At 50.7% G+C, this 57,671-nt stretch carries 46 protein-coding genes (1 of these 46 running past the window's edge); 22 read left to right on the forward strand and 24 right to left on the reverse strand.

The features are described from left to right. Positions 1 to 405 precede the first annotated feature (405 nt). Positions 406 to 2,115: a thiosulfohydrolase SoxB gene (gene soxB, locus ACO0K9_RS18965; protein ID WP_422987769.1), complete on the forward strand. Its 1,710-nt coding sequence runs from the start codon at positions 406 to 408 to the stop codon at positions 2,113 to 2,115. Here soxB and ACO0K9_RS18970 read toward each other — a convergent pair. The 4 genes from ACO0K9_RS18970 to ACO0K9_RS18985 form a co-directional block, all read right to left on the reverse strand. Beyond that, positions 2,112 to 3,461 carry an MFS transporter gene (locus ACO0K9_RS18970; protein WP_422987648.1) on the reverse strand — a complete coding sequence of 450 codons (1,350 nt, stop codon included), beginning with the start codon at positions 3,459 to 3,461 and terminating at the stop codon, positions 2,112 to 2,114. The two genes, soxB and ACO0K9_RS18970, sit on opposite strands and share 4 nt — an antisense overlap. Continuing rightward, positions 3,458 to 4,456: a PfkB family carbohydrate kinase gene (locus ACO0K9_RS18975; RefSeq protein ID WP_422987649.1), complete on the reverse strand. Its 999-nt coding sequence runs from the start codon at positions 4,454 to 4,456 to the stop codon at positions 3,458 to 3,460. The genes ACO0K9_RS18970 and ACO0K9_RS18975 overlap by 4 nt, the downstream gene beginning before the upstream one ends. Then, on the reverse strand, positions 4,453 to 6,417 hold the full coding sequence (locus ACO0K9_RS18980) for an alpha-amylase family glycosyl hydrolase (RefSeq protein WP_422987650.1): 1,965 nt from the start codon (positions 6,415 to 6,417) through the stop codon (positions 4,453 to 4,455). Before ACO0K9_RS18980 ends, ACO0K9_RS18975 begins: the two co-directional genes overlap by 4 nt. A gap of 211 nt (positions 6,418 to 6,628) precedes the next feature. After that, a complete protein-coding gene (locus tag ACO0K9_RS18985; protein WP_422987651.1) occupies positions 6,629 to 8,941 on the reverse strand; it encodes a TonB-dependent receptor domain-containing protein in 2,313 nt (770 codons plus the stop codon). Between the two features lie 894 nt (positions 8,942 to 9,835). Here ACO0K9_RS18985 and ACO0K9_RS18990 point away from each other — a divergent pair. The 3 genes from ACO0K9_RS18990 (at position 9,836) to ACO0K9_RS19000 (ending at position 11,884) form a co-directional block, all read left to right on the forward strand. Further along, on the forward strand, positions 9,836 to 10,105 hold the full coding sequence (locus ACO0K9_RS18990) for a hypothetical protein (protein WP_422987652.1): 270 nt from the start codon (positions 9,836 to 9,838) through the stop codon (positions 10,103 to 10,105). A gap of 76 nt (positions 10,106 to 10,181) precedes the next feature. After that, positions 10,182 to 11,096, forward strand: coding sequence for a DUF692 domain-containing protein (locus tag ACO0K9_RS18995; RefSeq protein WP_422987653.1), 915 nt, complete (start codon positions 10,182 to 10,184; stop codon positions 11,094 to 11,096). Further along, the gene (locus ACO0K9_RS19000) at positions 11,096 to 11,884 is read left to right on the forward strand and encodes a putative DNA-binding domain-containing protein (protein WP_422987654.1); all 789 of its coding nucleotides are present in this window, start codon (positions 11,096 to 11,098) and stop codon (positions 11,882 to 11,884) included. Before ACO0K9_RS18995 ends, ACO0K9_RS19000 begins: the two co-directional genes overlap by 1 nt. Before the next feature lie 60 nt (positions 11,885 to 11,944). On the opposite strand, the gene ACO0K9_RS19005 is transcribed toward ACO0K9_RS19000, so the two are convergent. Beyond that, positions 11,945 to 13,000, reverse strand: coding sequence for a LacI family DNA-binding transcriptional regulator (locus ACO0K9_RS19005; protein ID WP_422987655.1), 1,056 nt, complete (start codon positions 12,998 to 13,000; stop codon positions 11,945 to 11,947). A gap of 120 nt (positions 13,001 to 13,120) precedes the next feature. After that, positions 13,121 to 13,813, reverse strand: coding sequence for a helix-turn-helix transcriptional regulator (locus ACO0K9_RS19010; protein WP_422987656.1), 693 nt, complete (start codon positions 13,811 to 13,813; stop codon positions 13,121 to 13,123). A gap of 252 nt (positions 13,814 to 14,065) precedes the next feature. Between ACO0K9_RS19010 and ACO0K9_RS19015 the strand changes: the two genes are divergently transcribed. The 5 genes from ACO0K9_RS19015 (at position 14,066) to ACO0K9_RS19035 (ending at position 16,477) form a co-directional block, all read left to right on the forward strand. Beyond that, a complete protein-coding gene (locus ACO0K9_RS19015; protein WP_422987657.1) occupies positions 14,066 to 14,401 on the forward strand; it encodes a plasmid stabilization protein in 336 nt (111 codons plus the stop codon). A 139-nt stretch (positions 14,402 to 14,540) separates the two neighbouring features. Continuing rightward, positions 14,541 to 14,723, forward strand: a complete 183-nt coding sequence (locus ACO0K9_RS19020; RefSeq protein WP_422987658.1) for a hypothetical protein — start codon at positions 14,541 to 14,543, stop codon at positions 14,721 to 14,723. 110 nt (positions 14,724 to 14,833) lie between these two features. Further along, complete coding sequence (locus ACO0K9_RS19025; RefSeq protein WP_422987659.1) at positions 14,834 to 15,361, forward strand: hypothetical protein; 528 nt, start codon at positions 14,834 to 14,836, stop codon at positions 15,359 to 15,361. Between the two features lie 165 nt (positions 15,362 to 15,526). Continuing rightward, on the forward strand, positions 15,527 to 15,787 hold the full coding sequence (locus ACO0K9_RS19030; RefSeq protein ID WP_422987660.1) for a hypothetical protein: 261 nt from the start codon (positions 15,527 to 15,529) through the stop codon (positions 15,785 to 15,787). A gap of 219 nt (positions 15,788 to 16,006) precedes the next feature. Beyond that, positions 16,007 to 16,477, forward strand: a complete 471-nt coding sequence (locus ACO0K9_RS19035; protein ID WP_422987661.1) for a hypothetical protein — start codon at positions 16,007 to 16,009, stop codon at positions 16,475 to 16,477. 191 nt (positions 16,478 to 16,668) lie between these two features. Here the strand turns inward: ACO0K9_RS19035 and recQ are convergent, their stop codons facing one another. Then, on the reverse strand, positions 16,669 to 18,525 hold the full coding sequence (recQ, locus tag ACO0K9_RS19040; protein WP_422987770.1) for a DNA helicase RecQ: 1,857 nt from the start codon (positions 18,523 to 18,525) through the stop codon (positions 16,669 to 16,671). Positions 18,526 to 18,528: 3 nt separating this feature from the next. Continuing rightward, positions 18,529 to 19,374, reverse strand: a complete 846-nt coding sequence (locus ACO0K9_RS19045) for an undecaprenyl-diphosphate phosphatase (RefSeq protein WP_422987662.1) — start codon at positions 19,372 to 19,374, stop codon at positions 18,529 to 18,531. 298 nt (positions 19,375 to 19,672) lie between these two features. Between ACO0K9_RS19045 and ACO0K9_RS19050 the strand changes: the two genes are divergently transcribed. Together ACO0K9_RS19050 and ACO0K9_RS19055 are read left to right on the forward strand one after the other, a co-directional pair. Beyond that, positions 19,673 to 20,347 (forward strand): hypothetical protein, encoded by a 675-nt coding sequence (locus ACO0K9_RS19050; protein WP_422987663.1) that lies wholly within the window; start codon positions 19,673 to 19,675, stop codon positions 20,345 to 20,347. Between the two features lie 224 nt (positions 20,348 to 20,571). Next, positions 20,572 to 21,027: a hypothetical protein gene (locus ACO0K9_RS19055; protein ID WP_422987664.1), complete on the forward strand. Its 456-nt coding sequence runs from the start codon at positions 20,572 to 20,574 to the stop codon at positions 21,025 to 21,027. 132 nt (positions 21,028 to 21,159) lie between these two features. Here ACO0K9_RS19055 and ACO0K9_RS19060 read toward each other — a convergent pair whose 3' ends face one another. From ACO0K9_RS19060 to ACO0K9_RS19075, 4 genes are all read right to left on the reverse strand, one after another. Continuing rightward, positions 21,160 to 22,875 carry a methyl-accepting chemotaxis protein gene (locus ACO0K9_RS19060; protein ID WP_422987665.1) on the reverse strand — a complete coding sequence of 572 codons (1,716 nt, stop codon included), beginning with the start codon at positions 22,873 to 22,875 and terminating at the stop codon, positions 21,160 to 21,162. A 408-nt stretch (positions 22,876 to 23,283) separates the two neighbouring features. Further along, on the reverse strand, positions 23,284 to 25,722 hold the full coding sequence (locus ACO0K9_RS19065) for an FtsX-like permease family protein (RefSeq protein WP_422987666.1): 2,439 nt from the start codon (positions 25,720 to 25,722) through the stop codon (positions 23,284 to 23,286). 4 nt (positions 25,723 to 25,726) lie between these two features. Continuing rightward, positions 25,727 to 26,407 (reverse strand): ABC transporter ATP-binding protein, encoded by a 681-nt coding sequence (locus ACO0K9_RS19070; RefSeq protein ID WP_422987667.1) that lies wholly within the window; start codon positions 26,405 to 26,407, stop codon positions 25,727 to 25,729. Positions 26,408 to 26,428: 21 nt separating this feature from the next. Next, entirely contained in the window at positions 26,429 to 27,778 is a 1,350-nt protein-coding gene (locus tag ACO0K9_RS19075; protein ID WP_422987668.1) for an efflux RND transporter periplasmic adaptor subunit, read from the reverse strand. A gap of 221 nt (positions 27,779 to 27,999) precedes the next feature. On the opposite strand from ACO0K9_RS19075, the gene ACO0K9_RS19080 reads away from it, so the two are divergent. Both ACO0K9_RS19080 and ACO0K9_RS19085 read left to right on the forward strand, forming a co-directional pair. After that, positions 28,000 to 29,373 carry a sigma-54-dependent transcriptional regulator gene (locus tag ACO0K9_RS19080; protein WP_422987669.1) on the forward strand — a complete coding sequence of 458 codons (1,374 nt, stop codon included), beginning with the start codon at positions 28,000 to 28,002 and terminating at the stop codon, positions 29,371 to 29,373. 10 nt (positions 29,374 to 29,383) lie between these two features. Beyond that, the gene (locus tag ACO0K9_RS19085) at positions 29,384 to 30,595 is read left to right on the forward strand and encodes a sensor histidine kinase (protein WP_422987670.1); all 1,212 of its coding nucleotides are present in this window, start codon (positions 29,384 to 29,386) and stop codon (positions 30,593 to 30,595) included. Positions 30,596 to 30,676: 81 nt separating this feature from the next. Here the strand turns inward: ACO0K9_RS19085 and ACO0K9_RS19090 are convergent, their stop codons facing one another. The 5 genes from ACO0K9_RS19090 to ACO0K9_RS19110 all read right to left on the reverse strand — a co-directional run bounded on the left by ACO0K9_RS19090 (position 30,677) and on the right by ACO0K9_RS19110 (position 35,626). Next, positions 30,677 to 30,955, reverse strand: coding sequence for a YkgJ family cysteine cluster protein (locus ACO0K9_RS19090; protein WP_422987671.1), 279 nt, complete (start codon positions 30,953 to 30,955; stop codon positions 30,677 to 30,679). A gap of 95 nt (positions 30,956 to 31,050) precedes the next feature. Beyond that, the gene (locus ACO0K9_RS19095; RefSeq protein WP_422987672.1) at positions 31,051 to 33,087 is read right to left on the reverse strand and encodes a sodium:solute symporter family protein; all 2,037 of its coding nucleotides are present in this window, start codon (positions 33,085 to 33,087) and stop codon (positions 31,051 to 31,053) included. 4 nt (positions 33,088 to 33,091) lie between these two features. Further along, positions 33,092 to 33,358 (reverse strand): DUF4212 domain-containing protein, encoded by a 267-nt coding sequence (locus ACO0K9_RS19100; RefSeq protein WP_422987673.1) that lies wholly within the window; start codon positions 33,356 to 33,358, stop codon positions 33,092 to 33,094. After that, positions 33,345 to 34,904 (reverse strand): sensor histidine kinase N-terminal domain-containing protein, encoded by a 1,560-nt coding sequence (locus ACO0K9_RS19105; protein WP_422987674.1) that lies wholly within the window; start codon positions 34,902 to 34,904, stop codon positions 33,345 to 33,347. Before ACO0K9_RS19105 ends, ACO0K9_RS19100 begins: the two co-directional genes overlap by 14 nt. After that, complete coding sequence (locus ACO0K9_RS19110) at positions 34,901 to 35,626, reverse strand: response regulator (RefSeq protein WP_422987675.1); 726 nt, start codon at positions 35,624 to 35,626, stop codon at positions 34,901 to 34,903. The genes ACO0K9_RS19105 and ACO0K9_RS19110 overlap by 4 nt, the downstream gene beginning before the upstream one ends. A gap of 397 nt (positions 35,627 to 36,023) precedes the next feature. Between ACO0K9_RS19110 and ACO0K9_RS19115 the strand changes: the two genes are divergently transcribed. Then, positions 36,024 to 36,407 (forward strand): BlaI/MecI/CopY family transcriptional regulator, encoded by a 384-nt coding sequence (locus tag ACO0K9_RS19115; RefSeq protein ID WP_422987676.1) that lies wholly within the window; start codon positions 36,024 to 36,026, stop codon positions 36,405 to 36,407. Continuing rightward, complete coding sequence (locus ACO0K9_RS19120; RefSeq protein WP_422987677.1) at positions 36,397 to 37,695, forward strand: M56 family metallopeptidase; 1,299 nt, start codon at positions 36,397 to 36,399, stop codon at positions 37,693 to 37,695. Before ACO0K9_RS19115 ends, ACO0K9_RS19120 begins: the two co-directional genes overlap by 11 nt. A gap of 237 nt (positions 37,696 to 37,932) precedes the next feature. Here ACO0K9_RS19120 and ACO0K9_RS19125 read toward each other — a convergent pair whose 3' ends face one another. The 3 genes from ACO0K9_RS19125 to ACO0K9_RS19135 all read right to left on the reverse strand — a co-directional run bounded on the left by ACO0K9_RS19125 (position 37,933) and on the right by ACO0K9_RS19135 (position 40,918). After that, a complete protein-coding gene (locus ACO0K9_RS19125) occupies positions 37,933 to 38,373 on the reverse strand; it encodes an NIF family HAD-type phosphatase (RefSeq protein WP_422987678.1) in 441 nt (146 codons plus the stop codon). Between the two features lie 141 nt (positions 38,374 to 38,514). Then, positions 38,515 to 38,964, reverse strand: a complete 450-nt coding sequence (locus tag ACO0K9_RS19130) for a hypothetical protein (RefSeq protein ID WP_422987679.1) — start codon at positions 38,962 to 38,964, stop codon at positions 38,515 to 38,517. Positions 38,965 to 39,139: 175 nt separating this feature from the next. Next, on the reverse strand, positions 39,140 to 40,918 hold the full coding sequence (locus ACO0K9_RS19135) for a DUF4132 domain-containing protein (protein WP_422987680.1): 1,779 nt from the start codon (positions 40,916 to 40,918) through the stop codon (positions 39,140 to 39,142). A gap of 639 nt (positions 40,919 to 41,557) precedes the next feature. On the opposite strand from ACO0K9_RS19135, the gene ACO0K9_RS19140 reads away from it, so the two are divergent. Next, positions 41,558 to 41,851, forward strand: coding sequence for a hypothetical protein (locus ACO0K9_RS19140; protein WP_422987681.1), 294 nt, complete (start codon positions 41,558 to 41,560; stop codon positions 41,849 to 41,851). Between the two features lie 108 nt (positions 41,852 to 41,959). Here ACO0K9_RS19140 and ACO0K9_RS19145 read toward each other — a convergent pair whose 3' ends face one another. Beyond that, the gene (locus tag ACO0K9_RS19145) at positions 41,960 to 44,377 is read right to left on the reverse strand and encodes a hypothetical protein (protein WP_422987682.1); all 2,418 of its coding nucleotides are present in this window, start codon (positions 44,375 to 44,377) and stop codon (positions 41,960 to 41,962) included. Between the two features lie 927 nt (positions 44,378 to 45,304). Here ACO0K9_RS19145 and ACO0K9_RS19150 point away from each other — a divergent pair. The 5 genes from ACO0K9_RS19150 (at position 45,305) to ACO0K9_RS19170 (ending at position 51,134) form a co-directional block, all read left to right on the forward strand. Beyond that, positions 45,305 to 46,111 (forward strand): substrate-binding periplasmic protein, encoded by an 807-nt coding sequence (locus ACO0K9_RS19150; RefSeq protein WP_422987683.1) that lies wholly within the window; start codon positions 45,305 to 45,307, stop codon positions 46,109 to 46,111. A gap of 179 nt (positions 46,112 to 46,290) precedes the next feature. After that, the gene (locus tag ACO0K9_RS19155) at positions 46,291 to 46,782 is read left to right on the forward strand and encodes a MarR family winged helix-turn-helix transcriptional regulator (RefSeq protein ID WP_422987684.1); all 492 of its coding nucleotides are present in this window, start codon (positions 46,291 to 46,293) and stop codon (positions 46,780 to 46,782) included. Positions 46,783 to 46,816: 34 nt separating this feature from the next. Then, positions 46,817 to 48,349, forward strand: coding sequence for an efflux transporter outer membrane subunit (locus tag ACO0K9_RS19160; RefSeq protein ID WP_422987685.1), 1,533 nt, complete (start codon positions 46,817 to 46,819; stop codon positions 48,347 to 48,349). Then, a complete protein-coding gene (locus tag ACO0K9_RS19165) occupies positions 48,346 to 49,575 on the forward strand; it encodes an HlyD family efflux transporter periplasmic adaptor subunit (protein WP_422987686.1) in 1,230 nt (409 codons plus the stop codon). The genes ACO0K9_RS19160 and ACO0K9_RS19165 overlap by 4 nt, the downstream gene beginning before the upstream one ends. Continuing rightward, positions 49,575 to 51,134 carry a DHA2 family efflux MFS transporter permease subunit gene (locus ACO0K9_RS19170; protein WP_422987687.1) on the forward strand — a complete coding sequence of 520 codons (1,560 nt, stop codon included), beginning with the start codon at positions 49,575 to 49,577 and terminating at the stop codon, positions 51,132 to 51,134. Before ACO0K9_RS19165 ends, ACO0K9_RS19170 begins: the two co-directional genes overlap by 1 nt. A gap of 102 nt (positions 51,135 to 51,236) precedes the next feature. On the opposite strand, the gene ACO0K9_RS19175 is transcribed toward ACO0K9_RS19170, so the two are convergent. From ACO0K9_RS19175 to ACO0K9_RS19185, 3 genes are all read right to left on the reverse strand, one after another. Then, a complete protein-coding gene (locus ACO0K9_RS19175; RefSeq protein WP_422987688.1) occupies positions 51,237 to 53,657 on the reverse strand; it encodes a TonB-dependent receptor in 2,421 nt (806 codons plus the stop codon). A gap of 141 nt (positions 53,658 to 53,798) precedes the next feature. Next, complete coding sequence (locus ACO0K9_RS19180; protein ID WP_422987689.1) at positions 53,799 to 55,706, reverse strand: hypothetical protein; 1,908 nt, start codon at positions 55,704 to 55,706, stop codon at positions 53,799 to 53,801. A 304-nt stretch (positions 55,707 to 56,010) separates the two neighbouring features. Continuing rightward, the gene (locus tag ACO0K9_RS19185; protein ID WP_422987690.1) at positions 56,011 to 57,003 is read right to left on the reverse strand and encodes a LacI family DNA-binding transcriptional regulator; all 993 of its coding nucleotides are present in this window, start codon (positions 57,001 to 57,003) and stop codon (positions 56,011 to 56,013) included. A 338-nt stretch (positions 57,004 to 57,341) separates the two neighbouring features. On the opposite strand from ACO0K9_RS19185, the gene ACO0K9_RS19190 reads away from it, so the two are divergent. Next, on the forward strand, positions 57,342 to 57,671 hold the 5' portion of the coding sequence (locus ACO0K9_RS19190; protein WP_422987691.1) for an NAD-dependent epimerase/dehydratase family protein. Its footprint extends 489 nt past the window's final position; the window shows 330 of its 819 coding nt (coding positions 1-330); its start codon is at positions 57,342 to 57,344; the stop codon falls past the right edge of the window.

Below are 57,671 nucleotides of genomic sequence, written 5' to 3' on the forward strand. Positions count from 1 at the left end.
CAGAGAAGGCTCGTGTAGAAGAAAAGGCGTACATGAAGGCTGCTTAATTTAAATTGAGGCGACAACTACCTTGACACACACCGCTTCGCCAAAGAACGTATTCAAAGAAAGGCGACCGCAGACTCGCCCTTCGGGTGCTTACGCTACGCTTCAGCATAATTTGTGCATCACAAAAAATGGGAAAGCTTCGAAACTCGCTACGCTCAAACACGAAGCTTTCTAATCCATTTTCTATGACACACAAATTACATCGTCCCAAGCGGATTAACGTCAAAAGCAACAGCAACTTCAAAAACAACGGCAGCGTCAAGAACAAAAGCAAGGTCAAAATCAGCAGCAGAACCCAAGGTCAAAATCTACGTCAAAAGCCACACCATCAAAACAGAAAGCAATAACATCATGGGTCTGAATCGTCGTGATTTTTTACAGGTAATGGCCATTGCCGCCGCCGGTGGCATGCAGATTGATGCGCAGGCGGCTCTGGCGAATCCTGCTGCGGATAAACTGTACGATCTGCCGCGCTTTGGCAATGTCCATCTGATGCACTTCACTGATTGCCATGCGCAGTTGTTGCCACTGTATTTCCGCGAGCCCAGTGTCAATCTTGGTATAGCTGCGGCTTTTGGTAAAAGCCCACATCTGGTGGGTGAACATTTGCTCAGGCAATTTGGCATCAAAGCGAATACACCAGAAGCGCATGCGTTTAGCTGCCTGAACTTTGAACAGGCGGCAGCGACGTATGGCAAGGTGGGTGGCTTTGCGCATTTGACGACGTTGATCAAGCGTATCAAGGACAATCGGCCCGGCGCACTCTTGCTCGACGGCGGTGATACCTGGCAAGGTTCGGCTACAGCGCTGTGGACGCAGGGGCAGGATATGGTCGATGCCTGTTTGCAGATGGGGGTGAATGTCATGACGGCACACTGGGAAATGACCCTGGGTGACAAGCGCGTCAAGCATATCGTCGAAAATGATTTCAAGGGTAAGGTCGATTTTGTTGCGCAAAATATCCAGACCACCGACTTTGGTGACCCTGTGTTTGAAGCCTTTGTCATGAAAGAGATGAATGGTGTGCCAGTCGCCATCATTGGCCAGGCTTTCCCGTACACACCTATCGCCAACCCGCGCTATATGGTGCCGGAGTGGAGCTTTGGCATACAGGAAGAAAATATGCAAAAGACTGTCGATGCGGCACGCGCCAAGGGGGCGAAGGTCGTCGTGCTCTTGTCGCATAATGGCATGGATGTGGATCTTAAAATGGCGACACGTGTGCGCGGTATTGACGCCATCCTTGGCGGCCACACGCATGACGGCATGCCTGCACCGGTCATCGTTGAAAACGGTGGTGGCAAGACCCTGGTGACGAATGCGGGTAGCAATAGCAAGTTTCTCGGCGTGCTGGATTTTGATGTGAAAGAAGGGCGCATACAGGGTTTCCAGTATCGCCTGTTACCCGTGTTTGCCAACTTTTTGCCAGCGGATGCACAGATGCAGGCACTGATACAGAAAGTGCGTGCACCATACGCGGCCAAGTTGGGTGAGAAACTGGCGATGACGGAAGGTACGCTGTACCGCCGCGGTAATTTCAATGGCAGTTTCGATCAACTGATTGTCGATGCGCTGATGGAAGTCAAAGGTGCAGAGATAGCGTTTTCTCCTGGTTTCCGCTGGGGTACATCGCTGCTGCCAAACAGCGCCATCACCATGGAACATCTGATGGATCAGACTGCCACCACCTATTCACATACCACCATGACAGAAATGACCGGTGCCGCTATCAAGACCGTGCTGGAAGATGTGGCCGACAACCTGTTTAATCCCGATCCGTATTACCAGCAGGGTGGTGACATGGTACGTGTTGGTGGCTTGACCTATGCAATAGAGCCGGCAGCCAGCATGGGCAAGCGCATACAGGATATGCGTCTGAATGGCCAGCCATTAGTGGATGGTAAAGTTTACAAGGTGGCTGGCTGGGCACCTGTGTCTGAAGGCGTCAAAGGTGAACCCGTATGGGATGTGGTGGCGCAATGGCTAAGGACCCACAAAAAAATCAGCCCGCGTAAGTTGAATACACCGCGACTGATAGGTGTTGCGGGTAATCCTGGTCTGGTTTAACCCGTATTGGATAGCGGCTTCGTTGACAGTTTGACGATGCCCACGGCCATTGCCGCACATATCAACAAAACACCAGCCAGCCGTATGACGTTTTCAGGGTTACCACCCAGCCAGGCATGGTAATACAGCGGTAGCGTAAAAATTTGTATGATCATGGGAATGACAATGAACATATTGAAGATGCCCATATACACGCCGGTGCGCTCTGCAGGTATGCTACCCGCCAGCATGATGTAGGGGTTACCCATGATGCTGGCCCAGGCCAGGCCCACACCCAGCATGGGTATGAACAACAGCGATGGCTTATGGATTGCCGGTATGCTGATCATGCACAGGCCTGCCAGCGTCAGGCAGACAGCATGGCTGACCTTGGGTCCAAAGCGGCGGGTGAATGGTACCAGGGCAAACGCAGCGATGAAGGCGATGAAGTTATAGAACGCTCCTATTTGCCCATTCAATAATCCCGCTTCCCTGAAGCCGACTGAACTGGGGTCACTGGTGCCAAATAGGGTACGGCCCAGCGACAGCATGATGTACTGCCAATAGCAAAACATGGCATACCACTGGAATAGTTTGACCAGGGCGAGTTGACGCATGGTGGGTGGCATTTCCTTGATCGCCAGACCGATCTCGGCCAGGGTAGCGCGCCAGCCCGTGGCTTGCCTTTTGATCAGTGCCAGTTGATCTGGCGTCAAAGGAATTTCTGGCGAGGTTTTCAAGGTCCACAAGATGGAGGCAATCGAAAACACTGCGCCGATAACAAAAGCGGCGATGACAATATGGGGAATATGATGGCTGTTGACGCTGTTGCTGTTCATGCCTGCTACCACGAGTATCGATGGTGTCAGGTAAGCCAGAGTTTGCCCCAGACCGGTGAACGCGCTTTGCGTCAGGAAACCGACTGAGTGCTGGCTGGCATCCAGCTTGTCGCTGACGAAGGCGCGATACGGTTCCATGGTCACATTGTTGGCCGCATCCAGTATCCACAGCAAACCGGCTGCCATCCAAAGCGTAGAACTAAAGGGCATGAGCAACAGACCCAGACTGCAGAGGATGGCACCGACCAGGAAGTAAGGCGTGCGACGGCCCCAGCGGCTGATGGTACGGTCACTCATGGCACCGATCAGCGGTTGTACCAGCAAGCCCGTAACTGGCCCGGCCAGCCACAAATAGGGCAGGCTGGCTTCATCTGCACCCAGGTAGGCATAGATGGGACTCATACTGCTTTGCTGCAGACCAAAGCTGAACTGTATGCCAAAGAAGCCAAAGTTCATGTTGATGATTTGCCAGAATGACAGGCGCGGTTTACTTACGCTCTGCTGGATATTCGCGGTGCTTGAATTCATTTGCCGGCTCCGCTGTGATGGATGGTGGCCGGGGTTTCTGCACCCCAGCGTTGTTGCCATCGTGCGTAGAACGCCATATCACTGGCAACCGCACCCCGCACACCGCAAATGCCTGCTGCAAATTCATGGGCACGCTGCAGGCTGATGGCCAGCGGCCAGTCGCGCTGCAATCCAAGCAAGAAGATGGCAGAGAAAGCATCGCCAGCACCAACGGTATCAACGATCTGCACCTGGATGGGCTCTGTCGCACTGCGCAGGTAAAGTCCGGCCTTGTCCAGATACGCATAGCCGTGTTCACCCAGCGTGATCAGGATGGCTTGCAGGTCAAACAGCTTGATCAGCGCTGAGGCGTGTACTTGTAATTTGGTGTCGTCAGGCTGGTGATTGGCATCCTGCCTGATCTTGTTCAGGTAAATTTCGGCCAGTACCTGCAATTCTTCTTCATTCAGTTTGAGTATGTCGGCACATTGCAGCGACTGTTCTATGCTTGTCAGACTATATTGCATGGCGCGCAAATTCAGGTCCAGGTATTTGACGGCACGGGTTTGTTGTAGCAGGTTATACAGCGCTGCGCGCGACGTGGCATGTCTTTGTGCCAGCGTGCCAAAGTAAAAAATACCCTGGTGGTGTAATGGACAGGTTTGCTGCATGGCCAGGACGGCAGTCTGTGCGTCAATATGATCGTAAGCCTGATTGTTCAGTATTTCAAAGTGATGCGTGGCTTTGTTATTCTGATCTTCCTGGGTGACTTTGACACGACCTGTAGGATGCTGCGGGTCGGTCTGCAAGCCTGATGTCACCAGTTTGAAGCGTTGCATGTCGGCGCGTATCAGTGCCGCTGTCGGGTCATTGCCTACGCGTGAAATCATCAAAGGAGCGCAATCAAAATAGCCTAGCGTGCGGGCGACGTTGAAGGGGGCACCGCCAACGACAGGCTGATCGGGAAAGTCATCGATCAGGGTTTCGCCAAAGATGACGATGGGTTTGCTGGTCATGCCTTTGCTCCCGGGTTATTCTTCTGTGTCAGCCATAATTGGGCATACGCCGTCAAAGTCACGCTTGTACCGGCATCGCGTCTGTCCAATTGATTCAACCATGCCTGCGCAGGAATATCATAGCCTGCCAGCAGTGCATTGATATCAATACTGACATTGTTTTCTGAAAAATTTGCCAGATACAGCAAAGGCTGCTTCGTCGAACCGCGCATGAATGCCAGCACGGCAGGCGATGCTGGCGTTAGCAACTGACGTGGGGTCGCTGCAGCTAGCTGCGGCAATTGCCTGCGTACATGCAACATATCACACAGGGCGTCGAATACCGCAGCGGTATGGCTGAGACTTTCATGCCGCTGTTGATACAGGTTTTCATCCCAGGCGGGCCTGTGCAACCAGCGACTGTCGGCTGCCTGTGCGGTGATGTGCTGATAGGCGGCATCATTTTCCTGCGCCAGTTCATCCCCCATGTAAATCAGGGGCATGCCACCAAAGCAAAAACTGAGGCCATACAACAGCAACAGGCGTTGCCTGGCCAGATATTTTTCTTCAGTGGTTTGTGCGCTGGCAAAACCAGTTAATGCTGATGCCATACCGACTGTTCCATGCACGGTGCCTGGGGCACTGGCCTGGAAACTCTGACCACGCGCATAACTGTCTTCACCGCTGTAAAAACGTGATACTCGGGCCAGTCTTTGTTGCACATCTTCGGCTGCAAGACTGGCTTCCGGTCGCAATACATTCCAGCCTATATCGTCATGACAGCGCACATAAGTCAGCCAACTGCTTTGTTCTGGCAACGCGGGGGTGGCGGCAACTACATGGCGTATCAGACTGGTATCTTGTTCCGCCAGCGCTACCCAGGATGCTGCCATCAGGCTGCTGTGATAGGCCAGGTGGCATTCCTTAATAATTTGTGTCCCGTCGTTGCTGCCTAGGTAGGCGGGCAAATCACTGGTTTCGACGATGGCTTCGGCTTTCAGCAATACGCCAGGTGCGGCGATGTCTACCAGGCTGCGCAAGGCTTGCAGGATTTGATGGGCTTCCGGCTGGTTCATGCATTTGGTGCCGGCACGTTTCCACAGGAATGCAGTTGAATCCAGGCGGAAGGCCTCGACCCCGCGGTTAGCCAGACGCAATAGGGCAGCGGTCATATCGGCAAACACGGCCGGATTACGATAATTGAGATCCCATTGATATGGGTAGAAAGTAGTCCAGACCCAGGCCTGCATGTCGGGTACGTAGCTGAAATTGCCAGGGGCTACCTGAGGAAAGACCTGGCCCAGGTGTTTTTCAAAGGCATCTGGTTCGCTGCGATCAGGGTAATGATAAAAATAATCGCGATAGCGGGCGTCACCATTTTTTGCCGCGATGGCCCATGGGTGATCATCGGCCACATGGTTGAGTATAAAATCAGAACACAGGCTGATGCCTGCTTTTCGCAAGGCATTGCAGGTCTGTTCCAGATCCTGCATGGTGCCGTAACGTGGTTCTATTGCATCAAAATCGGCTATCGCAAAGCCGCCGTCATTTTCACCAGCCCGCGCCTTCAAGAACGGCAACAGATGCAGATAGGTCACACCCAGTTCCTGCAAGTGCGGGATACGTTGTTGCACCCCTTTCAAGTCACCGGCAAAACGGTCGACATAACAGCAATAGCCGAGCATGTTTTCTTTGGTGAACCATTGTCTGTCCTCACTTCTTTGCTGATCCAGTTCCAGCAATAGGGCGGGGCGTTGGGCAATGCTGTTGCCTGCCATACAAAGCAGGTCCATCAACCACAGTGCAAACGCTTGCTCATCGGCGAATTTTTTTGCATACAGGTGTTGCAGGTCTTGATACAGGACAGGGAAGTGTTGTTGAAATCTGCTGCTGACGCGTTCGCGCATGCTGGATGGCATAGCGGGCGACATGCCGGCGAGCAGGCTTGCTAAAAAACGGTCGGTAGTGAACGGTACTGACATGATGCAGGCTGGGCCTTAGAAAAACAGATAAGGAGAAAATGGCTCCCTCTACATGTTGGAGATGTAAAGGGAGCCCAAGTGCTACCAGGGACTTGTTCTGGAAGCGTGGAGGGAGCTACTGCACTTCTCAACTCAAACTGATGTCGCGCTATGCTCCCCCACGTTCCCTACGCACGGGGGCGACGATGTTCGCTGCGCCCCATCGTGACAATTAAAAACTGTACTTCAACGATGCTCTGATACTTCTGCCATTGATGGACCTTGCTGCGTGTCCGTCGCCTTCCACTTCGGTGTAGCCTATGTTGTTCGTCAGGTTATTGATGCTCAATGACAGTTGAATCTGGTCGTTGATACTGTAATTGACGAAGGTATTCAGGACATGGAATGCAGGCAAAATCAGGGTGTTGGCGTCGTCACCGTAAGATTTGCTGGTACCTATCAGGCTGGCACCGAAGACGGCATTGCCCATGGTATAGGTGGGTGCTATTTGATAGGTGTAACTGGCCTGGCGACGCGGGGTCTTGCCGATGACTGACTTGTCGTTGGCCGCAGTGATGCTGGCATTGGTATAGGTCAGGCCACCAGTCACACGGAAGGCATCGTAGCGATAGCTGGATTCAATCTCCACACCTTTGGCATCATAGTTATTGGCAGTGAATTTTTGGGTTGTTGCTTCAAAATTCGATTCTGCTGTCTTGGCCTGGAACAGGGTCACAAAGCTGCTGAAGTTGCCGGCTTTCCATTTCACGCCTGCTTCGGTTTGCTTGACAATATTCGTGCTGATCGGTGTAGTGCCGTCAAGTGGATTGCCAAACATGATGCGGTCGGCGTTGAAAGCGATACCTTCACTGATGCGGGCGAACACTGCAATATCCTTGGTCATGCGATAGTTGGCACCGGCAGAATAGGAAGTATGGTTGACGCCATAGTTGATGAATCTGGTATTGGCGGCAAGGTATCTTTGGTTGACGGCCTGGTTGAAGGTGCCGCTGGCGTCTTGCTTGTCATAGCGCAGGCTGCCATCCAGGTTCCAGTTGCCACTTTCCCAGCCCAGGTTGGCGTAGGCGGCATTGGTTTTATATTGCGCATCGATATTGCGGTTGCAGCAGCCGCCAAATACGTCGGTACCTTGTGCCAGCAAACCAGGTGAACCGGCGATAGTGCCGTTTGAATTAAGCAGGGCAGGCTGGTCGCCGCTAGCCTGCATCAGGTATTGATTAAAGTTCCAGGTCACGCCCAGGTTTTGCAGAGATGAATACCAGCCCACAGTGGTAGCAAATTTACCGCTGCTGGTTTCAAATACCTTGGACAACTTGATGTCATTGACGGTACTGCCCAGATCATCAATCGAGGTATTGAATACGGTGGCAGTAAATGCAGCACCAGTGTAGGCCTTGCCGGCATTGGGGCCAGTGGCGTAGCTCATATTCGTTGCGGTCTTGCCGCTGACACCTGCATCAGCCGGGAAGATGGAAATGAAGCGGCCGGTATTGGTGGATTTGCGGAATTTTTCATCCAGCGTCCAGCCATCGGCAATTTTCAGGGATGCTTCGGCACCAAAGGCATTATTGACGACATGCAGACCATCATTCACATTGGTCGATATTTTATTATTGTTACTGTCCAGGACAATATCGCGCGTCCAGTAAGGCGAATAAAAACTGGCAGTGCGTGGGTCTATGCCAGGCAATTCAGAGATATTGCCATTCACGGTACGGACTGGTATCGGCATATTCATCGGCGTCTTGTCATCCAGATGTTTGATGCTCAGACGCAGATAGCCGTTGTCCAGTTCTTGCGTGATATTTGCGCGCAGTTGACCGCCATCTTCCGCGGTGACACCGGCAGGGCGGGAGCTGTCGCCATTGCGGTAAAACCCAGCCACGAAAAAGCGGGTCTTGTTCGACAAAGCAGCGCCATAATCAAAATCAAAGCGTGTCTGGCTAAAATCGACACCCTTGCTGATGCCTATGCTGCCACCGGTTTCTTTGCCATTCTTGCTGATGAAGTTGATGATGCCGCCTGGCGAATTGGTGGCCATGGTGGATGCCGTACCACCACGTACCACTTCCAGATGGCTGAGGTTGCCGTCGGCACGCAGATACATGTCTGGCGTGACAAAGGCGATATCGCCGAATTGCAGCAGCGGCAAGCCATCTTCCTGGAACTGCACATAACGCGCACCACCGGCAGAGATAGGCACACCGCGCACCGTCAGATTGGCATTGCCTTCACCACCCGATGATTCAGAACGCACACCGGGAATAGCGCGCAAAATTTCAGCCGCATTGGTCGGTGCCGATTGCGCGATCTGGTCTGCATCCAGGGTACTGATGGATACACTGGCCTTCATCTTCGATGTGCCTGTCGGTGTGGCCGTTACGATGACGGAATTCAGGTTCAGGGAATTTTTTTCCTTGTCTTGTGCAGATGCTGTATCTTGTGCCCACACGGTATTCATTTGCAGTAATGCCAGGGAAATGACGCTGGCCATACGCGTCATCTTGATAGGTGATGATTTCATTGCTGTCTCCGCTTTCATCATTTTTGTGAGGCTGTACAGCATTGGGCTGTACATACCATGTTTTGCCTGATCATCAGCACCGCGCCGGTTGGCGTGTGGGCTGTGTCGTCACAAAAGACCTCCAACAATTTTCGCTGCGCTCTTGGACGTTCGGGCTGATTCAGATGGATATCAGCCGTCGTACTCTATGGCGCTTTTTTGCGATCCCTGGTTTGCCAAGGCAAACGCTGTTGAAGATCTTTTGTAGTGCAGGTGAAGAGAATTATCGGGCAAATAGCTATTCTTTGCAATCGATTGCAAATGCGCGCTGCAATAAATGACTGCAATGTTTCTTGATGGGAAATTTGAAGTGCCAGGCAGATAATGATGTGCTTTGCCAACGCAAAGGATTGCCTACTATGAAGGTCCGTCTTAAATGGATGCAGTAAATAGTGACCATAGGCGAACGCATTCCCATGCTGATCAAGTGTATTTTTGCTGCAACAGGAGATATCTTTTCCATTGCAATTGCTGCGATGCACAAATGATAGGCATGAGTTTTTCCATGGATTTTTGTAGGAATACTTCAGTCATGAATTCATATTATGCAATCGGTTGTAATTTAAACTAAGGCGTGCATTAATCGACCGTATGCAGCAAGAAATGCTTTTTAATCCTCGCATTGCCAGTTAGAGAGGGCGTTTTGATTGTGCGAAGATGGTTTGAACAGCACGCCAAATGGAAAGTTCTGGAAATAAACAAAAGTTGAAATTATTTTTTCCGGAAGTGTAAGTAATCTGAAATTGGCCCGACTGATGGTGGAGTTCTGCTTGTTGATGCTGGCTTGCCAGGCAAGTGAAGAACTTTATCCTTGATGTAACCACTTTCAATTACTTAAATTAACGGAGAAAAACCATGAAAAAATCTATCCAAACTGGTGCCCTGATCGCTGCTGCCGCTGCCACTATGGCTTTGTCTGGCTACGCCATTGCTGCTACCAGCAGCTTGAGCGCGGGTGACAAGATCCACTGCTCTGGCATCAATAGCTGCAAAGGTACCAGCGATTGCAAAACAGCAGAAAACGCTTGCAAGGGCCAAAACTCATGCAAAGGCCATGGCTTTGTTGGTACGACAGCAGGCCAGTGCCTGGCTAAAGGCGGCAAGATCATTGATCTGGATAAATAAATCCTGATGGCTTGACGCAATGCGTTAATCAGGTGATTAACGCATTGTCCTTCCCTGTTTTACTTGCAGACATCCTATGACGATTTCCACCACACCCGCCAGTGCTGCTGTTTTTGCCGGTTTTGGCCTGGGGCTGCGTACCGACCATTATCTGTCCATACTGGCAGACAAGCCGGCAGTGGACTGGTTTGAAATCCTGTCTGAAAATTATATGGTGCCTGGTGGCAAGCCATTGGCTATGCTCGATGCCATTCGTGCTGATTATCCAGTGGTCATGCATGGCGTATCGATGTCGATAGGGTCGCCGCAAGGCCCGACACCAGAGTATTTGCGTGACCTGAAAAATTTAATGAACCGGGTAGCACCAATGTGGGTATCCGATCATATTTGCTGGACTGGTGTGCATGGCAAGAACATGCATGACCTGTTCCCCTTACCCTACAACGAAGAAACCATCAAGCTGGTGGTGAATAACGTGCGCCGGGTGCAAGACGTTCTGGGTCGCAGGCTGGTGCTGGAAAATGTATCCAGCTACCTGCAATACAGTAGTGACAGCATGTCAGAATGGGAATTTGTTGCAGCCATTGCCGAACAGGCTGACAGCATGATCTTGCTGGATGTGAACAATATCTACGTCAGTAGTATCAACCATGGTTTTGATGCTGGCGACTACCTGCGCGGCATCCCTGTACACCGTGTGCAGCAGATACATCTGGCCGGTCATAGTGACCATGGTACGCATATTGTTGATACCCATGATCAGCCAGTGGCCGATCCCGTATGGGATTTATATGCACAGGCGATACACCGATTTGGTGCGGTCGCCAGCATGATAGAGCGCGACGATAATATGCCGCCGCTGGCAGAACTGGTGGCTGAACTGGACCAGGCACGTGCCATCAGCGCCAGTGTCTGCGCTGGCAGAGCGCTTCCTGCCAAAACTGCCAAAGCTATTGAAGTTTCCGAAGTTGCCGAAGAAGACGTTCGATGATGAAGCTTATCCACGACACCCAGGACACCCAGTCGCTGCAAACGGCTTTCCAGGAATTTATTCTGGGTCAGCGTGACGCTGCCAGCATGCATGTGCACCTGGCCGTTACACCTGGCCTGGGCCATGATGCCCGTCTTGATATTTACTACCAGGCGTATCGCCTGCGCCTGCGCGATGCCTTGTCAGAAGCCTATGGAAAAACCCATAGCTATCTGGGGGACGATCTGTTTTACCAGGCTTGTGCTGCCTATATTGATGCCCATCCTTCTACCTATCGCAATTTGCGCTGGTTTGGTGAGCAGTTTGCCGCTTTGTTGCGTCAGCAGTTTGCTGAACATCCGCAAGTGGCTGAACTGGCGCAGTTTGAATGGGCACTGGGGTGTGCTTTTGATGCCCCGGATCATGCCATTCTTCAACTGACTGATTTGGGTAAGGTCAGTGATTGGGAAACCGTGGGCCTGCGCACCAGCAGCTCATTGCAATTCATCGATATGCACTGGAATAGTGTTGCCATATGGCTGGCATTGAACGAAGACAAATCACCACCAGAGCCGGTTTCCACAGACGTGGCTGTGACCTGGGTGGTTTGGCGTAAGCAATTACAGGCGCATTTCAGATCCCTGGTCACTGAAGAGACTGAAGCTCTGCGCCAACTGGGACAAGGCCAGCGTTTTGCTGATGTATGTGAACGTGCCGCCGAAAATAATCCACAGCTACAAAACGATATTGGTGGCTGGCTGCATACCTGGGTAGTGGATGAAATGCTGGCAGAGGTGGTGCAAGAATAAGTCCGCGCCGCAGGATGGACAGTCACAAGGCAAAGCGGACGTAGTGGCGATACCTATCCATTACGTGCTGCTGGCCCTTACCATCAATTCGGTCGGCAATAGCTGTGCCTGGCTGTCCCCATCCTCTATCAGCTTTAGCAAGGCATCGACCAGGGCCAGGCCAGCCTGTGCCATAGGCTGACGTATGGTGCTCAGAGGCGGGTGGAAATAACGTGCCAGTTCTATATCGTCATAGCCTACTACCGCTACTTCATCCGGTACCAGGTAATCATTGTCGCGCAGGCTGTTGATACTGGTCATGGCCAGTAAATCGCTACAGGCAAACAGAGCATCGAAAGGAACTTTGCGGCTGCACAGTTCTGCCACGGCCAGCTTGCCACCTTCTTCTATGAAAGAAGCGGGTACTACCAGCCGGTCATCCAGCGCTATCTGATATTGTGCCAATGCCTTGCAATAACCTTCATAACGCTGTGCCACTTCGGGTAATTGTGTGTCGCCAAAAAAGGCAATATGCTTGCGGCCGCTTTGTATCAGATGTTCAGTTGCCTTTTGGCCGCCGGTGACATTGTCGCTACCTACCGTCACGTACAATTGTTGTGGCAATTGCGCACCCCAGACCACGATGGGCACATGGCGTGCCGCCAGCTGGTTCAATTGATCATGGTGGCGCCACTGGCCGATTAAAATCACGCCCAGTACACGGCCAGTATCAAAAATCTGTGCAGCATTGTCCAGATGTTCTGCATCGATACGCGATAACAGCATGTCGAAGCCACGGTCAGTCAGTGCATCGGCCAGGCTGCCCAGTATGCCCAGAAAAAAAGGATCGGACAGATGCTGGCGGGTTTCCGAATCAAAGGGCACCACCACGGCGATGGTGCGGGTTTGCTTCAGGCGCAGATTACGGGCATCGATATTGATGGAATATTTGAGTGAGCGTGCCAGTTCGGCAATGCGTTGACGGGTTTCATCATTGACCAGGCTGCTGCCACTTAGTGCACGTGATACCGTGGATGTGGATACCCCGGCCAGACGGGCGATATCGGCCATCTGCAAACGGCGCTGCTCTTTGCTGGCGGACCTGGATGTGTCTGCGATGTCCGTCTTGGCTTTCATCTTATTATTCTTGGTTGGAATGGGTGGGCTGAATCAATTGATAAGTCTCATTATAAAACTGAAAGCAGTCAGAACGGAAACTATGCGAGTCTGCAAAAAATTTGCCCTTCAAACCGCTGCCTAACGCTCGGACCTGATTCCCTGCTGCACGCGCCACTCCTTCAACAAAGCCTGACGCGATCGCGGATAAGTCTGGTCTGCTACCTGCAGGTTCAGGATGCGGTCAGTGCGAAAATGTCTGAAGTCATTACGCAATTCACACCAGGCGACGATGACGCGCAGGCTGTCGAAGAAAGCCAGGGCACACGGCCAGATAGTGCGCTCGCTGGCTTTACCGGTTTCATCCTGGTATTCCAGCACGAGTTTATGTTGCTTGCGTATGGACAGACGTATCTGGCGCAATTGTTCGTCATTACCCGGGTTCTTGCTGCAGGGGCCGATCAGCAGGCCGCTGGTTTCCAGTTCCAGTCTGGCTTCTGCTGGCAAGACCGATGCAATTTTTGCCAGTGCGTCACGGGCGGCCAGCGCCAGTTTATGGTCAGCTTGTTGTGCCACCCAGCGTGAACCCAGGGCAATCGCCGCAATTTCTTCTTCCGTGAACATCAGTGGCGGTAGCGTGAAGCCCGGTTGCAAGAGATAACCCATGCCCGCTTCGCCGGCAATTTTTGCGCCCTGGTTTTGCAGGGTAGCGATATCGCGGTACAGACTGCGCAGACTGATACCCAGTTCTTGTGACAACACTGCACCGCTGACAGGATAGCGATGCCTGCGCAGGATTTGCATCAGTTGCAATAGACGTTCAGTGCGCGACATGCGGATACTCAATTGTTGTTGGGGGCATGGCAATCCATCTGTCAGTGGTAATTTATGTAATTTTACCTTGCTGATCGATACAGGGCAGCTTCGAGCCTTGGTATGTACTGCATTGCAGCAACTTCGTCAGCATAGTCTTACGCAAGTATCGTCTTAATCCGATTTTGTTCTTTGGTGCTGACGACTACAATATAAATATGGACGCAGGGCGAAAAATAATTACGCAAGAAAATCAGACATGGGGAATTGACGATGCCACAAGCTGCCTGGAGCGCAAAAAGAGAGCGCCAGTTTAAACATATCAAGGATAGCTTGGTAAAAAGCGGTCGTAAGCCTGGTTTGGCTACAGAAATTGCTGCGCGTACCGTTAACAAAGAAAGGGCGCAGCATGGTGAAAGCCTGGAAGCGAGCAAGACTTCTCTGCAGGATATGCCTGCAGGAAGGAGGGGCGGACTTCATTCGCATAGTGGACCAGCCGGACGCACTTATGCGCAGCTATACCAGGAAGCACGCAAGAAAAATATCAAGGGGCGCGCAAGTATGAACAAGGCGGCTCTGGAGCAGGCGGTAGATAAGGGTAAGGGCTAAGGATTGCAGGCATGTGAAGGTGCAAGATAATGGCAAAAATAATACTTTAATCCAAGGTACTGCTAACTGTGGGGCCGCAAACAACAGAATTGGTTTCGCGTAAGTTCTGCTATAGATCAATCTTTACATGGCTAAGATCATGATAATCATAGGCATCAATAAAGCACCGGCACAACAATGGCTGCGCGTCGCATTGCGGACGGCCAAGGCAGCGGCAGAAGCCAATGAAGTCGAATGGGAATACGCCCATATCAGGATAGAGTTACCGCAAGGCCGTTCATATTCCAAGTTGCCAGGACATATGAACTTGGTGGAGAATTAACAGCAACAAGCGCTATCTGGCAGGAAGAAGATCATGCATACACCGCAACTCATTTTGTATGGAGTATTGGCGATGGTTTTGCTGACTTCATTTTTTGGGAAGAGATGATCATGAGCGCCCATTATTCAGCCTTGATCGTTTGCAGCTTGTTGATGTATGCACAAGCTACCTGTGCACAAGAAGTAAAACAGCCCGCCAGCGCAGAAGGATTAGAGCAGCAAAATGAAGTGGGAAAAAACCTGCCTGCAGATCGGTGGATAGCCAATAGGGCAGGCGACGCAAACCCGGTGAACGGGAAACCGGCACTGGGACCGCAGCAAGCCACTGCTGACGCTGAATTGGACGGTTTCCCGGTACCCTCTGCTTCTGGCGCACGGCTTCCAGGCAGGACAGGAAACACGCAGGCCGCGAATGGGCAAGACTTGTATGCGCGCGTCACGAAAGAGTATTACAGTCAGTCTGCCAGTCTCCCAAGCAAGCAGGAAAAACCGGACGCCCTGTCCAGGTTTGGTGTGCGTTATTCTCCGGCTGGCAATGATCATCTATGGCTGGAATACCGCTTCAGCGAAAAAAGCGCAATACGCTTGCGTGGCGCGGCTCACAGAGGTGTAAAGGTGTTGGCGGTCATTGAATATTGATATTCAATATTCAGACTCAGGCAAGAAATCATCAGTCAATTTCTGCTACACCCACCAGTATGTGCAGGCTATTGAAATCCATTATCGATCTTGTACATCGAGCTCAGTCAGGCATGTTCCCATACAGTTTTACCGGGACTCTGACATACCTGATCAGGAAATAACATGAACAGCAGCCTTAAAACTAAGATAGAGCGAACGCCGACCATGCATTACAAGAATTATGATATTTTTGTGATTGCATTTCCACGACCCGATGGCAACTGGTTTGCCAGCGGCGAAGTGCAAAAGTATGGTGCTGATGGGTTGGAAATTGCCCAGCAATTCAGCGGGCCGTTCAAGGCGGGTAGCGAAACCCAGGCCAAACTCGCCGTCATTCGTGATGCCAAACTGAAGATCGATGCCATACTGGCAGAACCGGCTTAGCTTGTTGTAGATCATTCGATCGGCCTGCCACTCCCAACGACCCCAGATGCATGGACCGCCGACATGCAGATACAGGTGTATTTGCTTACTACACCTTCCGCTTCAAATGTTTGTACATTGTGTCAACCATAATTTGCCTGCAGTGTTAGCATTTAAGGCAACATAATAATAATTTGCCAAGACACATCATTCAATCATCAAACAGGACAGCGGAAGATAATGAAAATTATAAAATGGATCGTTATTGTCATCATTGCAGTGCCCTTGGCACTGGTAGCATTTATGTATGCACGCAATAAAATGGTAGGGCCAGCCGGCTGGGCGGAAGACAATACCATCAAACAACTCAAGGGGATGATGAAAGATCCGGATTCCATGGTGATACGTTCTTCTTTTGTTTTACAAAGAACAAATGCCGATGGTAATACCGAAATTTCGGTATGCGGCATTGTGGATGGAAAAAATGCATTTGGCGGTTACGCAGGTGGTACGCGTTTCGTATCCCTGAGTATGGACAATAAAAAAATCAATACCTTTGATACCATTTTCGTCAAAATAGACGAAAGCACGGCATCGGATCGGGCCTTGGCAAAACGCGTGGACAGCGTAACACCATTCGAGCACGCCTACTGGAACGGCAGCTGTGTGGATGAGACACATCCCATGTTGGTACGCACGTCGGAAAGTTAAAAACTTGCCAGCCAGATCTGGCAAAAACCGCTAGCCACGACGGCAAGTAGAGGCTGAGAAAAGAGTATCTTGAAATCAGATATGAGATGACAATCAGGGAACCGAAGATACTGTCGTTCTTCTCTGTGCCCCCTCTGTGTCTCCGTGCCTCTGTGTTGAGAGGTCTTGCTTTGCCTTACTACGTATAAGTATTAAGCCTGCAATTCCTCAATCAGGCTGATAATTTCTTTACCATAGCTTTCCAGCTTCTTGTCTCCCACGCCCGATATAGCGCGCAGGGCGGTCAGGGTGGCGGGTTGCTGGCGGGCGATTTCGCGCAGGGTGGCATCGGGAAAGATGACGTAGGCCGGTACATTGTGGGTGCGTGCAGTTTCCACCCGCCACCAGCGCAGTTTGTCAAAAGCGGCCTGGGCAGTGCTGTCAAGGTCGGCTTCGGCATAGTCTTTTGCTGACTGGCGTTTGTGCTTGACGGCTTTTTCTGCTTTTTTGTACTGGCGTAGCTGTACCTTGATTTCACCCCGCAAGACGGCGCGGGACGTTTCGGTCAGTTTCAGCGAGCTATAGTTTTCATAATCTACCGCGACCATGCCCAGCGCGATCAACTGACGCAACAGGGCGCGCCATTCGGCTTCGCTTTTGTCTGATCCTATGCCATAGGTCGATAATTTGTCATGTCGCCATTGCTGTACGCGTTCGGTATCAATACCGCGCAAGATGTCGATGACATGGCCAGTAGCAAAGCGCTGATCGACACGATATACAGTGGACAGAATTTTCTGCGCCGCCACACTGCCATCAAAAGAGCTGGGAGGGCTGATACAGGTATCGCAATTGCCGCAGGGGCCGGCTTGTTGTCCAAAATACTCAAGGATGTGGGCGCGCCGGCAATTCAGGGTTTCGCATAGCGACAGCATGGCATCCAGCTTGACGCCTTGCACCCGCTTGAAGGTTTCATTGGCTTCGGATTCATCAATCATGCGGCGCTGCTGCACCACATCCTGCAAGCCATAGGCCATCCAGGCATTGGCGTTGGCACCATCGCGACCGGCACGACCGGTTTCCTGGTAATAACCTTCTATACTTTTTGGCAAATCCAGATGGGCGACAAAGCGCACGTCAGGTTTGTCTATGCCCATGCCAAAGGCGATGGTGGCACACATGACAATGCCGTCTTCACGCAAAAAGCGCGCCTGGTTGCGGCTGCGGTCTTGCAAATCCATACCGGCATGATAGGGCAGGGAAGTGATGCCGTTTTCATTCAGAAATTCAGCTGTCTCCTCAACCTTTTTACGCGACAGGCAATATACAATGCCGGCATCGCCGCTGTGCTGGGCGGTGATGAAATCCAGCAATTGCTTGCGGCCATTGGCTTTTTCAACGATCTGGTAACGGATGTTGGGGCGGTCAAATGATGACACGAACTGCATCGCGTTTTCCAACTGCAACCTGTGGATGATTTCATCACGGGTTTGCTGGTCTGCCGTGGCGGTCAGGGCAATACGCGGCACATGCGGGAAGCGCTCATGCAGGGCTGACAGTTTGATGTATTCAGGGCGGAAATCATGTCCCCATTGCGAGACGCAATGGGCTTCGTCAATCGCAAACAGGGCGATGTTGACGACTTGTAGTAGCTCCAGGCAGCGCTGGGTCAGCAGGCGCTCAGGTGCGATATAGACCAGGTCAATATCGCCTTCGCGCATCTTTTTTTCCACTGCCAGGATTTCATCAAAACTCTGGGTGGAATTTAAAAATGCAGCACGCACACCCACTTCGGCCAGGGCATCGACCTGGTCTTGCATCAAGGCAATCAGCGGGGATACTACGATGCCAACGCCATCACGTAGCAGGGCCGGTATCTGATAACATAAAGATTTACCACCCCCTGTGGGCATCAGCACCAGGGCATCGCCGCCATTGGCAACGTGTTCAACGATCTGGCCCTGTTGCGAGCGAAAGGCCGGATAGCCAAATACAGTCTGCAGTAAATGCAGAGCCTGCTCAACGGTATCGCTGGTGGTATTGCCTGCTTCAGTCACTGCGCTTGTCACCAATTAGTCGGCCCAGGTAATTACGCCAGTGTAGGCGGTAATCAGGATCATGATACCAAAGCCTATGCGGTACCAGGCAAACACATTGAAATTATGCGAGCTGATATAACGCAGCAACCAGCGTACACAAAAGAAGGCAGAGATAAAAGCTGCAACCGTACCCAGGCTGAACATGGGCAAGTCTGCCATCGACAAGTCTTCACGCGCCTTGTACAGCGAATATACAGTCGCACCCAGCAATGTCGGTATCGCCAGGAAGAACGAAAATTCGGTCGCTGCCTTGCGCGACAAGCCAAACAGCATACCACCTATGATGGTGGCACCGGAACGGCTGGTGCCGGGGATCAGCGCAAAGGACTGGGCCAGACCTATCTTCAGCGCATCCAGCATGCTCATGTCATCCACGGATTGTATGCGGGCATGGCTGCTGTCATGACTATCGGCACCCGCGTGTTTGCGTTCAACAAACAGGATGATGACGCCGCCTATGATAAAAGCAAGGGCGACCGGCACAGGGGCAAACAGCACGGCTTTGATTTTTTTGGAAAACAGCAGACCCAGTACGGCTGCTGGTAAAAATGCAACGATCAGATTCAGGGCAAACTTGCGCGCCCTGGCATCACTGGCCAGGCCGGTGACCACACTGGCAATCTTGGCCCGGTATTCCCAGCACACCGCAAAAATCGCGCCGGCCTGTATCACGATCTCAAACACCTTTATTTTTTCGCCGGTGAAGTTCAGCAAACTGCCGGTCAATATCAGGTGACCAGTAGATGAAATAGGCAAGAATTCCGTCAAACCTTCGACGATGCCCATGATGATGATTTTGATCGCGATTATGAAGTCCATACGACACTGAAAAGTGGGAAGTTAAGCAGGGAATTGGTCGGCACGAAGCTTAACATGGTGCATGCCTGCCTGCGCAGAAATTTGCCCGTAAATGCCCCATTCAGGGGGCAAATTTATAAAAACATAAGGATAAAGACTTGCCGGATGGCAGTTCCTTGCACTCAAGGTTCTGTATTTCGGTACTTTTCTGAATTTCATTGCTCCCCAGTTAGCAATCGCGATACTTTGGCATTGTCCTTGGTCGTATCTGTATTCATGCCTTTATTCCTGTCTTTATTTTATTAAGCGCTTATCACCCATGTTCAGGCTGTCACAACAATCCATCTCTTATTGCCAGTATGGCTTTATTGCCAGCCTGCTGCCGGGATTGATTGCCTGCACCACCGCCATGCCCGCGCAGCCATCACAGGCAAGCACCAGCCCTGAAAAGATGGAGCAGGTGTTTGCTGAGTATCGCAGTAGCCAGGTGGAAGTATTGGTGGTGAGGCAGCAGTTTCTATGGCAGTTCCCGGATGCAGATCAACATCTGGCCCAGTTTGCTCACCACATCACGGTTGATGGCACGGTGCCGGTGCGTTTACAGGAATTTGTCATCAGTTATCACAACCCCCGCCTTCTGTTGCCAGCATCTTCAGCTTTAGCAGGCAATGCCAGCGCCATGATGCAGGTCAGCAGAAATGGCGAGTTCCTGTTGCGTGAAGTTATATCGCCGGTATTTACCGGTGAGCAAAGGTATCGTTTGCTGGAGGTAGCCAAACTCAAGGTCGGAACCGAAGCCTATGTGCTGACAGTCGCCAATCGTTCTTTGCGACAGCCCATGTGGCTGGCGATTTTTGGCATGGATGGCCATGCCGTGTATCGCATAGGTCTACCCCATGGCACCTGGCAATTTACTGAGCATGCCGATGGTATTTCCATGGTGGATACCTCTGGTTCTGGCAGACGGCTGGTGATCCGGCCTGCACAGCAATGACAGGCCTGGCCAGAGCATCGCAGCGCCTATGGAGTTTTTGGCCATCAGGCATGCCGTTGGTCAATATGGGTTTGAAAGTGTGCGCAGGTGTTTGTTTGAGTACCTGCCTGAGTGCTTGCTTTATACCTTTGCCCATTATTGGGGGCGGCGTGGCGGGTGCAGGACGAGATAGTGATGCAGTGAGAAATGAAGCCTGGAATTACCCAGAATTTAAGGAGATGCATGTGCAGACCGAAATGACCAAGGATAGCGTGCCCAGGCAGTCACGCACAGACCGTAATAATTACTTCGCCGACTTTGAAGATCATGTCCATATCCGTCGCAGCACACCAACCAGGCTGGGTTCCTACGAATTTAATTTCGTACGTTCCGGCACTGACAATGGCTTCCTGATACAGGTTCACAATGATGGCTTGCGGGTCTTGCTGGAACGCATACCGTCGGCCTTTTATATGGGCGACCTGCAAGCCAGCCAGGTAAAGATAGCTGGGCGCGAATATCTTTTGCTGGCGGCTAATTCGCGTACTAGTACGCATCGCATGTGGCTGGGTATTTTCCGGCCAAACGGCAGTAAGTTATACGCCGCCAGCCTGGAACAGTCGGTGAGACGCATCCTTCAGACTGAGGATGGCGTTTCGCTGTTCTTTTCGAGTGGTGATTCGATGCGTATCAAGATATAGCTTGTTTTAATTCCTGTTCCTTCAGCATCCTGGCAGCTTGCAAGCTGCCAGGATGCGTGGGGAGGATTCTTGTGCCCATCGGATTTTGAATCGCCAGAACGCCAGCCATTTATTACCCAAAGCAGGTCACTATCAAAACTCTTCCCAGTCATCACTGGATGGTGACGCAGGCTTTTTCTTCGCTGTCGATGCTTGCAATCTGGCTGGTTGTGCGGCGGCGCGCTGTACTGCAGGTTGGCGTCCGGCTGCAGTTGCGCGTGCCGGTTGCCGCGTCTGGGTGAGCGATTCCCGGACCGGGGCGATGATATTGAATTGCGAGACCAGATCCGACAACTTGGCGGCCTGGTCGCGCATGCTTTCTGCTGCGGCTGCAGCCTCTTCAACCAGTGCGGCATTTTGCTGCGTCATTTCATCCATCTGCGTGACGGCCAGGTTGACTTGCTCAATACCGGCGCTCTGTTCCTGACTGGCGGCAGTGATTTCACTCATGATGTCGGCCACATGCTGGACGCTGGTGACGATTTCCTGCATGGTTTTGCCAGCGGTATCAACCAGCTTGCTGCCATGTTCGACCTTGCCGACAGAATCATCGATCAGGTGTTTGATTTCCTTGGCGGCAGAGGCACTGCGCTGTGCCAGATTACGCACTTCAGTCGCTACCACGGCAAAACCACGACCCTGCTCACCGGCACGGGCTGCTTCCACCGCCGCATTCAGCGCCAGGATATTGGTCTGGAAGGCGATCCCATCAATCACTGAGATAATATCGACGATCTTGTTCGAGCTTTCCTTGATGGAACCCATGGTGGTAACCACTTGCCCAACCACTTCACCACCTTTGACAGCGACGCCGGATGCCGATATCACCAATTGATTTGCCTGGCGTGCATTGTCTGCGTTCTGTTTGACGGTAGATGTCAGTTCTTCCATCGACGAGGCAGTTTCTTCCAGCGAGCTTGCCTGTGATTCAGTACGGGATGACAGGTCGGCATTGCCAGTGGCAATTTCTGCCGCCGCCACACTGATGGTTTCAGTACCATGACGCACTTCGCCTATGACGCCACTTAAACCGGTATTGATGCCGTTGATGGCATGCATCATCTTGCCGATTTCATCATTGCGTTGAATGTGAATGATATCGCTCAAGTCGCCTTGTGCCATTTTTTCTGCCACGGCTGTCGCTTTGGCCAGTGGTTTGGTAATCGATGCTGCCATCATCCAGGCGCAGATGACCGACAGCAGGGCGGCGATCAGTGACAGCACGATCAGCAGTATTTTGCTGGACTGGTAAGTCTGCTGGATTTCTGCCGAAGTATCGTCGATCTGCTTGCGCTGCATGGTCAGCATCGCTTCGATTTTTTTGATGTACATCGCAGAAGCCGGAAGAAATTCTTTTTCCAGGGCAGTATTGGCTTCATCTACCTTGTCTTCTTTTTTCAGGGCGATGACCTTGTTGCGCGTATTCAGATAAGCTTGCCGCTGTTCACCAATTTCCTTGAAGAGCGCAATTTCATCCGGACTTTGCATGTGTTCTGCAATGGCTTTTTGCAAAAGGCCGGATGCCTTGGTGGATTCTTCCTGTTCCGTCGCAAAAAAACTCGCCAGTGAAGGGTCGCTGCTTTTTGCAATGGCCGTGGTACGGCGCACCCCAGTGTGTATATTGCGGTACCAGTCACTGATCAGGCGTTCGGTCGTCAACGGGTCCTTCAGCAAATTGTCGGTTGATGCCGCAACCGCATTAAGCTTGAAAATAGCAATAACGGTGGTGACAAAAAACAGCGCAAGGATGAGGGCAAAACCTAAGCCTAACCTTTTGCCCACGGAAAGGTGTTTGAGTTGAGAGATCATAGATTTTCTATTTATGTCAGGAGACAAGTTGAAAATGCAGACAAAGATGTCACTAATCAGTCTACACTTGGATGGCGTGGAAATATATTTCCAAGTGGAAATTATACGCAAAAAACGACTGATTTATCTCAATAAATTCAGATTTTTTTCACGTGTGCCGTTCTTTCTCACTCCACTTCACCAATAGACAATCTGTGACTGCGGTCTTTTTGCAAGACATGGCATGCAGACCGTAACCATGCCGATCAGCCTGGTTGGGTCGCTTGTATCCCTCTGAATGGGCTTCAGCCTGTAGCTAAACTGCCAGTGAAGTCCTTGCATACAGGAGTCGCCCGTCGGTTTCGTGCCGGTCGCCCTCTCGCTGCAATGAGCACAATTTGATTCATTCAAGAGGCAGGCCAGCATTCTTCAATTCGATAATGCCCGTACTGGCTTCATCTGCATGGCAATCAGTATGTGACGCGTGGTCGCGATCAATGTAATAGCTACTACCATGAGCAATGCGATCAGCAAAGTCCAGTAACCAATCGCAGCATGTTCGACGTAGCCAGCCAGGTAGCGTCGGATGATCAGAGTTGAAAGAGGCAAACCGATTAGCGCCGAAAATAAAATAAGCAAACCAATTTCTCGCGCGACCAAATTACCGATATGCCGTTTCGTTGCACCATATAACTTCCTTAATACGATTTCTCTTGCGCGTCGCTGTACAGAGTGGGCAGACAGCGCATAAATACCGAACGCAGAAATAGCCATGGCGATGCCGGTTGAGAATGCCAGCAATTTAGTCATTCGCGCATCATCTTCGTAATTGGTCGCCAAAATGGCTTTAGCCGAATACATCTCCAGTGCGTCATCCGGAAAAGAGGTGTGCCATAACTGTTGAATGGTCTGCTCCGCATCAGTTAAGCTAGCCGACGCACGAATGCTTAATGTTGAGCTTTGCGTCCATAACTCCCATGCAATGGCGCGCGGCGCTTCGCGCAAGGAAAAAAAACGTAATTCAGGCGCCACACCTATCACGCGCTTGATCAATACGTCGCCATCATAATTTGTGTACTGCAAAATCTGGCCTATTGCGGCACCTGGAGTTTTAAATCCAAATTTGCGCGCTGCAACCGTATTAATGATGATCGGATCGGGGTCATCTTCTTTGTCGCGTCGCGGGTCAAATAAACGACCAGCAACCGGTTTGATGCGGTACTGGTTAAAAAAATTTGCACTGACAGATTTCATTTCAACAAAAATACTGGGATTGTTTCCAAGTCTAAAATCAAGGCCAAACCGGGATTTGGATCGTCCGACCGCATCCATAGTAACAGCTACACTGGCGATATTTTTTTTCTGTGTCAGAGCACTGATGAAATGATGCGCCTTTTGATTGTCTTTTACTTGCACCGGTAAATCGACGATCAATAGGGGATCTGGGTCAAAACCTGGAGAAGCGTTCATGGCGAAACTGGTTTGCCATGCTATAGCAAGCGTGATACTTGCTAGACTTAAAGCAACAGCGATCTGAAGTACCGTCATTATCCGGCGCATCAAATTGCCATGCATGGATTCGGTATTGGGACGCCCAAGCAATACTTGCAGAGGCCGAACATGCAGAGCTATCCACGCTGGGTAAATTGCAGTAAGAATTCCGACAATGATCCCAATGATTAGTGCTGCAAGAATATTTTCAGCAGAAAATACGCCGTCTAATTTGCGCTGCATAAGTTCGGAAAATAATGGCAATGCCAACCACGCAAGCAATATACCTAAACCCGTCGCCAGTAAGGAAACCAGCAATGATTCACTCAAAAATTGAACAAAAATTTGTTGCGCTGTTGCGCCCAAGGTTTTGCGTATTCCAATTTCACGCTGACGTTGCAATAATCGTACTGTCACCAGATTTACATAATTAATCGCAGCAAGTGCAAGAATCAAAAAAGCGATGGCAGCAAGCCCTTTAACAACGACAGGATTTCCCCGGTCACCTGGTATGGTGATTGGATTATCGGCAATGTCCTGATCAAAGTAAGCATCGCTTAGCGGCGATAACTTAATATCCATCACTTTACGTTTTCCAAGACGTTGTTTGACCTCCGGCTTCTGCGTTTGCGATATAGCTGAAAGATCGATAGCCTGTTGCAAGGCTTCTGTTACTGCTGATATTGACGTGCCTGGTTTAACACGTATCAACAATTTCCCCCAATCGTATCCCTTGCCATTTCCATTCAGCATTGTCGCCTGCTGCTTATTAGAAATTAGTACAGAGTTGACACCTATCAGCGCTTCGTGCGGAATAGTTGTATTCGTAGGAGGATCGCGTAATATCGCTGCAACGCGCAGCACTTTTCCAGAAGCTTGCAATGTCAATCCTAAGGCATGCGCCGTGCCAAAATAAGCCGTAGCAGTCTGCGCCGTCATGGCGATATTTTCTGGTTGTTCCAATGCAGCACCGAGATCGCCTTCTAACGCCTCGAAACCTAATAATTGTGTAAATCCGGGCAAAACAGGAAGAACGGATAATTTGCGGATTTGATTTTCTATTCGAACCGGGTAAGATCTGTTGGGATCATATCCACTGACATTTTCCACGCCCGGCAGCTTCATGGCAGCTGTGCGCAACAAGTACGGAGACTGGTCAAACCAAGGAGCTACGGCATCAATGTTATACCGTTGTTTCACGACATAGACATTCGCCACATCCGGCACGTTTGCATTGTATTGCAAGGAATATCGTACATAACTGAGTAAGCTAAAGCATGTGGCGAATCCTAGCGCCAAACCAACAATAACTATTGCAGAATAGATGGGATCACCAATTAGCAAGCGCCAGCCAATTTTAAAATCGTTCAGTTTCATCATTCTAAGCCGCCATTTGTGCATCGATCAAAATACTGCCATCCAGCATGCGCAAGGTTCTTGACGCCTGCGCTGCGTGCATGGGTGAATGAGTCACCATGACGATGGTGGTACCTTCTGCATTGATTTGACGTAGCAATTTCATGACTTCATCGCCATGCGCAGAATCCAGATTGCCGGTCGGTTCATCGGCAAGCAAAATCGCAGGTCCAGAAACCAATGCCCGCGCAATCGCCGCACGTTGCTGCTGGCCCCCGGAAAGTTGGGACGGACGATGTCTGGCACGATGTGAAATGGCAAGTTTTTCCAGCATGGCATTGATTTTTTCTTTGCGCTCTTTGCCTGGGATATTTCCATACTCCAGAGCAAGTTCTACATTTTCAAAAACGTTCAACTCTTCGATCAAGTTAAAGCTCTGGAAAATAAATCCGATGCGTCCACGGCGTAACTGATTCAATTGTGATTCGGTCCAGCCTGCAAGGTTTTGACCATTAAACCAATAGTCACCAGAGTCTGGGATATCCAGCAACCCAAGCAACCCCAGGAGAGTGGATTTACCACAACCGGAGGGTCCTGTAATCGCCACATATTCACCAGCATCAATTTCCAGATTAATACCGTTTAAAGCAGTGGTGCGTACTTCTCCAGTGGAATACACTTTGCTAAGATTGTTTAATCTGATCATATAAAATTCTCGCTAATGGTTTCAATTTAATTCCAGACGAATTGCTTGCCCGAATTTGGCATAGCTGGAGACAATAAGTTTTTCTCCCGCCTTCAAGCCTTCAATAACTTCAATCTGACTATTACTTCGCCGCCCAACCTTAATCTTGCGTCGTTCGGCATATTTATTATCTTTGCTCAAGACATATACCCACGTGCCACCGGTATCATTCATGAACGCGTCACCAGGCAATAACAATGCAGGCTTTGAATCACCCAATGTAATCTGGGTATCGAGGCTTTGCCCGGGATTTAATTGTTTAGGTTGAACAGCGTCAAATACCATTTCTATGGTGAACTGGCCTCTAATAATTTGTGTAAAAACTCTGTTGACCTCAACGGGAAAATATTGCTCATTCAATTGCGCTTTCCCATGCCGACCTTCACTGATGCGATTGAGATAATATTCGTCAACAGCAGCAGTTAACTTAAAACGATCAGGGTCGTCAATGCGACCAATATGCTGGCTAGCCGAGACGGCCTCTCCAACCTGTAAGTGGAAATCAGTCAACCTGCCATGCGTCGGCGCACGAACGGTGAGGGCGTCGATAGCCGTGTCCAGAATAAGAAGCCCGGAAGCCAGCCTGGCATTGGCTTGTTCCATTTGCATAATCCCCGCTCGCTTGATGTCGATTTCTTCAATACTACGTGACTGTTCCTGAGCGAATGCATGTCGTTGTTGTTCCAAAGCATCTTCAGATTCTTCTAAAACAACCAAGGAAATAAACCCCTGAAGTGCTAACTGTTTATTTCTGAGGTGTTTTTTCTCAGTTTGTTGCACATTAAATCGTAAATCCGAGAGTCGGCGCTCGTGATCTGTTTTACTCACTTCCAAGGCGGCACGCAAATTTGAAATATTGGAAATTTGAGTCGCCTGGTCTGACTGCCGCGCCAATAATTCAAGCCGGCGCTGTGGATTTGATAAACGGAACAGGGGCATTCCTTGTTTCACAACAGTGCCATCACGCACAAATATTTCTTCAACATGCCCAAATTCCACCGCATCGAGTATCACTGAACTCAGTGGGGTGGCGTTGGCACGTACTACCATGTCGTTTAAGAATATGCCTTGTTCTACTATCGCAGTTCTGATATCACTCGCATCAACCTGCAAACCACGCGGCATCCACACCCATAGCACGAACATCAAGCCAAGCAAGCCGCACACCGCGAGGCTGGCAGCAATGATTTGTTTTCGGTAGCTTTTCCGAATCACGGTATCCATCGCGTAACCAGAAATGGCATCAGGTATTTTTGGATGATTCATCATGAAAAAAAATAGTGGGAATACAGTAGGCATGGCAATATCCATGCCACCTGATGCTTCCTGCATGGGAGCTTGCCGTTTTTAAATAGGATTTACGCAAAATTGTCCCAGCAAGGCGCAGCGACGAAGACAGTACAAATAGTACGGCAAGGAGCTGTAACGCAGCTGGGGCGGTTTTGCGTAAGTCCTATTAAAAATGTCCGATAACGGACACTTGTCACTGTTCATTATCGGACAGAATCTAAGTCATTTGCGGTGCTTGCTAGCGGCATGTAAAATGGTTCGCCATGGCCTACACAAACCCCAACGCGACTATCTTCATCATTGACGATGACCCCGACATTGTCTGTGCTGCGCAATTGTTGCTGCGACGATGCTTGGGCTCTGTACACACGCTGACTGATCCAGCCGGGCTTTCCACTTTATTAGCGCATGCGCAACCCGATATCGTGCTGCTTGATATGAATTTCACTCCTGGCCATATCGATGGCAGTGAAGGTTTGATGCTATTGGATCAGTTGCAGCAGTTGAATAATCCACCAGTAGTCATCGCCATGACCGCCTATGCCGATGTGCCTCTGGCCGTGGCGGCATTAAAGCGTGGTGCCACGGATTTCATTACCAAACCTTGGAACAATGAACACCTGACTTCAAGTATTCAGGCAGCATTGGCACGATGTCATGCTGCGCATGAAAAAGTAAAAGCCGTTACGGGTGACAATTCTGGATTAATCGGCAATTCGAATGCCATGCAGAATTTGCGTAATATGATTGCCAGTATCGCGCCTACACATGCCAATGTCATGATTCTGGGAGAGAATGGGGTTGGCAAAGAATTAGTCGCACGTGCTATCCATGATGCGTCAGAGCGTGCTGACAATACTTTTCTATCTATCGACATGGGCGCACTACCCGAATCTACCTTGGAAAGCGAATTATTCGGCCATCGAAAAGGATCATTTACAGGCGCGCAAACTGAGCGTGCCGGGCGCTTTCAGTCCGCCAGAGGCGGAACCTTATTCCTGGATGAAATCGGCAATATGTCGCTCAATGCTCAAGCCAGACTATTAACTGTTTTGGAGAAACGTGAAGTAACACCACTTGGTTCTGACAGACCGGTGGCGATAGATGTCAGAGTTATCAGCGCCACCAATCTCGATGAAGTAAAACTGTACACCCCTGATATATTTCGCTCTGATCTGCTATTCCGGCTCAACACAATTGTCGTTCGGGTGCCACCGTTGCGTGAACGTCGTGAGGACATTGCGCTTCTTCTTGGACATTATCTCCGTCACTATCAGCAACAATACCAACGTACACCCCGATCAGTAAGTTCATCTGCGCTATCCCGCCTTGAACAATATCCGTGGCCAGGGAATGTCAGGGAATTGCGTCAGGCCTGCGAAAGGGCAATTATTCTTGGCACGAATCCCGAATACGTATTTCAAGATTTTGGAATATCACTTACAGAAATGAATGCCACAGCGGGCATATCCATCGGCGTCAAGGCCAGAACCGATAACCTGCTACTTGAATCGCTAGAACGTGATGCCATAGTGATGGCTTTGTCGAATGCACAGGGCAATATCAGTCAGGCTTCCAAGGCACTTGGTATCAGTAGACCTGCTTTGTACAGAAAAATCGATAAATATGGGATATGACATTGTACGAATGGTGATTTATATCGCAGCATTGATGGCCTTGTCTGCACTGACAGCAATGAATTTATCATCGCCGCGCGTCATCGTCATTTGTGGTCTATTTGCTTTGCTTTGCGTCGAATTATTGCGTCGTACTTTTATGCAACTGCGATGTCGGCAACCGATAGAGGAAGCTCCCATCAAATTGCAATATGATGAGAAAGCAATATCTGATAGTTACTCGCGCTTGGAAGCACGGCTGGAACATGCACCGTCCGCACTCTTTCTAATGACCTCAGAAAATGAACTGCTTGCCCCGCTCAACAATTATGCCCGACGCATGCTGGCACCTGGACGCGTTACTGATTTAAATGACTTTAATGCCGCACTAAGGGCCATCAACAATGATAGACGCAATATTATTGTCTTCGACACAGAGAATGGACAGGAACGCGCCCTTGTAGCCGTCAATTACTTTCATATCGGCGGTGTTGAAGAACGGCTTATTGCAGTGTTGCCGATAGAAAGCGAGCTGGAAACCGCAGCGTTCAAAGCCTGGCAGCAACTTGTGCACGTGCTGACACACGAAATCATGAATTCACTGACGCCGGTGGCCTCATTGTCGCGCACTGCACATGATTTAATGGCTGAGTTGCAAACTAAATTACCACAGGAAAATCATGAGGTGCAGGAATTAGGTGGTGATTTATCTATAGCACTGGATACCATCAGTCGACGTTCTGATAGTTTGGCAGGATTTGTATCCAGTTATCGCTCGCTAAGCAATGTGCCCACTTCGCTTCCTCAGCGGACTCAACTGTTGCAATTATTTTCCCGCATCTCTACACTCCTGAAACAAAGTTGGCAAAGCAGAAATGGAGCAGCGACCTTTGTTGTGGAGCCTGAATCACTAGAAATAATGATCGATCCTGGGCAGTTGGAGCAGGCAATGATTAATCTGCTAAAAAACGCCGAAGAAGCAACAGCGAATACGCCGAATCCACAAGTTTCAGTATATGCGCGTCTGGCTCGTGGTGGTCGATTACGTATTGAAATCAGTGACAATGGGCCAGGAATACCAGATGAGTTGGTCGCGCACATCTTCACGCCATTTTTTACAAGCAAGGCCAAAGGCAATGGCATAGGACTGGCGATGGTGCGGCAACTGGTGCATAACAATGGAGGTACGGTGCGTTATGCCAAACTTGCCAATTCAGGAGCCAGGTTTATCATGAGCTTTTAAATTAGCTATTCAAAAATAAAAAAATGGAAATGACGACATCAGTCATTCAAGTAAGCAAGGCTTAGCACTGCACGATCTGGATCAACGTGGAAATGATGAAGACAGGTTCGGTAAAGTGGCGTGCTCTAAATCCGTCAGCCATCGAATGGCATGCATCTGGGTGTAACCACACATTTCCTCGGATGCTTGTAAGCTTCCGCAAAATAGGGGGCGCTCTGGTTTGCCGAAGATGAGGCAGCGATTGTCTTCGCCAAGCTGGACACATCGAACACCTGCAGGTTTCCCATTTGGCATCCCGGGTATGGGACTCGTAATAGAGGGGGCGATGCAGCACGCGCCACAATTATCGCGACATTTCATCGCATTTTCTTAGTTGGCAGATGGCAGGATAAGTGTATTCATACCGGCATTTTAGCGGATGCCGGTACGGTATGGCCAGCAGGCCGCAGCCACCATTATGGCTGACGAATAAAATCAACCAGTTCCGTTGTCTTTTGATCTGGCTTTGGTGTCAGGTAACTTACCAGCAGCATGCTGATAAAGCCTGCCGGTACACCAAATACACCTGCCGAGATCGGTGCGATATTCAACCACTGATTTGCGGCGTTGCCACCAAACAGCGGGTGGGTGTAGAGCATGTAAAACACGCATACAGTGAATCCGGTGACGATGCCTGCAATTGCCCCCTGACGATTGGTGCGCTTCCAGAAGATGCCCAGCACCAGCGCCGGAAACAGGGCGGATGCCGCCACAGAAAACGCCGCACCCACCAGCGACAGGATATCTGCCGGTTTTAAGGAGGCGACGTAGGCTGCTATCAGCGCCACCACCAGCAATAGCAATTTCGAGATGGTTACCCGTTTCTGGGTAGAGGCTTGCGGATCGATGATCTTGTAATAGATATCGTGCGACAGCGAATTGGAAATGGTCAGCAGCAGGCCATCTGCCGTAGACAGGGCAGCCGCCAGGCCACCCGCCGCCACCAGGGAGGAAACCACATACGGCAGGCCGGCAATTTCGGGTGTGGCCAGCACCACGATGTCACCATCCAGCACGATTTCAGCCAGTTGGACAATGCCGTCATGGTTGATGTCCGTAATCGTCACCAGTGGGTTGATCTTGTCTATGCTGGCCCAGTAAGTCACCCAGGACGGCAGTTTGGAAAATTCGCTACCCACCAGTGAATTATAAATGTCGTATTTCACCAGTATCGCCAACGCCGGGATGGTGATGTAGAGCAGCATGATAAAAAACAAGGACCAGAAGACCGAGTCACGGCTTTCCTTGACGGTCGGCGGTGTGTAATAGCGCACCAGTACATGGGGCAGGGCGGCAGTACCCATCATCAGGCATAGCACCAGCGCCATGAAATTGTTGCGCTTGTTGTCTGATTCCTTCTTGTCTTTGGCTGCATACGGTGTGTATTGCGAAAAGCCGGGCTGTGCCTTGTTCAGGTAATTGTTGCGGATATCGGTCCAGCGGGTTTTGGCTTCTTGTGGTGATTTGGGATAATTCGCCAGGATGCGTCCGGCAGCCTTGATCTCAAGTAAAGAGGCGTTGCCGGATTTTAAATCGTCCAGCCTGTGTTGTACTTCAAAGCGGCCTTCTTCCCATGATTGTGGCAATTGCTGGATTTTATTTTGCAGTTCGGTGGCACGTTGGCGGTAAATAGCCCTGACTTCCTGTTCTTTGGGATCTTGCGCGAATTGCTTTTCCTTGTTGACCAGTTCTGGCAACACCGACCCATACGTCAGCGGTGCAAGCGGATTATGTGTGTGTTTGACCGATAGCCAGCCAACAGGAATCAGGAAGGCAATAATGATGATGATGTATTGCGCCACCTGGGTCCAGGTGACGGCCCGCATGCCGCCCAGGAAAGAACAGACCAGGATACTGGCCAGCCCAAGGAAAATTCCCACAGAAAAATCCACGCCGGTGAAGCGCGAGGTGATCAGACCCACGCCATAGATTTGTGCCACCACGTAGATAAAGGAAATGAAAACGGTGGCAAACACCGCCAGTATCCTGACCGTATTGTTTTCTGGCGCGCCGGCAAACCGGGCACCCAAAAAATCAGGAATGGTGTATTGCCCGAACTTGCGCAGGTAAGGCGCAATCAGCATCGCCACCAGGCAAAAACCACCGGTCCAGCCGATGATATAGGCCAGGCCATCAAAACCCTGCAGATACAGGCCACCTGCCAGGCTCAGGAAACTGGCGGCAGACATCCAGTCCGCAGCAGTGGCCATGCCATTGAAAACCGCGGGCACGCGCCGTCCGGCGACATAGTATTCGGTAATGTCGGACGTGCGGCTGACGACACCGATGCCAGCATACAGAACGATAGTGGCAAACATGAACAGGTAACCTATCCAGGCGCGTGGTACACCTTCTTTTTCCAGTATCGCCAGGCTGATCAGGAAAATGAAAAACAGCAAGGTGTACCACAGGTAGTACAGCGTCAGTCTTTGTGTAAAACGTTGTTGTGGCATACGATCAGGGCCCTGTCTGTCTGCGGCCTATCCAGGCCATGCCCAGGGAATAAGTGGCCAGCAATATGACAAAACTCAGGGTCAGGCCCTGCGCTGCCATATAAAAAGAAAAGGGCCAGCCAAAAAAACTGATATTGCTCAATTCACGCGCAAAAAACAGGACCGTGAAGCTCAGCAATGCCCAGATCAGTAGCAGGCAGGATGTCAGGCGTTTGGTATAGCGCCAGTACGGCCCGGGGCCGGCGGGCGGGATTTTTTCAGGAATGCTCATAACCTGCCTCAATGGAAGTTTCATCATGCGGATTAAGCTTGAAGGCAACCCTGAACAGGCAACCGGGGAAAGCCACATCCTGCGGGTGGGGGTTGTCGGCAATTTCTATGCTGGCCTGATGCTGGCTGGCGATTTCACGGACAATTGCCAGCCCCAGGCCGCTACCCTGCACATTGCTACCAAGGATGCGATAAAAACGTTCGAACACATGTTCTCTTTCAGCCACGGGGATGCCAGGACCATTGTCTTCCACCTCCAGCAGGGCCAGTGCCTGTTCCTGGTCAACGATTACTTTGACGGTAACACTATGTTCTTCTGGCGTATAACGTAAGGCGTTGTCGATCAGATTGCTTAACATTTCCCTTAACATCAGGGGATTACCAAAAATCAGGACCGGTACATCTTGCTGTTCAAAACCGAGGTCGATTTTTTTTGAAAATGAAGTCTGTATCCAGTCATGCACCACGCTGCGGGCGAGGTGGTTCAGATCCAGTTGTTCCAGCGCCTGGGTGGCGGGGGTTTGGTTTTCTGCTCGCGCCAGTGTCAGTAATTGATTGACGAGACGCGTTGCCGCTTCAGAACTGGTGGCCAGTTGCAGTAGTGATCTATGTATCTCACCCTGATCGGTCTGGCGCAAGGCCAATTCTGACTGCATGCGCATGCCAGCCAAGGGTGTTTTCATCTGGTGGGCGGCGTCGGCGATGAAACGTTTTTGTATGTCTATGGTTTGGGCCAGACGTTCCAGCATTTCATTGAGGGATGTCACCAGGGGAGTGATTTCTTCGGGTACCTGACGCGAATCTATGGGACTTAAATCATCAGGACGGCGTGCCCGTATCCTGTGCTGCAATTCGGCCAGGGGGGACAGGCCACGGCTCAGTGCAAACCAGACCAGTGCCAGTGCTATCGGCAGGATAATGAACTGGGGCAAGATCACCCCCTTGATGATTTCATTGGCCAGCAATGCTCTTTTTTCCAGCGTTTCTGCAACCTGTACCAGTGCCAGGTGCGGCGCGCCATCGGCTTGTCTGCGATTCGCCTTGTTCAAATCTATATAACTGTACGCAACCCGGATATCGATGCCGCGCAGGTTTTCGTTTCTTAACTGTACGGTGCCGGTTTGTGGTTTGTCTTCTTCCGCAGGGGGTGGCAGGTCACGGTCACCATCTATGATTTCGCCCTTGCTGTTCTTGATCTGGAAATAAATATTGTCGAGATCGTCGGCACGCAGGATGTCGCGCGCCGGGCTGCTGAGTTGTGTCAGTACCTGGCCATCCACTTCCTTGACCTGTTGCGACAGCACCAGCACATTGTCTTCCAGTGCGCGGTCAAAGGGCTGGTTGGCGATGGATTTGGCGACCAGATAAGTGATGGCAATGCTCATGGGCCAGAGCAAAAGCAAGGGGGCCAGCATCCAGTCCAGGATTTCACCAAACAGGGAACGCTGGATTTTTTCTTCCACTGGCCGGGTCAGGCTGTCATCCGCTGTTGCAGCTGTGTTCGCAGCCGCTTTTGTCCTGAACCTGTTGCCTGGTCTTGCCGTCATTTTTGTTCAGGCGGAGCCGGGGGTGTCGATTGCGCTGTTACTGGTGGCGTAGCGACAAAGAATTTTTCCAGGCAATAGCCAAGTCCGCGCACGGTGGCGATGCGTACACCATCAATTTCAATTTTTTTGCGCAGGCGATGAACGTACACTTCTATCGCATTATTGCTGACCTCTTCACCCCATTCGCATAAGTGATCCACTAGTTGTTCTTTCGAAACCAGGCGCCCAGTACGTTGCAACAGCACTTCCAGCAAGCCCAGTTCGCGTGCCGACAGGTCCAGCATCTGTTCATGGATATAGGCGATCCGGCCCACCTGGTCATACGACAAGGGACCATGCTTGATGACCGTTGGTCCGCCACCTGCGCCACGTCTGGTCAGGGCCCTGACGCGTGCTTCCAGTTCTGACAGGGCAAAGGGTTTGGCCATGTAATCATCGGCACCAAGATCCAGACCCTTGACCCTTTGCTCCACCGAATCTGCCGCCGTCAGTATCAAGACTGGCAGGCGTGAGTTGCGCGCCCGCAGGCGGCGCAAGACTTCCAGCCCGCTCATTTTGGGCAGGCCAAGATCGAGTATGAGTAAATCGAAATCCTGAGTGGACAGGGCAGAATCCGCTTCCTGGCCATTGTTGACACAATCAGTGGCATAGCCGGATTGCCGTAGTGAACGGGTCAGTCCGTCGGCCAGTACACTGTCGTCTTCTGCTAGCAAAATACGCATGATGAATTTGATCCAGGTGGTTCGTCTCGTTTGTGGATGCCAATGTACACGGGTATCAGCTCCGCCTGGCGGCATCTCTTTCTATTCTGGCATGGCGTCATGTTTTACGCCTCATGCAGACACAACTTTAACCCAATATCGTCTTTTTGCCAGAATTACCCTTGCATATATTTTTGCAAAGGCAAATATATGTCGCTGTAGGGCTTCAAAGGAACTGCCCGACGCGCTAATCCACTACAAACCTGGCTGGGGGGCAGGCTTATCTTTTGCCCGCAACAGGATAGACAAGTAATTGCAAATTCTCACTTGACATGAGTGATTACAAGTGTAATCATTGATTATCGATTACATCTGTAAATGCTCGTGCAGATGCTGTCGCAAAAATACAGGAAAGAGAATGCAAATGAAAACCATCGCCATCAGTGAGGCAGAATCCATCGTCATGGAAGCGCTGTGGAAAAAACAGCCTTTGTCGGCCGAAGAAGTATATGCCGCAGTGCTGGATCAGCAGGAATGGCAAGAGGCTACCGTCAAGACCCTGCTGAACCGGCTCTTGAAGAAGGGGGCAATACAGGCGGAGAAAGACGGACGCCGGTTTTTATATACACCTCTGCTTAAGCGTGAGCAATGGATACAATCAGAGAGCAAAGGTTTTCTTGACCGCATGTTTGACGGCAGAATTGCTCCACTGGTGGCGCATTTCAGCCAACAAAAGAAATTATCAAAGCAAGATATCGCCGAATTGAAGCGCCTGATAGAGGAGCTTGGTGATGGCAAATGAATTCTTGAACATGCTGATACAACTGGGTCTGGCATCTACGGCACTGGCATTGCTGGTGTTGGCGCTAAGACTGCCTTTGCGTCATTATGCGGGTGCTGAAATTAGTTACAAGGCCTGGCTGATTTTGCCACTGACCATGTTCGCCATGCTGTTGCCGCATCGTGTTTATCAGGACAGTTTCACTGGCTTGTCCATACCCATTGCGCAACTGGCGGGCGTTGCAGATGCAATCGAGTTACCGGCAGGGCGTAACTGGTCGAGCCTGGTATTGTGCTTGTGGCTAAGCGGTAGTTTCATCATGCTGGCCTGGTTGGTCCTTCAGCACCATCGCTTTTTGCGTAATCTGGGCGAATTGACGAAGCACCAGGATTTTTATCTGGCGCGCGGCATCGATGCCGGGCCGGCACTGACCGGCTTGTTACGGACCAGGATTATTGTGCCGGGTGATTTTTTTCAGCGCTACACCGCTGAAGAGCAAGCCTTGATTATCGCGCATGAAAAAATCCACAGACACCGGGGTGACCTCATCGCGAATACCCTGTTTGCGCTGTTGCAGTGTCTGTTCTGGTTTAACCCCGTCATACACATCGCTGCCAGGGTTTTTCGCTTTGATCAGGAACTGGCTTGCGATGCCCGTGTGATTATTCAATACCCGCAGGCTCGCCGTACTTATGCCGAAGCCATGCTGAAGACCCAATTACATTTCACCGTCAGCACTACTAGCACCATCAGCACCATTGCCTGTCACTGGCAATCTCATCATCCTTTAAAGGAAAGAATCATGCATTTACATCAGGCTCACCCTTCTTTGTTGCAACGCATAGCTGCTTATTTTTTGCTGTTCGCCGTTGGTGGTTTTAGTGCGTATAGCGCCTGGGCTGCGACACCGGCAAGCCAGGTCAATGCAGACAACACACCCGGACTAGCGAAGGAAACAGTGCAGGCAGATAGCTATCTGCTTGCTACCTCCATCACTGTGGGTGGGAAAACCTCCAGCCCCCGTATCCTTGTCAAGCAAGGCCGCGAAGCCAGCTTTACCGTCAGGATGGATGAGCAGCAAAGCAAATGGGATTTCAGCTTTACCCTGAAAACGCCCACCACTGGCAACACACAAGACGCGGTCATGGTGGAGATGATCGTTAAAAAAGATGGGGTCGTGATAACCAAGCCTAGCCTGTTGGTCAACCTGGATCAAGCAGCAAAAGTCCAGCAACGGACGCCGGAACACTTGAATGATTTTGATCTCTCACTCACCGCCAGCTTGTTGAAGAAAGGTGACAAGTTTTAGTTGTGGTGTATCTGCTTTGTGCCTATGCTGTCCTGCAGTGATGGCACACCCTTGCATGCTCAAGGCCACAAGCTACCCTTTTGGTATCTGGTGAAACACGCAGATGGATGGGCCGTGTTTGAAGATGACTGTGCTAGCAATGAAAAACGCAAACCGCGTGATCCGAAAACAAGCAAACCTTGGCGAGTGCTAAGGCCATCTTCGTAGCTGCAAGTGGAGCATGGATAGCAAGGTCTATCAAGCCACCACAAGTGTTTCAAGTTTTTGCAAGACTTTGAATAGTCCTGTGTCGTCGTCCGGATACGGATAATCAAAATAATCTATCTGCATCCACTGCGCTTCTTGCCCCGGGTGCAGATATTTTTCAAAATCATCTACTAGCACAATATCTGATACCAATGCAGCGGGAACAAATTCCAGGTTCTTGGTTTCGCCTTGCCAATTGATGTATTCGATATCCAGAAACCATTCTGGCGCGACATTTTCTTCAACCAGCAATCTTGCAATTTGCCTGAATTTATCTTCCCGCACCGTTGTGAACATCACCATCCTGGGAAATAGCAACGCGCAACGATTCAGGAAATAATGCAGACCTGGTCGTGGTATCTGACTCATTGCATTGGAGATCAATGTGCCTTCAAGATCCAGTGCCAATATAGTTGGGTTCGCTTTTTTCATTGCTTAAATCAGTGTGCATGGTGCAAGGCAGATATTGGCGGATAAAGAACGGATATGCACCATTCACAGCCAAGTATGCAACGATGGGATGTGATTGCTTGCTTGAAACTATCTTGCTGTCAGGTGCAAAATATTGGTGATTCATGAGTCATGACAAACAACGCATCCGTGAGCGTGAAGATAAACACCATGCTTTTCGCAGACCTTAAATTCGGTAGGCATGCGCTCCAACTTTAACTCCATAACACGATCACTATCGACGTGCTCAGGTGCGAATTGGTTCACCATTTCGCGAAATTCTCGAAGGCTCTCCAACACCCACTCTTCCTTCGGCTTATAGGAGAGTTTATCCCACCCGTTCTTGGAGTATGCCGAATCGATCGCAGCAAGCACAAACGCTTTGTCGCCATCAAACGACTCGTGTCTCCAAGGTAGGTCGCAAACATCGAATCCGACGATACCCGACCCGCAAACGCCTTGGTCGTGCGAGGCGAACCAAATTGCCAGTGCACGTTGACGGTCGGTTGTCGCCAGCGTAGAAGCGGAAATCGACAATACAGAAATGAATACCGACGTCAATCCGTTGTTCATACAAACGTCCATCAGATCGGGGCGAAGACTGTAAGAGATTATGTTTCCCATCTTTCTTTCTACCACAAAGTTACAGTTTATGATTGAGTCTGCAAGTTATAACGGATCAAATACAGGTCGATGCAAAAGAGCGTATGAAGGCAAGGTTCAAACGCTTCCTTTAAAAACAATCAAATTAGTCCTTGACTGCTTCCAACAACTCCACATCCCGTAAAATTTCACTGATCAGAATCGGGTCTAGGCTCGAAAATGAAATCGGCCGATATTGTTTCCTCGTATTGTCCCGATTTAGTATGATCCCTTTCGGTTTAAGGCTGTACTTTTCAGCACTACTGCAAATATACATGCCGGTGGAGAATAATAGACTGATGTGCACGTCTTCGCTGAATACCTTGCTGAGTGACTTAATTCTCCAGGCCGCCGTGTCGCGTTTCCAACCACGTTTTCCGACAGACATCAAGCTGTCGATTGACACCGCATTGCGGAAGTACCGTTCGTTGATATCCGAACGATCATGTTCTGTGAACTCTAATGCAAAACATTCACGTTTCAATTGATTGAATGGTTGCAAGATTGCGTTGTTGGCGAAGACCCCGCAAAACGCTGCCGCCACCGTCTCCGACATTTCCAGTCTGTGCGCAACACTCACCGCCGCATCATCTTGCAAATTATAGAGCACGTCGTGCTGATCAACCAATGTCCAGTCTTTAGTGACCCGGAAGCATTGCTTTAGCACATCGCCATCATATGCGCCCCAGACGATACTGGTCGCGAGCTGTCGCTGCAAAGGATGCAGCAGGAAACAACGTTGAAACTCGGCGCTTGTCCAGCGCTTGCGGGACGTCATATCCCGTTCGAGGCGCATGATTTGCAGACGCACGGCATATCTCGCTTCACTTTTTAATCGCTGGAAGCGCTCGCCCGCTGCGTTCGCAAGTATCGCGTCGTCTGATTCAATCGGTTTCGGCAAATCCATAAGTCGATGGCCGTTCGCGTCCTTAAGGCATGGTTTCGGGCTGCTTTCGAATTCGACATGAAAACTGCGCGCACCGAAGTCCAGTACCAACGTGCCGTCCGCGTCGAGTCCAAGATCCGGTGCCACGCGCGTTAAATCGGTTCGTGCGGCAAGTGCACCCTCAGCGAACCTGAGATTATTGACCAACATTCTCTTGACGCTGGCGTGTCGCACCACTCGCAATGCCTCCCGCAATGCCTGTACACTTTCCGGCGTCGGAAAACGCTCGATCGAGTGGCCCAGTGCAATTGCAAACGTTTGCGACGGCAGTGACTTGCCATTGATAGGCGCAATGCACGCTCTCTGAAGCAACTCGACAATTAGATCGGCATACCAGGCTTCATCGCGTAACGCGGCGACACGTGCGGCATAGGCAGTGACATGGCTGTCATGGATTGAAAACGCAGTTCCGGCGTAATAAGGAATCCGACCGGAGTGGATGTCAGCAAGGCGCTGGCTAGCAAACAACAGCGCCTTGTGTGCAAATTCGACATAGGCCGCGTCATCGCAAAGAGCCGGGACCGGGTCAGGAAAGAACGTGCCGCCGCCGGGCTCTAACCAATTGCGAGGTGAAGTCCATAGACACCATCTCAACGCTGCGATTGCGCTCGCGCCAGCCGGACCCAGCTTCGGAAGCATGTCGAATTCAAGCTGTAATACCGGCGAATTGTCCCGATTTGCGCTCAAAATTTGATGCATTTTCGTGACTGCCGTATCGCCAAGCCGCACCGCGAGATAGTAGGCGGCATAGTAAGACGGTGAATAGTAAGATGAGTTTGGATCGCAAGAATTTTCCAGGGCACGCCCAATTAGCCTGCGCAGCTCGCTTGACGCGGCATCAGACAACTGACCGTGGAAATCCATAAGTAATTCAAAGGCCGTGATACTTTCACGTATTTCGTGCAGATTGCCAAACAGGGCTTCCGAATCCGTAGTCATTTGAAGTATAGGAGATCACATTAATTTGAGCCGGCAGTTTCAAAAATTACTGCCTTTGATTGATCGGACACTGTTCTGGGAAATTCAGTTTTAAAAAAAGCCTATCTGAATATTCGGCTGGAAAATCCCAAAAGAATTGCTAACGTATTATCAAATTTCCGGCAGGTGTAAAGGGCAACTAATGGCCGTTTGCAGCCATTCACAATCCTAATAAAAAGATAATAACTCAATGGTTGCGCTGCGCAAGAAAATCCTTCGTTGACCGGGCAAGTGTGAAATGCGAACTCATCGCAGCTTCTAAATGCGAATTGGTGGCAAGGTCGATGCGAATATGCAATTACTGGTATAAATGCAACTTATTCCTTAGATATCGAGATTCTTAAGTAATTTGATGTTTTTCTTAAATAGCGCAAACTCCAGCACAAGCTTCAGGACCAACCAACGAAGAGGAAGCACTAGCGGACCTAAATGCTGGCCGTTTCGCCCTAGCGCTTTCCGGCGACAGTTCCTGGCTGTTCCATGTGGACGATCACAATGTGCTGCACAGGGAAACGACGGGAGTGTCGAAAAATCGGGAAACAGTCGTTGACTTCCAATTCAACTACGAGATCTTCACCGTCTGGTAAATCAAAGTGAGCTATGGAAACCACAAAACCCGATCAATTTTTGTTTCGCTACAGCCAGACGGACACAAAATACCGCATAAGTCGGGCAACGACCGTGAGATTGGCAGAAGCGCTAGGCTTAAGTGGTGAGACACAGCTAATTCACTATGCTTTGCGCAAGCTGGCCTATGAGATTTTGCCGGGATACGAGGCCGACGATGGAGACCTGACATCAATTCAGATGCAAGCTATACGTGAAGCTGTTCAAAAGGACAAACCGGGATCTGTTAAGTCAAGCCTGTTTGATCGTAACCAAGCATTTTTTTGACACCAAAGGGAGCCTGTAAAAATAGTTGGCTTCATTTGAAAGTAGTCCTTCACGATTGGACTATTATAGTTTTTAAAATAGAAATTTTTCCTGTTGGCTTGCAGCATCTCATGGCAGGCTGAGCATAAGTATCGCGTTCCCGCTGATCAACGCCATACTCTTCGGACCCAGCATGAGCAAACCGCGAGGTTCGTCAAGACCACCCAACCGACCTAATTTGGTGCCGGTAAAATTGGCCACACCAGCAACCGTAGTGACAACTCCATTTGGTGTTAATTTTCGAATAGTTTGATTGATTGCAAAGTACACGTTTCCTTGATCATCAACTGCCAAGCTGCCTGGCATGTAGGTATAGCCATCGCCGATGGCATTAAAAAATTTATCAGCGTTATGGCCCCACGTGGTCACTGCAACGGAAGGGCTCATCTTACGTATCGCCTCGCCGTCACTGATAAAGATATTGTCATCTTTATCGATAGCCATTCCTTCTATCGAATTAAAGCGCGCGTCAAGCCCTTGACCATCCATGCCCCCTTTTGTGCCGTCAATCCGTTGTTTCTTTCCGGCGATAGTGGTGACTACGCCAGCTTTATCAATTTTGCGTATCGTTTGTTTGGAAGCAATAAAAAGATTGCCAGCGCTATCAATAGTCAGAAAGTAAGGGCTATCGAAACGAGCCTCCTCACTGACACCATCAATCTGGCCACTTTGGCCGGCCATTCCGGCGATAGTCGTCACTTTACCCAGAGTGTTGATCTTACGAATGACATTATTTCCCATGTCGGCGAGATATAAATTTCCAAGGGTATCCGCAACGATTTCCCCGGTTGAATGGAACTTGGAAGACGATGCCGCACCATCTCTATAACCGATACCGTCCTTCCCTGAGACGCCAGCTGCGGTGAAAACAGCCCCGTCAGTTGTAATTTTTCGCACCACCCCATTGCCACGATCAGAAACAAACAAATTGCCTTGTTTATCAAGCGCGAGCGACATTGGATTGCTAAATCGTGCGAAGGAGCCAATGCCATTTATTGCCCCAGTTTTTTCTGCTTGACCAGCAATCGTCGTGACCTTGCCTTGCGGGGTAATCTTACGAATTAAATGATCATCGGTGACATACAAGTTACCTGCCTTATCCAGGGTCGGATTGCCCGGAGCATGAAATTGCGCTAAGGTGCCGACACCGTCAGTATGCCAAGGGTCTCCTTGACCAGCCAGGACAGAGACTCTTCCCTCTCGATTAACTTTCATCATAACGTGACCGCTATTTAAATAAAGATTGCCCGCATTATCGATAGCGACACCGTCCGGGCGGGACGTCTCTGTCATGTCAAAAGATCCCTTGTTATCTGCGGTCGGGATCAGTTTCAGGCTAGTCACCACACCTTCTTGCGTCACACGCCGTACCGCAGCATTGTCGTCATCCGCCACAAACAAAACACCCTGGTTATCTATGGCGATACCCTTGATGAAGCCAAAGCGCGCGTTTAAACCTTGCGCATCGACATATTCCTCCTTACCTGGTCTACCTGCGAGGGTAGTGACATTACCTTTTGGCGTGATCTTTCGCACGCAGTAGTTCGCGGCATCCGTCACATAAACATCGCCTTGCGCACTCACGGTAATGCCCATAGGGCGGCCAAAGCGCGCAACCTTGCCTTCGCCATCTAGCCAGCCAGACACGCCAGCAGTGCCTGCCAGTGTGGTGACTTCCCCGGATGGACTAATTTTGCGTACGGTAAAGTTGGCAGAATCAGTGATGTACAGCGCCCCTTTTTTATCAATAATGATACCGGTAGGATATTTAAATTGTGCAGCTAAACCGGGGCCGTCAGCACTACCCGGGTAGCCCGCTTGACCCGCGATGGTGGTGACTACACCTTGCGGCGTAATTTTACGTATGGTGTGATTGGGCGTATCCGCCACATAAAGATTACCCGCTTCATCCGACGTAATGCCTTTGGGGTTAATGCCTATGTCACTTTGCGCCGAACCAAATTGTGCTTGCAAGCCAACACCATCAGATGAGCCGCGGCCATCGATGCTACCGGCGATTAGACTCAGCGCACCGGGTGTAATGACAGGTTCTTCTTTTGGTTTTTTTTGTGGATAGGTGGTCGCATGAAACTCGCCCCCGGCACCAAGTGTCAGTGTTTTCAATTCTTCAAAATTTCGCTCGTCTCCAATAAAAATAATATGACACCCAGAAAGATTTTGATCAGAAATCAAAGCAAGAGCAGACTGCAAATTCCTAAAATTTGTAGTATTGTCCGGTCCCCCAACTATCAGATTTTTCTTTTCTTTTGCGCACTGCAGTAGACTTTTGCTAAAACTATTCGAAGTTTTCTTAGGATCGCTACCAGCGGCAAATAACACTGAGTTAAATGTTTTCGCTCCCCCTCCAAGCAATTTCACTACAGCGGGTTCAACAATTCTTCCGTCATATTCATTTAGCTGTTGTGAAGAAGCGGAAGCAGAAACAAAAGTAAGGACAAAAAATATTAGTAATAGCCTAGATTGCATGAAAACCCTTTGTGCGCATATGAATAACCTTTATCCAGCTCGCTACAGCCGAAAAAACACGATCCGCGACCTACGTACGACGGATAACCATTTAAGAAATGGGAAAATGCAATGAGAATTTTTCATTTTACCAATGAAGTTGATAAAATAGAAATTTATCTCGGCCGGCAGCTAACACCCTAATGCGGCATCCGAATCAAATCCTGGAATTTAGCAGTATGGCGTTTGTGATCACTCAACAAATATATGGTTGAACACATAGTCGTTGTGCATTTTTAGCGCGCACTCAATTTTGACCAGCTGGTCAATATTCGGTGCGCGTCAACACTCGGTCGCGCTGTTCAGATAGCGCAGCGCTGATACTTTCAGGCCCTCGGATGTAAGCTATACGCAACGGTCTATGCTCGTTTGTACTCGCGAACTGGTCAACGTCTAACAGAATGGGTGGTCAGACCCCAATGGATTTATTGGTCAAACTAGTCCGGTACATGCAGAAAAACCGCCACAACGCAGTTGGGGCGGTTTTGCGTTAGCCCTGTTTATGTGGTTTCAATGGCTTGTCAACGAACTGAGGTTCCCTCGATATTTCACTTGAGTGTAGCTCAAAACAGACAGTCTATTTAATTTTGCTGCACTTTGGATAACAGTAAGTTCATGCGCAGGCAAAAAATAAGCAAACGCATTTCTTTAGAAAAATGCGCTGATTAATAAAGAAAATTTGTCGACAGCACGACTAATCCATACAAAACAGCCATCATCAAAAATAAGGATGCGAGAAATTTCCATGTGGAAATGCCGAGCCTGCTGCGAGAGAAAATTCTTTGCTTTAGCCGCGATGCGCGCAAATTATTCGCTGTTAATATGGCGATCTTTAAGTGATTTGGTTATTGAATACATGCAATTCATAACAAAAAACATAATTTCTTCATGGCAATTACACCTTCCAGGCTTGTCATGCTGAGGTCGGTCTTATTGTCTGGCGTGATTTTTCTGGTCAGCGTCACGGCTTCATTGGCGGCGACACCCGAGGTCAGCTTATTGGTCCCTGATCCTCTTGATAGCAAGGGTGAACCCGCACCCATACCGAAGGACAAACAACGCATGCTGGACTATATTGCGCGCGAAGCAGATGTGCATTTTGAGGTGCAGCGTTATCCATGGAAACGCATTTTGTTACTGGCCGAGCAGGGAGATGGTCTGGTATTTGGCATTTCAAAAACCAGGGACAGGGAAAGGATGTTCCATTTTTCCCGCCCTATTTATGCCAACTATGTCTGGCTGGTGACGCGCAAGGATGCACGTTTTGATTACAAAGGCATCAGCGACCTCAAGGGGCGTTCTGTGGGCGTAGTCGCTGGTGCGCATTATGGCGATAATTTTGATGAACAAAAGGGTAAATTGTTCAGGGTGGAGAGTGATATCAATTCCATGCTGGCGCGCTTTAATAAACTGATCAACCGGCGCATGGATGTGATGGTGATTCAAGACCCCGGTAGCGATGCGCGTGATCTTGAAGAGCGTATCAACCGCTATTTCAGCAAGCACCTGGCCGCTGAAGGTCAGCCAGTTGTCGAATTCAGTGTACTGGCCAAACCCTTGCTGATTGATGATATTCACTTCGCCATTCGGGCGGATAAGGATGATGGCTTGATACAAAAGATCGATGCGGCCATTGTCAAAGGCAAGAAACAGGGGATCGTGGTACTGGATTTACCGAAAACAGGCAAACCGTAGTTGATAGGAAGAAATCCGTATACCATCTGACGATCTGATTTAATTGCCGCAGTCGCATGTAAATTTGACCCTTATTTATTATTCAACCCTTGTTCAGTAGTGGACAGGGGTTTTTTTTGCCTCATGCAAAATTTTTGAAACTGGTATAAACTATTGCCTAGTCAACGAATATTCTCATCATGGATACCGATAATCAAATCCCCGAGTTCGATAGCTCGCAAGTCGAAGACAGTGTCGGCTATTTGCTGGCCAGGTCGCGCACCATGCTGTCACGCTCGATAGAAGATGCCTTACGCCGGGTAGATATCACCCATGCACAAGGCAGTGTCTTCATGATGCTGGCCACCGGCAAGATTAGTACGGCGGCGGAGCTGGCGCGAGACCTGTTTATCGATTCTGCAGCTATGAAACGTACTCTGGACAAGCTGGAAGCAAAGGGCTATATCCAGCGTGTGATTGATGCCAGTGACAAGCGCCTGTTCAAGCTGGAGTTGACACCATCCGGCAAGGCAATGGCGGCACAGTTGCCGGCAATCTATGCTGAAGTGCTGGATGTGGGGTTTTCCGGGTTTGCTGCTGAGGAAATCACTTTTCTGAAGTACCTGCTACGCAAGCTTCTGGCGAATCGTCCCATACTGGAAGCTAAAATGAATAGTTGCTCAGGCAATTAAATAATCATATCAATCTGGAATTCATATTTACATCATGAACAAACCAACTTTTAACTTTCGGGCGGCCAATAAGCTAGCGCGTGCGCTGGCTGCTGCCAGCGCGTTGACCCTGCTTTCTGCCTGCGTCAGTTACCAAGGCATCCAAAGCCAGGTACAACTTAAAACCCTGAATGCAGACAGCGGCGCTTTTCCCGGACAGGGCGGGAGTGGTAGCTGGCCAGACAACCAATGGGCCAGCAGCATAGGTGGTGCCGATTTGCAAAAGCTGATTGATCAGGCGCTGCAAAATAACCCCAGCCTGCAAGTTGCTGCAGCCCGCCTGCAAGCTGCGAAGGCAATGACTGCTGCAGTTGGTGCCAATGAATTACCGTCAGTGAATGCCAGCTTTGACAGTACCTATCAGCGTTTTACTGAAAAAGGCCTGATACCGCCACCGCTGGCAGGCACCTACAATACCAATAACCAACTGGCCTTGAATGCTTCGTATGAATTTGATTTCTGGGGCAAACACAGCGCAGAAATGCGTGCCGCCCTGTCGCAGGAAAAAGTAGCCGAAGCCGAAGGCCAGAGTGTACGTCTGATGCTGGGCAATGCCATCGCCCGTAGCTGGTTGCAACTGGCGCGGCAATCGGCGCAACTCGAATTGAGTAAACAGCAATTGGCGATTCGCGAAAAATTCGACCAACTGACACAGCAACGCGTCCAGGCCGGTCTGGAAACCAAGACTGAAACCCAGCAAAGTCTGATCCAGCTGTCTGGCCTGAAAAACGATATCGCCCAATGGCAGGAAGCCATTGCTCTGACACGTAACCAGATCGCTGCCTTGCAAGGCATGGGGCCAGAACAGGGGCGTAACATTCCGCTGCCACAGTTTAAACTGGCGGCTGATATGGCCTTGCCCGGTAGCTTGCCGCTGGAATTGCTGGGGCGCCGTCCGGATATCGTGGCTGCGCGCTGGCGGGTGGAAGCCAGTCAGGGGGAAGTGGATGTTGCCAAGACCCAGTTTTACCCGAATATCAATCTGGTCGGCTTTGCCGGTTTATCCAGCCTGGGTTTGAGCAATCTCTTGCAAAGCGGCAGTAGCATCATCGGCGTCGGCCCGGCAATACGACTGCCAATTTTTGAAGGCGGCCGCCTGCGTGCGCAATTGAAGGGCAAGGTGGCCTCTTATGATATGGCCGTTGCCACCTATAACCAGAGCCTGACCGATGCCTTGCATGAAGTGGCAGATCAGGTGCAGATACTGCAAGCCAGTCAGGCCCAGGCAGTTGAGCAGAAAGCTGCCGAGCAGGCTGCCCGTGTCAGCCTGCAACTGGCACAGCAAAGACAGAAAGCCGGCACCGCCAATATGTTGCCGGTATTGGCAGCAGAAAGCGCCGTACTGTCTCAGCAAAAACTGTTACTGGAGTTGGCCATCCGTCACACCGAAAGCCAGATCAACCTGATCAAGGCGCTGGGTGGCGGCTATGACAGCAAGACCAATTTTGCGGCTACCCCAAGCCAGGCAAACAGCAACGCAAACATCAACAACACAACTGCAGCAAGCACATCGGAGGCCGCGTTATGAACGCCCCAGCAACAAACAATCACGATAAACCTGTTACCACCCAGCCACCTGTCAATGTGGCTCCAGAAAATGGCAAGCGCCGCGGCCTTCTGCTGATCGTCACTTTCATTATAATTATTGCCGCTATCGCCTACGGTGCATGGTGGTGGCTGGTTGCCCGCAATTTTGAACATACCGAAGATGCCTATGCCGCTGGTAATGTGGTACAGGTGACATCGCAAGTCACCGGTACCGTGGTGGCGATTCATGCCGACGATACCGAACTGGTGCAGGTCGGCAAACCGCTGGTGGAACTCGACAAGACCGATGCCAAAGTGGCGGTCGACCAGGCCGAGGCACAACTGGCCCAGACCGTGCGTGAAGTACGCGTGCTGTTTGCCAATAATGGCAGCCTGCAGGCCAATGTCAGCCTGCGCAGCAGCGAAGTCGAAAAAGCCAGGGCGGATCTGGCCCGTCGCCAGCAATTGCTGACTACAGGTGCGGTCTCTGCTGAAGAACTGGAACATGCGCGCAATGCCGTCAAGACCGCAGAAGCCGCCTTGCAGGCCGCCAGTGAACAACTGATATCCAACCGCACGCTGACAGAAAACACCACGGTCACGCAGCATCCGAATGTCTTGCGTGCTGCCGCACGTCTGCGCGAAACCCTGCTGGCGCTGAGCCGTACCAGCTTGCCTGCCCCGACTACCGGTTATGTTGCCAAGCGTGCGGTACAGGTTGGTCAGCGCATCGCAGCCGGCTCACCATTGCTGTCTGTCGTGCCTTTGAATTCATTGTGGGTCGATGCCAATTTCAAGGAAGTGCAACTGGCGCATATGCGTATAGGCCAGGATGTGGAATTGCATTCTGACGTGTACGGTAGTGATGTCGCTTACCATGGCAAGGTGCTGGGTGTGTCTGCCGGTACCGGTTCTGCTTTTGCCCTGTTGCCGGCGCAAAATGCCAGTGGTAACTGGATCAAGGTCGTGCAGCGCATACCCGTGCGCATTACCCTGGACCCGAAAGAACTGGAAGCGCATCCACTGCGCATAGGTGTATCCATGCAGGTCAAGGTCAATATCTCGCAACAGCAGGGCGCGCCGGTAACGGCCGCAGCACGTACTAGCCCGGCCTATCAGACCGCCGTGTTTGAACAGAATGGCAAAGAGGCGGATCAGCGCATTGCGGACATCATTGCCGCCAATTTGCCAGTCACCAAAGCTACTACCACCAGTAAGGCCAGGTAATGAGTGCGGCACCACGTCCACAGGCACCGCATCCGCCGTTGAAAGGAGCGCAACTGGCGATGGGCACGCTAGCCCTGTCGCTGGCGGTCTTCATGAATGTGCTGGATTCGTCGATTGCCAATGTGTCGATACCAGCCATCTCCGGTAACCTGGGTGTGTCACCACAACAGGGTACCTGGGTCATTACTTCGTTTGCGGTGGCGAATGCGATTTCCGTACCTCTGACAGGCTGGCTGACTACCCACTTTGGCCAGGTCAGGCTGTTTTTGTCATCGATATTGTTATTCGTGATTTCATCATGGCTGTGCGGCATGGCACCGAATATCGAAATGCTGATTGCTGCCCGTATTTTGCAAGGGGCAGTGGCAGGGCCGATGATCCCCTTGTCACAGGCATTGTTGCTGGGTAGTTACCCGCCCGCCAAAAGTTCCATGGCCCTGGCGCTATGGGGGATGACGACCCTGGTCGCGCCCATCATGGGGCCTTTGCTGGGGGGCTGGATATCGGACAATTATACCTGGCCATGGATTTTTTATATCAATATCCCGGTGGGCTTGTTTACTGCCTGGGCGACCTGGTCGATTTATCGCAAACGTGAATCACAGATCAAGAGCCTGCCCATCGACAAGGTGGGCCTGTTCCTGCTGGTCATCTGGGTGGGTGCCTTGCAACTGATGCTGGATAAAGGCAAGGAACTGGACTGGTTTAATTCTGGAGAAATCATTTTACTGACCGTGATTGCGGCCATCGGCCTGATTTATTTTGTCATCTGGGAACTGGGGCAAGACCATCCCGTGGTCGATCTGTCGCTGTTCAAGGGGCGTAACTTCAGCGCCGGTGTGATCGCCATTTCCATCGGTTATGGCCTGTTTTTCGGCAGCCTGGTCATCATGCCTTTATGGTTGCAGACACAGTTGTCGTACACCGCAACCGAGGCTGGCAAGGTCATGGCGCCGGTGGGGGTATTTGCGATTTTGCTGTCACCCATCATAGGCAAAATCTTGCCCAAGGTGGATGCGAGAAAAATTGCGTCTCTCGCTTTCCTTGGGTTTGCCCTGGTGTTCTTTTTGCGCTCAGGCTTCAACACGGATGTGGATACCTATACCCTGCTGATCCCGACCCTGATACAGGGGGCCGCCATGTCCATGTTCTTTATCCCGCTGACATCGATCATTCTGTCAGGTCAGCCACCGGATAAAATCCCGGCGGCATCCGGCCTGTCGAATTTCGTACGCATCATGTGCGGCGGCATGGGCGCTTCCATCATGACCACCATCTGGGATAGCCGCAGCACCCTGCACCACGCCCAGATGACCGAACTGACCGGCAGCAGCTACCCGACGTTTGTGCAAAGCATGCAAAACCTGATGCAGCAGGGCATACCAGAACAGGGTGCCTATGCCATCATAGACCGTAGCATCAGCGTACAGGCCAGCACCATGGCAGCAACAGATATCTTCTGGATGTCAGCTTATATGTTCATTGGTCTGATTGGCCTGGTGTGGCTGACCAAGCCGAAAAAATCGGCAGTGCCGGTGGATGCCGGTGGCGCGCATTAGGTGACGCGCATTAGGTGACGATAACGATGTCATCGCCATGAAGAAAAAGCCCGGCATATTTTGCCGGGCTTTTTTGTCTTTCACGGATGTTGATGTGCCTGATCAGAACTTGGCATCGAAGCGCACGCCTACGTAACGGAAGGCATCACGGGCCGGGCTCCAGGTGGTATTGGTGACGGTGATAAGCGGATTAGGGGCTTTCGAACTCCAGTTTCCCAGTCCGGTAAAGCCGGTATTGGCATAGTGTTTGTTGAACAGGTTATTGATAAAGAAACTCAGCTTGTAATTACCTTGTTTGTCTTTGATACCAAACCCCAGATTGGTCACGCTATATCCGGCTACTGACAGCGTCGGGTCCTGGTTCAGGTTGGTCAATACTTCGCTTTGGTAGCGGACGGCTGCCGTCACAAAGGCATCAAAAGAATAGTCCTTCAGAGGGATGTCATATTGCCCACCCAGATTGGCCTTGATCTTGGGGGCATTTGGCATGCGTCCGCCAGCCAGGTCTTGCACATTCTGTCCGCCATATTGGACTGACTTCAACTGACAGGCTGCATTAAATCCGCCATTTGATGTATCAATGACGTTGTAGCAGGGCGCATTCGGAAATTCGGTAATGCTTGCATCGGTGTAGGCGACACTGCCGTTGATGATCAAATTAGCCGTGACCAGTGCAGAAATATCCATTTCCACGCCACGGGTCTGTACCCCGCCCACGCTGTTGAGGCGGGTCACATACGTGGTCGTGCCGGGCAGATAGCCGCCGGAATTTTGCTGGTAATTCTTGAACTTGCTGTTGAAGGCAGCCAGGTTCACCGTCAGGCGGTTGTTCAGGAAATTGCCTTTCAGGCCCAGCTCGAATGTATTTGAAGTTTCCGATTGTACTGGTTGTTGTGCGGCCGTGGCGGCATTCAGGCTGCTGGTCAGGTCATAGGCCAGGCCCTTGTAACCGGTGGCACCCAGTACATACGCCATCAGGTTTTTATTGAACTGATGTTGCAGACTCAGCTTGCCGGTGGTGGCATTTTCAGTGTTATCCACGCTGGAAAACGTGGCAGTAGGAACGAAAGCGCCAGGTGGCGGTGCGCCGGTCGTAAAATGATAGCCCGAAGTCTCACGGTTATAACGCAGGCCGGCAAGAACGGTGTACTCCGGCAAAAAGTCCCAGCTTACCTGGCCAAAGACCGCCTTGTTTTCATTATACGTATCGGTGAAATACTGGGTAGGGGTGGTTAAGGCAATGCCGTTATATCCCCGCACAAAGTGGCGGTCAATGGCATTCCATCCATACCACAGCCCGGCTACATATTTGACGGCAAGGTTGTCAGGTGAAGTCAGGCGCAGTTCCTGGGTTCTGGAAATGACATCGAAGCTGCCGTACTGCACATAACCTTCATTGATGCCAGCTGGCTTGCCATTCGCCAGTGGGTAATACTGCAGGGTGGGAACATCGACAAAATCCTGGTCGCGCGTATCGTTGGCATAATACCGGTCCAGTGATGTGATGGAAGTCAGCGTCGCACCATTTGGCATGGCATAGTTGATGCGCAAGCCAAAACCCCGGCTGGTGGATTCTTGCCCGGTCCTGGTGTCATTGCGGATGTCTGTATTGTAAGGCCCGATATTGATGCCCTGTAACAGCGTGGTGGCAGGTAGTTGCGGGAGGTTCGACAGCAGTGCACCCTGCAGCGGTGTTATGCTGGTTGCGACCAGGGCGCAGCAGGTGGTGTTGGAGTAGTTGTAGCGCGGAGAGAAATCAAGGTCCAGGGTGTCGGTCGGATGCCAGCTCAGTTTCGCCATGAAGGTCTTGCCGCCAGAGCCATTGGTTTTTGTGCCTGTGGTCAGGTTATTGACATTGCCCGCAAAGCGCGTATCGCTGGCAGCAATACGAAAGCCGAATTTTTCCGACAGTTCACCACCGTAGCTACCGCCGACCCGCCATTCGCCGTCACTGGTATAGAAGCTGCTGACATTACCCGTCAGTGGGCCGGAAATAGGCTTGGTCGTCACATTCACCGCACCGGCAATCGCACTTTTCCCGAACAGAGTGCTTTGCGGGCCTTTCAAAATTTCTATTCTGGCGATATCTGTCAAATCCTGGAATGCCTTGACCTGCATGCCCATGGGAATGTCGTCGATGATGATCGCCACATCGGCTTCCACGCCTATGCCTATCGAGGTGGTGCCTATGCCGCGCATATTGATGCCGTTGTTGGCAGGCGTGGTGCCATAGGTGATGGTTAGTGCCGGTGACAGATTGATGACGTCGGCAAATTCGCGGACATTATTTCTTTGCAGTACAGCGTCACCCAGCACGGTAATCGCCAACGGTACCTGTTCCAGTTTCTCTATGCGTTTGTTGGCTGATACGATGACTTCTGCCAGCTTCGGTTGTTCGGCTGTGGTACTGGCTGCTTGTTGGGCGGCGGCGGTTTGCATCATGCTCAACAGCGCCAGCGCTACCGCCGAGCTGATAGGCAAGAGTCGGCATGTCTGCCTTGCTTGTGATGGGTTGTTGCGCATTTCCTGGTCTCCTGATAAATGGTTTTATTTGTGTTGATAGGTATTTCTGGTTATTGCAATTGAAAATCACTGTGACATCATCAGCGTTGCTGAGGCCGAATTTGCACAGGGAATTCCGGTGTGGCTCATCAAATGATCGTGTCAGTGATATTTGATGGACCAGCTAATCGTGATCGGTGTATCAAAACTAAAAGCCTTGCGTTCACAGCTCACCAGGGTCTTCATGGGGCCGTTCGGCGATTTAAAATTTTCTGTATCGAGACTGGCCCTGGCACTGCAGTGATCCATGCCGGTGACGGTAAATTCGCTGAGATCACCCTTGTTGAAGCGGATGGTATTGCCGCTGACTTCTGGCAATTCCGAGAAGCTGGCAAATTCCAGTGACACCTGACGCACCCCCAGCTTTTCTGTCGGCAGATATTGATCTGTCCTGGTGATCATGCCTGCACCCAGGCGATAGCTGGTATTCAGTTGTATGCGTGCATCTGGCACGGGTTTCTGATTGACGGGGCCGATTCTGGTCAGACTGTCCTGGTGGTAAGTTACTTCATAGGCTTTTGGGGGTGGTGCGGTTTCAATGGCTTCTGTATGGTGGATGTTTTTGATGAAGGCTGTGGCGATCAGTTCACTGCCATCATTCATGGTAAATTTGGGTAATAATTGCGGATGCTGATAGCCACTATCGGCGATGCCTGCAAGCAGCAGGTTGGAAAATGGCAAAGGGTAATATGGACTGTTCCCGTGCTGGCTTGCACCACCATTCACCATCAGCAAGCTGAACACATGTCCGGCGTCGCGGTAGATGGCGAGCGCCCTGTCATATTCGCCACGGGCAAACCAGGTGAACTGGAATGCCGGTTGCGTCTTGTCCAGCCAGGTCGCCAGATCTTGCCTGGGTAATTTGTCCTGGTATCCCATCTGGCGCCATAAATCATTGGCCGAGATCAGTTGGTGCAGCAGTGAGAAATTTTCACCCAGTATGCGGTGTATGCCACGGTAGTCATCCGTTTTCCGGCCCTGGCCCCACAGGTCGACAGACCTGGTTTTTTTGTCGTACCAGAAATCAACGTATCTGGCGACAATACGGGTGGAATAGGCGTAGGCATATTCTTTCTCTTGCTGGCTCAATATGTCCAGGTAGGCAGATACCGTCAGTATGTCAAGCACGGCAGTTTCGCCATAGGCACCGATACTGCGTCCAAAGCTGAAGCCATCGCCAGATACATTACCCAGGTGGAAGGCAATATCGGTGGCTTTTCTCAGCTTGGCTTTCAGTTCTGGTGTGACTTCCATGCCGGTTTCTATGAAGCGTCCGCAGATTTCTGAAATCAGCAAAATACTGTAGCGGTCAAAGCGGCCTTCACCTTCGGTTTCATCAGAAAAACCATAGGTGCCCGAATGCTGTTCATAGTGATCCAGCAGTTTTTTCAGCAGACGCTGGCTTGCAGTCTCATCTTCCCAGCCCAGCAGCATGCGCAGGCGTGCCACACCAAATGCAACGCCGTAGTAATTGGTTGGTAGCTGTATGAGTTTGAAATCTGTTTGTGTGACGAAGCTGCGCCAGTCCAGTTTTTTCTTCAGGGCATCCAGTGTTTTTGTTGGGACTGCCTGTCCCAGTAAGCCATTTTTCTTGAGCTCGTATAGCGTTAGCAGATAGTAATAGATGCCCCAGGTGTGATTGTCCATGCCCGCCGTCAGTTCTGCCGATTCCCGGAAATCGCGCAGATAAGGGGCAAGATCTTTGCCTTCATGCTTGGCGTTCAATAACAAATGGCCCAGTCCGGAAGCGATTTTCCCTGGCAGGAATTTATCCTTGCCATTGAAGGCAGGGTGACCATTAAGTGTGGTGTTTTCTTTTTCAGTCAACAGCTTTTGCGCCAGATAAGCCAGTTGCGGATACAACTCCGATTGCACGATCTTGTCCATGGCAACATTGGCCAGCGGCGGCTCATAGACCACTTTAGCGATATCACTGGCCGCGACCTGTGCGGCAGGCGTGACTGTAGCGAATACGGTGAGCAGCATGCAAATGCGGGGTAAGAAATTCATCAGCTATAACCTGGTAGGAAGCTTCTTGCTTGCAAGCGTCCTGAGGAAGACTTAATGCAGGCTTGAAATTATTTAGGAAAACGTTTAACTAGATAGTAGTGAAGAAAAGAACGAGAGTAAAGTGGCTGAAATCATTTTTTTGTATCCGTTGCGGTCAGACAACGGCAAGATATAGATATATCAACCCCATACACCTTTGCGGAAAAGGTTTTAAATGGAAAACGTTTAACGTCTGATTGATAATGTGCGCATGGCGTAGATATGTGCAGAATTACGCCTGGCGGAGGGGTGTTTGTGGCTGTGTTTAGTTACGGCGCATGGTGGATGCACGCACCACCAGTTGAGGTTCTATCACGGTGAGCTCGTTGTCCTGCGCGCCAGCAATGATTTGCATGAGTTTTTCCATGGCAGCGACGCCCATGCGTTCGCTTTGCAGATCTACCGAGGTGAGTGCCGGGGTGACAAAGCGCCCATACAGGATGTTGTCTATGCCGGTGACGGAGATATCGTCTGGTAACTGGAAGCCAAGGATTTGTGCTTCTTTCATGAAGCCGAGGGCGATCAGGTCGTTGTAGCATATCAGTGCATCCGGCGGGCTGCTGCCCAGCATGATGGATGAGCACAGGCGCTCACCTTCAGCGGCGGTGGCGGCATTGGTGTTGTATTTAATGAGTGGCAACTGGTGTTTGTCCAGGCAATCCTGGACGCCACTCATGCGTTCTTCATCGCGCCTGGATTTTGCAAAGCCTACATAGGCGATGCGCTTGTGTCCCAGTGCCACCAGATGTTGTGCCAGCATATAGGTGCCACGCCTGTCATCGCTACCTACTGATGGCAGTTGACGTTCGTGTATGCGGCCAAAGAAGACCAGTGGCTTGTCCATCTGGAATAACCATTCCAGATCCTGTTCCGGCAGGCGCGAAAACACGATCATGCCATCGACCTTGCGGCTCAGTGCCTCCAGTAATGGGCGTTCACGGCTGAGGGTTTCATCCGTGTCAACCAGCAGCAGGGTATAGCCCTTTTCCATGGCGACGCGATTGGCACCTTTGACGATGCTGGTGAAGTGCGGGTTGCTGATGTCCAGTATCGACAGGCCTATGGTCTTGGTCTTGCCGGTGATCATGGACTGTGCCTGCGGGTTGGACTGATAACCCAGCTCTTCAATTACCTTTTTGAGGTTGGCTTCGACGGCGGCAGAGAATTTTTGTGTGCCATTGATGTATTTGGACACGGTTGCGGTCGAAACTTGTGCGGCGGCTGCAACATCGCGTATCGTCGGGAGCTTTTTTTTCATGATTGAGTTAAAGGTTTAACTTTTTTATTGGTCTGGTCATAGGCATTCTAACCTGAATAAGAAAAATCACTATGCGCGAATGAAAATTGTATGAATTCTGTGCTGTTTGCAAGCTGGAATACAAGAGAGGATTCCTGGGGAATCCTATAAAAAGCCAAAATGCGCTTGCATGTATAACATTTTTTAGTATACTTAGTTAATCGTTTAACTTAAAGTTTCTACTGCTGCACCAGTTGATGTAGTGCCTGCAAGCAGAGTGTCACTCGCACTCTGTCGCCGCCGCTTTGCCTGCTGCCTGCACGATCACGATTGCCCATTCCAATGTTGAGAAAATACACATGACCACGACAACAGATAAAAAGCCTATTAATAGAATCTTGCTGACCGGAGCCGGCGGCGGGTTGGGGAAGGTGCTGCGTCGGCCTGTTTCTGCCTGGACCCATCACCTGAGGCTAAGTGATATTGCCGATCTTGGTGAGGCAGGTGAAGGCGAAGAGATCGTGCAGTGTGATTTGGCCGATGGCGCTGCCGTGATGAAGCTGGTGGAGGGCGTTGATATCGTATTGCATTTTGGTGGCATTTCGGTGGAAGACAAATTTGAACCCATCATGCAGGCCAATATCCTGGGTATGTACAACCTCTACCACGCGGTACATGCCTGCGGTGTC

It is taken from the genome of Undibacterium sp. Ji50W (assembly GCF_049340445.1).
GTDB lineage: Bacteria > Pseudomonadota > Gammaproteobacteria > Burkholderiales > Burkholderiaceae_D > Undibacterium.

Coding starts and splice junctions, on each gene's coding strand:
- ACO0K9_RS18970 (WP_422987648.1), bottom strand. CDS start 3,461: ATGAATTCAAGCACCGCGAATATCCAGCAGAGCGTAAGTAAACCGCGC.
- ACO0K9_RS18975 (WP_422987649.1), bottom strand. CDS start 4,456: ATGACCAGCAAACCCATCGTCATCTTTGGCGAAACCCTGATCGATGAC.
- ACO0K9_RS18980 (WP_422987650.1), bottom strand. CDS start 6,417: ATGTCAGTACCGTTCACTACCGACCGTTTTTTAGCAAGCCTGCTCGCC.
- ACO0K9_RS18985 (WP_422987651.1), bottom strand. CDS start 8,941: ATGAAATCATCACCTATCAAGATGACGCGTATGGCCAGCGTCATTTCC.
- ACO0K9_RS18990 (WP_422987652.1), top strand. CDS start 9,836: ATGAAAAAATCTATCCAAACTGGTGCCCTGATCGCTGCTGCCGCTGCC.
- ACO0K9_RS18995 (WP_422987653.1), top strand. CDS start 10,182: ATGACGATTTCCACCACACCCGCCAGTGCTGCTGTTTTTGCCGGTTTT.
- ACO0K9_RS19000 (WP_422987654.1), top strand. CDS start 11,096: ATGAAGCTTATCCACGACACCCAGGACACCCAGTCGCTGCAAACGGCT.
- ACO0K9_RS19005 (WP_422987655.1), bottom strand. CDS start 13,000: ATGAAAGCCAAGACGGACATCGCAGACACATCCAGGTCCGCCAGCAAA.
- ACO0K9_RS19010 (WP_422987656.1), bottom strand. CDS start 13,813: ATGTCGCGCACTGAACGTCTATTGCAACTGATGCAAATCCTGCGCAGG.
- ACO0K9_RS19015 (WP_422987657.1), top strand. CDS start 14,066: ATGCCACAAGCTGCCTGGAGCGCAAAAAGAGAGCGCCAGTTTAAACAT.
- ACO0K9_RS19020 (WP_422987658.1), top strand. CDS start 14,541: ATGATAATCATAGGCATCAATAAAGCACCGGCACAACAATGGCTGCGC.
- ACO0K9_RS19025 (WP_422987659.1), top strand. CDS start 14,834: ATGAGCGCCCATTATTCAGCCTTGATCGTTTGCAGCTTGTTGATGTAT.
- ACO0K9_RS19030 (WP_422987660.1), top strand. CDS start 15,527: ATGAACAGCAGCCTTAAAACTAAGATAGAGCGAACGCCGACCATGCAT.
- ACO0K9_RS19035 (WP_422987661.1), top strand. CDS start 16,007: ATGAAAATTATAAAATGGATCGTTATTGTCATCATTGCAGTGCCCTTG.
- ACO0K9_RS19045 (WP_422987662.1), bottom strand. CDS start 19,374: ATGGACTTCATAATCGCGATCAAAATCATCATCATGGGCATCGTCGAA.
- ACO0K9_RS19050 (WP_422987663.1), top strand. CDS start 19,673: ATGTTCAGGCTGTCACAACAATCCATCTCTTATTGCCAGTATGGCTTT.
- ACO0K9_RS19060 (WP_422987665.1), bottom strand. CDS start 22,875: ATGATCTCTCAACTCAAACACCTTTCCGTGGGCAAAAGGTTAGGCTTA.
- ACO0K9_RS19065 (WP_422987666.1), bottom strand. CDS start 25,722: ATGAAACTGAACGATTTTAAAATTGGCTGGCGCTTGCTAATTGGTGAT.
- ACO0K9_RS19070 (WP_422987667.1), bottom strand. CDS start 26,407: ATGATCAGATTAAACAATCTTAGCAAAGTGTATTCCACTGGAGAAGTA.
- ACO0K9_RS19075 (WP_422987668.1), bottom strand. CDS start 27,778: ATGCAGGAAGCATCAGGTGGCATGGATATTGCCATGCCTACTGTATTC.
- ACO0K9_RS19080 (WP_422987669.1), top strand. CDS start 28,000: ATGGCCTACACAAACCCCAACGCGACTATCTTCATCATTGACGATGAC.
- ACO0K9_RS19085 (WP_422987670.1), top strand. CDS start 29,384: ATGGTGATTTATATCGCAGCATTGATGGCCTTGTCTGCACTGACAGCA.
- ACO0K9_RS19090 (WP_422987671.1), bottom strand. CDS start 30,955: ATGAAATGTCGCGATAATTGTGGCGCGTGCTGCATCGCCCCCTCTATT.
- ACO0K9_RS19095 (WP_422987672.1), bottom strand. CDS start 33,087: ATGCCACAACAACGTTTTACACAAAGACTGACGCTGTACTACCTGTGG.
- ACO0K9_RS19100 (WP_422987673.1), bottom strand. CDS start 33,358: ATGAGCATTCCTGAAAAAATCCCGCCCGCCGGCCCCGGGCCGTACTGG.
- ACO0K9_RS19105 (WP_422987674.1), bottom strand. CDS start 34,904: ATGACGGCAAGACCAGGCAACAGGTTCAGGACAAAAGCGGCTGCGAAC.
- ACO0K9_RS19110 (WP_422987675.1), bottom strand. CDS start 35,626: ATGCGTATTTTGCTAGCAGAAGACGACAGTGTACTGGCCGACGGACTG.
- ACO0K9_RS19115 (WP_422987676.1), top strand. CDS start 36,024: ATGCAAATGAAAACCATCGCCATCAGTGAGGCAGAATCCATCGTCATG.
- ACO0K9_RS19120 (WP_422987677.1), top strand. CDS start 36,397: ATGGCAAATGAATTCTTGAACATGCTGATACAACTGGGTCTGGCATCT.
- ACO0K9_RS19125 (WP_422987678.1), bottom strand. CDS start 38,373: ATGAAAAAAGCGAACCCAACTATATTGGCACTGGATCTTGAAGGCACA.
- ACO0K9_RS19130 (WP_422987679.1), bottom strand. CDS start 38,964: ATGAACAACGGATTGACGTCGGTATTCATTTCTGTATTGTCGATTTCC.
- ACO0K9_RS19135 (WP_422987680.1), bottom strand. CDS start 40,918: ATGACTACGGATTCGGAAGCCCTGTTTGGCAATCTGCACGAAATACGT.
- ACO0K9_RS19140 (WP_422987681.1), top strand. CDS start 41,558: ATGGAAACCACAAAACCCGATCAATTTTTGTTTCGCTACAGCCAGACG.
- ACO0K9_RS19145 (WP_422987682.1), bottom strand. CDS start 44,377: ATGCAATCTAGGCTATTACTAATATTTTTTGTCCTTACTTTTGTTTCT.
- ACO0K9_RS19150 (WP_422987683.1), top strand. CDS start 45,305: ATGGCAATTACACCTTCCAGGCTTGTCATGCTGAGGTCGGTCTTATTG.
- ACO0K9_RS19155 (WP_422987684.1), top strand. CDS start 46,291: ATGGATACCGATAATCAAATCCCCGAGTTCGATAGCTCGCAAGTCGAA.
- ACO0K9_RS19160 (WP_422987685.1), top strand. CDS start 46,817: ATGAACAAACCAACTTTTAACTTTCGGGCGGCCAATAAGCTAGCGCGT.
- ACO0K9_RS19165 (WP_422987686.1), top strand. CDS start 48,346: ATGAACGCCCCAGCAACAAACAATCACGATAAACCTGTTACCACCCAG.
- ACO0K9_RS19170 (WP_422987687.1), top strand. CDS start 49,575: ATGAGTGCGGCACCACGTCCACAGGCACCGCATCCGCCGTTGAAAGGA.
- ACO0K9_RS19175 (WP_422987688.1), bottom strand. CDS start 53,657: ATGCGCAACAACCCATCACAAGCAAGGCAGACATGCCGACTCTTGCCT.
- ACO0K9_RS19180 (WP_422987689.1), bottom strand. CDS start 55,706: ATGAATTTCTTACCCCGCATTTGCATGCTGCTCACCGTATTCGCTACA.
- ACO0K9_RS19185 (WP_422987690.1), bottom strand. CDS start 57,003: ATGAAAAAAAAGCTCCCGACGATACGCGATGTTGCAGCCGCCGCACAA.